The sequence below is a fragment of the Candidatus Sericytochromatia bacterium genome (assembly GCA_035285325.1).
Classification (GTDB): domain Bacteria; phylum Cyanobacteriota; class Sericytochromatia; order S15B-MN24; family JAQBPE01; genus JAYKJB01.
Genome location: JAYKJB010000001.1, coordinates 57,672 through 112,740, shown reverse-complemented (window position 1 = coordinate 112,740; position 55,069 = coordinate 57,672). Strand labels below are relative to the sequence as shown.

49 protein-coding genes (1 of these 49 running past the window's edge) are annotated in these 55,069 nt (G+C 64.4%); 20 read left to right on the top strand and 29 right to left on the bottom strand.

Annotated elements, in window-relative coordinates:
• Window positions 1-28: 28 nt before the first annotated feature.
• On the top strand, window positions 29-814 hold the full coding sequence (locus VKP62_00490) for a recombinase family protein (protein ID MEB3195658.1): 786 nt from the start codon (window positions 29-31) through the stop codon (window positions 812-814).
• Window positions 815-984: 170 nt separating this feature from the next.
• On the opposite strand, the gene VKP62_00485 is transcribed toward VKP62_00490, so the two are convergent.
• Window positions 985-2,502, bottom strand: coding sequence for a M14 family metallopeptidase (locus VKP62_00485; protein MEB3195657.1), 1,518 nt, complete (start codon window positions 2,500-2,502; stop codon window positions 985-987).
• Window positions 2,503-2,747: 245 nt separating this feature from the next.
• Here VKP62_00485 and VKP62_00480 point away from each other — a divergent pair, with 245 nt between their 5' ends.
• Both VKP62_00480 and VKP62_00475 read left to right on the top strand, forming a co-directional pair.
• A complete protein-coding gene (locus VKP62_00480) occupies window positions 2,748-4,583 on the top strand; it encodes a hypothetical protein (protein ID MEB3195656.1) in 1,836 nt (611 codons plus the stop codon).
• A gap of 53 nt (window positions 4,584-4,636) precedes the next feature.
• Window positions 4,637-5,392, top strand: a complete 756-nt coding sequence (locus tag VKP62_00475) for a hypothetical protein (GenBank protein MEB3195655.1) — start codon at window positions 4,637-4,639, stop codon at window positions 5,390-5,392.
• A gap of 70 nt (window positions 5,393-5,462) precedes the next feature.
• Here VKP62_00475 and VKP62_00470 read toward each other — a convergent pair whose 3' ends face one another.
• Complete coding sequence (locus VKP62_00470; GenBank protein MEB3195654.1) at window positions 5,463-6,071, bottom strand: M23 family metallopeptidase; 609 nt, start codon at window positions 6,069-6,071, stop codon at window positions 5,463-5,465.
• 59 nt (window positions 6,072-6,130) lie between these two features.
• Window positions 6,131-7,453, bottom strand: a complete 1,323-nt coding sequence (gene hemL / locus VKP62_00465; protein ID MEB3195653.1) for a glutamate-1-semialdehyde 2,1-aminomutase — start codon at window positions 7,451-7,453, stop codon at window positions 6,131-6,133.
• A 168-nt stretch (window positions 7,454-7,621) separates the two neighbouring features.
• On the opposite strand from hemL, the gene VKP62_00460 reads away from it, so the two are divergent.
• A complete protein-coding gene (locus tag VKP62_00460) occupies window positions 7,622-8,914 on the top strand; it encodes an S-layer homology domain-containing protein (protein MEB3195652.1) in 1,293 nt (430 codons plus the stop codon).
• 217 nt (window positions 8,915-9,131) lie between these two features.
• Here the strand turns inward: VKP62_00460 and rseP are convergent, their stop codons facing one another.
• Complete coding sequence (rseP, locus tag VKP62_00455; protein ID MEB3195651.1) at window positions 9,132-10,256, bottom strand: RIP metalloprotease RseP; 1,125 nt, start codon at window positions 10,254-10,256, stop codon at window positions 9,132-9,134.
• 113 nt (window positions 10,257-10,369) lie between these two features.
• Here rseP and miaA point away from each other — a divergent pair, with 113 nt between their 5' ends.
• The 4 genes from miaA to VKP62_00435 all read left to right on the top strand — a co-directional run bounded on the left by miaA (window position 10,370) and on the right by VKP62_00435 (window position 12,921).
• Window positions 10,370-11,350 (top strand): tRNA (adenosine(37)-N6)-dimethylallyltransferase MiaA, encoded by a 981-nt coding sequence (miaA, locus tag VKP62_00450; protein MEB3195650.1) that lies wholly within the window; start codon window positions 10,370-10,372, stop codon window positions 11,348-11,350.
• Window positions 11,351-11,416: 66 nt separating this feature from the next.
• Window positions 11,417-12,316, top strand: a complete 900-nt coding sequence (dapF, locus tag VKP62_00445; GenBank protein MEB3195649.1) for a diaminopimelate epimerase — start codon at window positions 11,417-11,419, stop codon at window positions 12,314-12,316.
• Window positions 12,317-12,330: 14 nt separating this feature from the next.
• Window positions 12,331-12,588, top strand: a complete 258-nt coding sequence (locus VKP62_00440) for a hypothetical protein (protein ID MEB3195648.1) — start codon at window positions 12,331-12,333, stop codon at window positions 12,586-12,588.
• A gap of 3 nt (window positions 12,589-12,591) precedes the next feature.
• Window positions 12,592-12,921 (top strand): (2Fe-2S) ferredoxin domain-containing protein, encoded by a 330-nt coding sequence (locus tag VKP62_00435; GenBank protein ID MEB3195647.1) that lies wholly within the window; start codon window positions 12,592-12,594, stop codon window positions 12,919-12,921.
• 7 nt (window positions 12,922-12,928) lie between these two features.
• Here VKP62_00435 and VKP62_00430 read toward each other — a convergent pair whose 3' ends face one another.
• A complete protein-coding gene (locus VKP62_00430; protein MEB3195646.1) occupies window positions 12,929-13,468 on the bottom strand; it encodes a cyclic nucleotide-binding domain-containing protein in 540 nt (179 codons plus the stop codon).
• A 69-nt stretch (window positions 13,469-13,537) separates the two neighbouring features.
• Complete coding sequence (locus VKP62_00425) at window positions 13,538-14,770, bottom strand: Glu/Leu/Phe/Val dehydrogenase dimerization domain-containing protein (protein ID MEB3195645.1); 1,233 nt, start codon at window positions 14,768-14,770, stop codon at window positions 13,538-13,540.
• A gap of 327 nt (window positions 14,771-15,097) precedes the next feature.
• On the opposite strand from VKP62_00425, the gene VKP62_00420 reads away from it, so the two are divergent.
• The 3 genes from VKP62_00420 to VKP62_00410 all read left to right on the top strand — a co-directional run bounded on the left by VKP62_00420 (window position 15,098) and on the right by VKP62_00410 (window position 19,921).
• The gene (locus VKP62_00420) at window positions 15,098-15,346 is read left to right on the top strand and encodes a hypothetical protein (protein ID MEB3195644.1); all 249 of its coding nucleotides are present in this window, start codon (window positions 15,098-15,100) and stop codon (window positions 15,344-15,346) included.
• Window positions 15,347-15,412: 66 nt separating this feature from the next.
• The gene (locus tag VKP62_00415; GenBank protein ID MEB3195643.1) at window positions 15,413-18,616 is read left to right on the top strand and encodes a BTAD domain-containing putative transcriptional regulator; all 3,204 of its coding nucleotides are present in this window, start codon (window positions 15,413-15,415) and stop codon (window positions 18,614-18,616) included.
• Between the two features lie 153 nt (window positions 18,617-18,769).
• The gene (locus VKP62_00410; GenBank protein ID MEB3195642.1) at window positions 18,770-19,921 is read left to right on the top strand and encodes a hypothetical protein; all 1,152 of its coding nucleotides are present in this window, start codon (window positions 18,770-18,772) and stop codon (window positions 19,919-19,921) included.
• On the opposite strand, the gene VKP62_00405 is transcribed toward VKP62_00410, so the two are convergent.
• The gene (locus VKP62_00405) at window positions 19,902-21,947 is read right to left on the bottom strand and encodes an ATP-dependent DNA helicase RecQ (protein ID MEB3195641.1); all 2,046 of its coding nucleotides are present in this window, start codon (window positions 21,945-21,947) and stop codon (window positions 19,902-19,904) included. The genes VKP62_00410 and VKP62_00405 overlap by 20 nt on opposite strands.
• Window positions 21,948-22,041: 94 nt before the next feature.
• Window positions 22,042-22,743: a hypothetical protein gene (locus VKP62_00400; GenBank protein MEB3195640.1), complete on the bottom strand. Its 702-nt coding sequence runs from the start codon at window positions 22,741-22,743 to the stop codon at window positions 22,042-22,044.
• 310 nt (window positions 22,744-23,053) lie between these two features.
• On the opposite strand from VKP62_00400, the gene VKP62_00395 reads away from it, so the two are divergent.
• Both VKP62_00395 and VKP62_00390 read left to right on the top strand, forming a co-directional pair.
• Window positions 23,054-23,623, top strand: coding sequence for a DUF4332 domain-containing protein (locus tag VKP62_00395; GenBank protein MEB3195639.1), 570 nt, complete (start codon window positions 23,054-23,056; stop codon window positions 23,621-23,623).
• A gap of 372 nt (window positions 23,624-23,995) precedes the next feature.
• Window positions 23,996-24,445: a CBS domain-containing protein gene (locus VKP62_00390; GenBank protein MEB3195638.1), complete on the top strand. Its 450-nt coding sequence runs from the start codon at window positions 23,996-23,998 to the stop codon at window positions 24,443-24,445.
• Between the two features lie 93 nt (window positions 24,446-24,538).
• Here VKP62_00390 and ahcY read toward each other — a convergent pair whose 3' ends face one another.
• The 5 genes from ahcY to VKP62_00365 all read right to left on the bottom strand — a co-directional run bounded on the left by ahcY (window position 24,539) and on the right by VKP62_00365 (window position 29,356).
• A complete protein-coding gene (gene ahcY, locus VKP62_00385; protein ID MEB3195637.1) occupies window positions 24,539-25,834 on the bottom strand; it encodes an adenosylhomocysteinase in 1,296 nt (431 codons plus the stop codon).
• 130 nt (window positions 25,835-25,964) lie between these two features.
• A complete protein-coding gene (locus VKP62_00380) occupies window positions 25,965-27,065 on the bottom strand; it encodes an LptF/LptG family permease (protein ID MEB3195636.1) in 1,101 nt (366 codons plus the stop codon).
• A 34-nt stretch (window positions 27,066-27,099) separates the two neighbouring features.
• On the bottom strand, window positions 27,100-27,819 hold the full coding sequence (lptB, locus tag VKP62_00375; GenBank protein ID MEB3195635.1) for an LPS export ABC transporter ATP-binding protein: 720 nt from the start codon (window positions 27,817-27,819) through the stop codon (window positions 27,100-27,102).
• Between the two features lie 16 nt (window positions 27,820-27,835).
• Complete coding sequence (locus tag VKP62_00370; GenBank protein ID MEB3195634.1) at window positions 27,836-28,273, bottom strand: LptA/OstA family protein; 438 nt, start codon at window positions 28,271-28,273, stop codon at window positions 27,836-27,838.
• 558 nt (window positions 28,274-28,831) lie between these two features.
• Window positions 28,832-29,356, bottom strand: coding sequence for a gamma carbonic anhydrase family protein (locus VKP62_00365; protein ID MEB3195633.1), 525 nt, complete (start codon window positions 29,354-29,356; stop codon window positions 28,832-28,834).
• 92 nt (window positions 29,357-29,448) lie between these two features.
• Here VKP62_00365 and gatC point away from each other — a divergent pair, with 92 nt between their 5' ends.
• From gatC to VKP62_00350, 3 genes are all read left to right on the top strand, one after another.
• Complete coding sequence (gatC, locus tag VKP62_00360; protein MEB3195632.1) at window positions 29,449-29,739, top strand: Asp-tRNA(Asn)/Glu-tRNA(Gln) amidotransferase subunit GatC; 291 nt, start codon at window positions 29,449-29,451, stop codon at window positions 29,737-29,739.
• 132 nt (window positions 29,740-29,871) lie between these two features.
• Window positions 29,872-32,232: a sensor domain-containing diguanylate cyclase gene (locus VKP62_00355; protein MEB3195631.1), complete on the top strand. Its 2,361-nt coding sequence runs from the start codon at window positions 29,872-29,874 to the stop codon at window positions 32,230-32,232.
• Complete coding sequence (locus VKP62_00350) at window positions 32,229-33,317, top strand: hypothetical protein (protein MEB3195630.1); 1,089 nt, start codon at window positions 32,229-32,231, stop codon at window positions 33,315-33,317. The genes VKP62_00355 and VKP62_00350 overlap by 4 nt, the downstream gene beginning before the upstream one ends.
• Here VKP62_00350 and VKP62_00345 read toward each other — a convergent pair.
• Both VKP62_00345 and VKP62_00340 read right to left on the bottom strand, forming a co-directional pair.
• A complete protein-coding gene (locus VKP62_00345) occupies window positions 33,275-33,967 on the bottom strand; it encodes a phosphoribosyltransferase family protein (protein ID MEB3195629.1) in 693 nt (230 codons plus the stop codon). The genes VKP62_00350 and VKP62_00345 overlap by 43 nt on opposite strands.
• Before the next feature lie 6 nt (window positions 33,968-33,973).
• The gene (locus VKP62_00340) at window positions 33,974-34,396 is read right to left on the bottom strand and encodes a VanZ family protein (GenBank protein MEB3195628.1); all 423 of its coding nucleotides are present in this window, start codon (window positions 34,394-34,396) and stop codon (window positions 33,974-33,976) included.
• A 375-nt stretch (window positions 34,397-34,771) separates the two neighbouring features.
• Between VKP62_00340 and rpsA the strand changes: the two genes are divergently transcribed.
• Together rpsA and VKP62_00330 are read left to right on the top strand one after the other, a co-directional pair.
• Window positions 34,772-35,887: a 30S ribosomal protein S1 gene (gene rpsA, locus VKP62_00335; protein ID MEB3195627.1), complete on the top strand. Its 1,116-nt coding sequence runs from the start codon at window positions 34,772-34,774 to the stop codon at window positions 35,885-35,887.
• Window positions 35,865-37,271 (top strand): DUF512 domain-containing protein, encoded by a 1,407-nt coding sequence (locus tag VKP62_00330; protein MEB3195626.1) that lies wholly within the window; start codon window positions 35,865-35,867, stop codon window positions 37,269-37,271. The genes rpsA and VKP62_00330 overlap by 23 nt, the downstream gene beginning before the upstream one ends.
• A 441-nt stretch (window positions 37,272-37,712) precedes the next feature.
• On the opposite strand, the gene VKP62_00325 is transcribed toward VKP62_00330, so the two are convergent.
• From VKP62_00325 to VKP62_00310, 4 genes are all read right to left on the bottom strand, one after another.
• Window positions 37,713-37,985, bottom strand: a complete 273-nt coding sequence (locus tag VKP62_00325) for a GlsB/YeaQ/YmgE family stress response membrane protein (protein ID MEB3195625.1) — start codon at window positions 37,983-37,985, stop codon at window positions 37,713-37,715.
• A gap of 267 nt (window positions 37,986-38,252) precedes the next feature.
• A complete protein-coding gene (locus VKP62_00320; GenBank protein ID MEB3195624.1) occupies window positions 38,253-40,361 on the bottom strand; it encodes a polysaccharide biosynthesis tyrosine autokinase in 2,109 nt (702 codons plus the stop codon).
• Window positions 40,362-40,426: 65 nt separating this feature from the next.
• Window positions 40,427-41,101 (bottom strand): sugar transferase, encoded by a 675-nt coding sequence (locus VKP62_00315; GenBank protein MEB3195623.1) that lies wholly within the window; start codon window positions 41,099-41,101, stop codon window positions 40,427-40,429.
• Complete coding sequence (locus VKP62_00310) at window positions 41,098-42,228, bottom strand: glycosyltransferase (protein ID MEB3195622.1); 1,131 nt, start codon at window positions 42,226-42,228, stop codon at window positions 41,098-41,100. Before VKP62_00310 ends, VKP62_00315 begins: the two co-directional genes overlap by 4 nt.
• Before the next feature lie 96 nt (window positions 42,229-42,324).
• Between VKP62_00310 and VKP62_00305 the strand changes: the two genes are divergently transcribed.
• Entirely contained in the window at window positions 42,325-43,287 is a 963-nt protein-coding gene (locus VKP62_00305) for a tetratricopeptide repeat protein (GenBank protein ID MEB3195621.1), read from the top strand.
• A gap of 230 nt (window positions 43,288-43,517) precedes the next feature.
• Here VKP62_00305 and VKP62_00300 read toward each other — a convergent pair whose 3' ends face one another.
• From VKP62_00300 to VKP62_00265, 8 genes are all read right to left on the bottom strand, one after another.
• Window positions 43,518-46,082, bottom strand: a complete 2,565-nt coding sequence (locus VKP62_00300) for a SpoIIE family protein phosphatase (protein ID MEB3195620.1) — start codon at window positions 46,080-46,082, stop codon at window positions 43,518-43,520.
• Entirely contained in the window at window positions 46,079-46,942 is an 864-nt protein-coding gene (locus VKP62_00295) for a polyprenyl synthetase family protein (protein MEB3195619.1), read from the bottom strand. The genes VKP62_00300 and VKP62_00295 overlap by 4 nt, the downstream gene beginning before the upstream one ends.
• A 103-nt stretch (window positions 46,943-47,045) precedes the next feature.
• A complete protein-coding gene (locus tag VKP62_00290) occupies window positions 47,046-49,052 on the bottom strand; it encodes a hypothetical protein (GenBank protein ID MEB3195618.1) in 2,007 nt (668 codons plus the stop codon).
• Window positions 49,053-49,161: 109 nt separating this feature from the next.
• Entirely contained in the window at window positions 49,162-50,376 is a 1,215-nt protein-coding gene (gene coaBC / locus VKP62_00285; protein MEB3195617.1) for a bifunctional phosphopantothenoylcysteine decarboxylase/phosphopantothenate--cysteine ligase CoaBC, read from the bottom strand.
• 9 nt (window positions 50,377-50,385) lie between these two features.
• Window positions 50,386-50,592, bottom strand: a complete 207-nt coding sequence (rpoZ, locus tag VKP62_00280; protein ID MEB3195616.1) for a DNA-directed RNA polymerase subunit omega — start codon at window positions 50,590-50,592, stop codon at window positions 50,386-50,388.
• Window positions 50,593-50,627: 35 nt separating this feature from the next.
• Window positions 50,628-51,257, bottom strand: coding sequence for a guanylate kinase (gene gmk, locus VKP62_00275; GenBank protein MEB3195615.1), 630 nt, complete (start codon window positions 51,255-51,257; stop codon window positions 50,628-50,630).
• 3 nt (window positions 51,258-51,260) lie between these two features.
• Window positions 51,261-51,539, bottom strand: a complete 279-nt coding sequence (locus VKP62_00270) for a DUF370 domain-containing protein (protein MEB3195614.1) — start codon at window positions 51,537-51,539, stop codon at window positions 51,261-51,263.
• Window positions 51,540-51,672: 133 nt separating this feature from the next.
• Window positions 51,673-52,122, bottom strand: coding sequence for a hypothetical protein (locus VKP62_00265; GenBank protein ID MEB3195613.1), 450 nt, complete (start codon window positions 52,120-52,122; stop codon window positions 51,673-51,675).
• A gap of 272 nt (window positions 52,123-52,394) precedes the next feature.
• On the opposite strand from VKP62_00265, the gene VKP62_00260 reads away from it, so the two are divergent.
• Window positions 52,395-53,642, top strand: a complete 1,248-nt coding sequence (locus VKP62_00260; GenBank protein ID MEB3195612.1) for a class I SAM-dependent rRNA methyltransferase — start codon at window positions 52,395-52,397, stop codon at window positions 53,640-53,642.
• A gap of 111 nt (window positions 53,643-53,753) precedes the next feature.
• On the opposite strand, the gene VKP62_00255 is transcribed toward VKP62_00260, so the two are convergent.
• The gene (locus VKP62_00255; GenBank protein MEB3195611.1) at window positions 53,754-54,143 is read right to left on the bottom strand and encodes an Ig-like domain-containing protein; all 390 of its coding nucleotides are present in this window, start codon (window positions 54,141-54,143) and stop codon (window positions 53,754-53,756) included.
• Between the two features lie 3 nt (window positions 54,144-54,146).
• Window positions 54,147-55,069 carry the 3' portion of a hypothetical protein gene (locus tag VKP62_00250; protein MEB3195610.1) on the bottom strand. Its footprint extends 646 nt past the window's final position, so 923 of the gene's 1,569 nt are visible here — the last part of the coding sequence; its start codon lies off the right edge, out of view; it ends in the stop codon at window positions 54,147-54,149.

The following is a 55,069-nucleotide window of genomic DNA, read 5'->3' as shown; positions in this document are numbered from 1 at the left end:
AGCGGGTCGTCACGAGGAGAGATTGTCGATGTCCACTGCCGTCGGATACATCTGGTTGCCCCCGGAACAGGGGCAAGATCCCGTGTCCATCGCAAGCGATCGTGACGTGCTCTCGCTCTACTGCCAGGCCAACCGCCTGACCCTGGAAGACGTCGTGGTGGAATGCGGCGGCACCGGCGTGGCGCTGGAGCGGCCCGGCCTCAGTGCACTGCTGAAACGAGAGAATTGCGTCATCGTGGTGCCGTCCCTCGCATCGCTGGGTCGCCGCTTCCACGACGTGGCCACGGTCATGTCCGAGATCAATTTTCTGGGGCGCCAGTTGATCGCCGTCGCGGAAGACATCGACACCAACCGCCCAGAGGGGCAACAGCTCCTGAAGGTGTTCGTCTCCATTCCTCAGGTCGCTCGAATGATGCGTCCGGCCCCGCAAACAGCCACCAAGGTGTTCGTGCGCAACCGGGAAGTGCTTCACAACGGCGGAACCTGCCCCTACGGCTATGCCTTGGATGAGGCCACCAATCAATTCAAGGTCCTGCCCCTGGAGGCCAACGTGGTGCGTCGGATTTTCCGGGAGCGCGTGAGCGGCCGAAGCCTGCGCCAGATCGCCAATGACCTGACCCGCGATGGCATTGCCACCAAACGCGGCGGCCGCTGGCAGGCCAACACCGTCAAGACCATCCTGGAAAACCTGTTCTACACCGGTGCTTATCAGTGTCAGAACCGCATCTACCCCAATGACCACGACCCCATCATCAATGAAGACCTGTTCAAACAGGTGAACAGTCAGACAGACGTCGTGCAAGTGGTTGGCTGAGCGTCGGCCAGCAAGCTCAAACCTTCGCCCCACCAAGCCCCCTGCAAGGCAGGGGGCTTGCGCTTAGCATGGAGAATACAAGCCCCCCCTCACCAGGCAGCCCGCGTCCAGACGGAAAAAGCCGGCATCACCCGTTTGCGGGGATGCCGGCTTGAGAGGGCGCTGACGACTCAGCGATTGAACAGCGAGACCAGCGGTCCCCAGTTGCCCTTGGCGTCGCGCGCATGCACCAGCAGCAACCCGTTGGCACTGCGGAAGCTGGCCGTGCTCAGCGCCACCTGCCCATTGGCGACCGGGGCCTTGACGCCCGTGCCGTCTGCGCCGGCGCGTCCGCTGAACACCTCGACCTCGACGGCCTCTGCAGCGGCCGAGGCCGTGAGGCGACCGGCCGACACCGTGGCGCCGCTAACTTCAGGACCGAAGACGTGCGAGGGATTGTCCGCCAGTTGCAGCAGCAGGCGCGCTCCAGGCTCGTTTTCCTTCCAGAACTTCGGCAACTTGGAGTAAGGCGGGTCGAAGCCGTCGCCCCAGCTGCCGATCTCGGTGGTGTAGGCCAGAATGCCGTGTTCGCCGAAGGCCCAATCCGTCGTGTCCCCGGAGGTGGGGTAAAGCTTCACGCTCTGCTGAGGCTTGTAGCCGGACAGCGTGCCGAGCTTCTGGCCAATGGGGGCCAGGCGATTGTCCGGCGGTGGGGCATCGGTGTGGCCCCAGGGCCACAGGATCAGATTGCTGAAGCTGTGGTAGGTCATCAGAAACGCCCACTTACGGCTCTCGACCAGCTTCTTGATGGCCTGGGTCTCGGGCTCGGAGAATGGACCGGATCCCCGGAAAGTGGGAGCGGAGACGTTGGCGCTGGCGCCGGGCAAGCCCCACTTGAAGCCGTAGTTGCGGTTCAGGTCGACGCCAGGACCGTTCGGCGCCCCCGAAAAGCTGGTCCCGCCGCCGTGGCTGAGGTCGGTGTTCTTGCGCCAGTCGCGGCCCTCGGAGGCGAGGCGGTGGCCATCGGGGTTCACCATCGGAACCAGCCAGATGTCCCGGTTGTCGACGAAATTGGTCAGGTCTGCGTCCTTGCCGTAACCGTCCACCAGCATCTGGGCGATCTTGAGCACGACCTCAGGCGTCACGAGCTCCCGCGCGTGGTGGTTGCCGCAGAACAGAACGCCAGGCTTTCCGGCAGGGTCGCCCTTGCCGATGCGAAGGGCCAGCACGTCGCGGTCGGACTTGCCTTGGGTCTTTTCCCAGCCGTCGCCGATGTCCAGCATCTGCACCTTGTCGCCGTGCTTGGCCGCCAGGTCGGCCATGGCCGCCTTCAGTTCGTCATAGGTGTGGTAACCACTGTCGAAGTCGTTGAAAACACCGGGGGCCTGCACCACGCGGAGTTGGGCTCCCAGGCGCTGCACGGCCGAGAAATGCTCCTGCCCGATCTGCCCATAGGCGCGGCGGGCGTCCTGGTCCACATACCAGATCTCCAGGCCGGCATCCACCAGGCGGGACAGTTCGTTCCGCGAACGGAAGGGAACCCCGACGGTGGCTGGCTTGCCGCCCTTGAACGAGGACAGCGACACAGGACCGAGATCACGAGGACCCGCGGAGGTCGGCGCAGCCGGACGGCCACACGCGGCCAGCGAGGCGGTCAGCAAAGCCATACCCGTCACGATGGGCCAGGCGCGGTGGGAGGAAAATCTCACGTCGACAATCTCCTGATGGCGAGAGGGGCAGTCTTTCACCCGAGCGGCGATGACTGTCTTTCCATTGTAGGCCTTTAGGCTCAAATTATTCTTCGCATAAACAAAATTTAACCAAAATCACGGCCTTGCTCCCCTGGTCTGGATCACGGCAGCCCCACACAGCCCTGGGAGACAATCAAGGAACGGCCTGGGTGGCGTAAAATGGAGCGGTTCCAGCCCGACGCCGAAAGGGGGAGGCGGCAGACTTGCGAGCATCTCGTCGTCTCAACAGCAGCCTGCCAGCCTTGCTGGCCCTGTTCAGCGTGGCCTGCGTGATCGAGGCCCCGCCGCCGCCCGCGGAACTGGTGCCCGACCTGGTCATCTCGCAGAGGGGGCGCATCGCCACCCCCAGCCTGGATGTCTACAGCACGATCGCGCGCAATCAGGGCAGCTTCAAGGGCACGGTGCAGGCCCTGGCACCCGGCATTGTGGCGCGCTGGTCGCCCACGGTCGACGCCAACCTCGGCAAGGCCCTGGTGAACGCCTCACGCGTCAACTTCCGTCAGCTGTTACAGACCAGCCCGTCGCCGCTCGTGCCAATCGCCAATGCCCGGGTGGTCACGCACGGACTGGATGCGCGCCCGCTGTCGGAACCGGCCGATACCGGAGCGCAGGGACAATTCCAGATCGCCGCCGTGCGTCCCTCAGAACCACTGGTCATCCTCAAGACCCAATTTCGGCAAGACAATCAGCAGATCGAATTGCTGAGCGTGGCTCCCGCCCCACGTGAGCCCGGTGTCATCGAGGTCCCGATCAACCCGGCCACCACGCTGGTGGCGAAGAAGGTGCTGACGGTGGTCGCCACCAACGCCCTCAATCCGTTGCTCATTCGGCCGTCCCTGACCTCGAGGTTGGCCACGGTCCTGGGTGGAATGCTCAACGAGCCTGGCCTCGTCGCCGCCATGACCCTGAGAGACGACCGCGTGGCGGAACTGTTCGATGTGGCCTTTGCCGCCCTGCCGGCCAACCAGCGCGAGGAACTCACTCGCCAGGCGGCCAACCTGGGCAGTGCGGCCTTGCTTCAACCGTCCATTCAGACCCAGGTCGCCGGGGCCCCCACGGCCCCTCCCACCGAACCGCCGTTGCCGTTCGCCCTGAGTTCGGCGGGCGCCACAGCCACCGGCGGGACTTCGGCCAGTGGCAGCGTGACGGTCAAACCACCGGCCGGCACACCGACCACGGTACCCGACCCCAGCCCTCCGCGCGTGACCATCCGTACCCTGGGAAGGGCCTTCAACGGCGCCCGCGTCGAAGTCCGACCTGGCCAGGCCGAGGTCCTGTTTCCCTCGTTTTACACGATGGAAACCACCACCCTGGAAGCCCTGGATGAGGCCGTCGTGTTCAGCAATCTGGACCGGGCCGTTCATACCGTCTGCTACGAGCTGGACGATCGTTACGAGCTGACAGAACACGAAATTCAATGGGAGGGAGGTTCCACGCCCATTTTCGGTCGCGGCAAGAGCCTTTTCTCCGACATGGCCGTCAGGGGTGGGGTGGCCTACCTGACCAGCACGGAGACCAACAACATCATGCAGGTGGTACTCAACACCGGGGTCTTGAGCGTCTTCGCGGGCCGCAGCAACTACGCGGGTGGCATGCGCGACGGGAGCCCCAGCGAGGCCGAATTTCTCCGGCCCACGGGGATCCTCGCGACCTCGGATGGCCTGTATGTCGCAGACAGCGGCAACAACCGCATCCGCAAGGTCACCTATGCCGGCGTCGTCAGCACCCTGGCCGGGGGACGCAGTGGCGCCGGCGACGGTGCGGGTGCTCTGGCCAGTTTTCAAACGCCCTCGGACCTGACCCGCGATGCGGAGGGACTGCTATACGTCGCCGATCGCGATGGTCACCGCATTCGCCGGATCACCCCTCAGGGGGTCGTCACCACCATCACAGGCTCCACCCCTGGCAACACCGATGGCCAGGGCGCTGCGGCCACGCTTCAATTTCCCGTCTCGATCGGCCACGGGGTGGTGGCGGGCTCAGACGTGCTGGTCGTCGTGCAGAACGACGGGCTGGTACGCCTGCTGCGGAGCTGGTAGCCCATGCACGGCCTGCCCCCCCACGCGCCCCCCTGCTTGCGAGGCCCCTCGAGATGATCCCGGACGATTGGTCGCTCTCGCGCGCCAGACCCGCGCCGCCCTCCCCCAAACACCCACCTGAGATGGGGAGCGGCTCCCACGGGCGCCCGCAACAGCCCGCCGATAGCCGCGGCCAGGACGCTTACCGTCGCCCGGTGCGGAAGGCCGGGGACGTGCCGCTCTGGATGATTGCGATGTCCGCGGATCGGGCCACGGGGCGCCAGTACCAGTCCGACGCGCAGCGCCTGCGAAACCAGCTACGAGAAGAGGCCTGGATCACGCGTTGGGTGGCCGCCGTAGAGACCCCGTTGCCGCTGCCGGAGGCCACCCACCCGATGCCCCATCGCCAGATGGCCTGGCAAGCCTGCGTCGACCGGCTGTGTCGAGCGGCCGGCTTTTCCCTGGTGCCCCCGGGGGTGGTCTGGCAACCGGGCATGACCATCCATCGCGGTCAGTACCTGTTCCAGGCAGACGGCAGCCTGGTGCAACTGCGTCCTGACGCCGCCGGGGATGCAACAGACTGGCTGTGCACGGTCGCGCACGAGACCTTTCATCACGCCCAGCACAGTCTGCTGGTCACCCGCTACAAGGGACATCCCCAGCTGGAGGACGAATACGACCAGCTGGCCGACTACTACCGGGACGCGCGCAACATCTATCGCGCACCTGGCCCGGCCTGCCCACCGGACGTTCACCGACGTCAGGCGATGGAGGTGGGAGCCTGGCGCTTCGGGCAGGCCATCGCCGCCAAACACACGCAGAGCGAATAGTCCCCGACCCTCGGCTCTGGTGGCCTGGTCATGACGACGCACAGAGCCGCTTCCGCTCCCGGGCCTGGCGCTACTCCCAGGTCCGCGCGGGACGGTCACATTCCACCGCCGCCTCGAGCCAGAGCTGGCCCGGTTCGGGCGGTGCACCGGTGGAGGGGCCGCCGACAGAGGCCCCAGGAAACGACCCTGCTCCAGGCACGTCGTCACTCCAAGGACGCGGCAGCGGCGCAGTGCCATCGGGCAAAAAACCACCCGGATCGATCGGCACGTCGTGCCTGCGTAACTCGTAGTGCAGGTGCGGTCCGGTGGACAGCCCCGTGCTCCCCACCAGCGCCAGGACCTCCCCGGCGGCCACCGTGTCCCCGGGAGACACTAGCAGCTCGCGGGCGTGGCCATACAAGGTGGAAAGGCCCTCACGATGGGCCACAACAACGGTTTTTCCGTAGCCCCCACGCCAGCCGGCGTAGACGACTTCCCCCGCCATGGTCGCCCGGATGGGCGACCCCTCGGCCACCGCGAAGTCGTAGCCCTCATGCAAGCGCCCGGGCATGGTGCCCAGCACCGGATGGGCTTCCCGCATCCCAAATTCGCTCGACACCCAGCCCCCTTCGACCGGCCGCAATTGGGGAATCAGGGGGTTGGCCCCCCGATCGCAGCCGGCCAGCAAGGCAAGGAGCAAGGACAGTGTCGTCAGAGGTCGTGGGAGGATGCCGAAAACCATCGCCGCGCGCCTGCCTTTCAAGCCCCTTGCCGGAATTCAGCAACGGCGCGGAAGGCCGCTCGCGCCGCCGCGGCGATCGCCGCCACCTCCCGCTCCCCGTGAGCCAGGGAGATGAAGCAGGCCTCGAATTGCGCCGGTGGGAAATAGACCCCGTGGGACAGCATGGCGTGAAAAAAGACCCCGTAGGCCTTGCGATCACAACGATCGGCCGTGGGCCAGCCCGTCACGGGCTCGTCCGTGAAAAAGACCGTGAGCATCGAGCCGACCCGATTCAGCACGATCCGAACGTCGGCCGCTTGCGCGGCGGCCCTCAGGGCCTGTTCGATCGCGGCGGAGGTCGCTTCCAGCCGTTCGTACACGCCCGACTCCGCCAGCAAGGTCAGGGTCGCCAAACCGGCGGCCGTGGCCAGGGGGTTGCCGCTCATCGTCCCGGCCTGATACATCGGCCCGGCCGGAGCGACGGTGGCCATGATGTCGGCGCGCCCGCCGTATGCCCCCACGGGCACCCCACCCCCCACGATTTTCCCGAGACACGTCAGATCGGGCGTGACGCCGTAAAGCGCCTGAGCCCCGCCGTAAGCCACCCGAAAACCGGTCATCACCTCGTCGAAAATCAGCAACGCGCCGTGCTGCCGGGTCACCTCCCGCAGGTAGCCCAGAAAATCCGCCTCGGGAGCGACGGTCCCGGAGTTGCCCACCACCGGTTCGACAATCACGCCGGCAATCTCGGCTCCGTGGGCGGAGAAGAGACGCTCGACACTGGCGCGGTCATTGAAGTCAGCCGTCAGGGTGTTGGCGGTGACCGCGGCCGGCACCCCTGGGCTGTCGGGCAGACCAAGCGTGGCGACGCCGGAACCGGCCTTCACCAGCAGGAAATCAGCGTGGCCGTGGTAACAGCCGCTGAACTTGACGATCTTGTCACGGCCGGTGAAGGCCCGAGCCAGGCGCAACGCACTCATGGTGGCTTCCGTTCCGGAATTCACCAGACGCACCATCTCCATGGCCGGCATGGCCCGCCGGATCGCCCTGGCCATATCGACCTCGGCCGCTGTGGGCGCCCCAAAGGCAAAGCCATCCGCCGCGGCCCGCGTGAGCGCCTCTCGCACCACAGGATGGGCATGCCCCAAGATCATCGGTCCCCAGGCGCCAATCATGTCGACGTAGGTGCGGCCGTCCACGTCTTCAAGCCAAGCGCCCTCAGCGCGCGCCACAAAGACCGGATCCCCGCCCACGCTTTTGAAGGCCCGCACCGGACTGTTCACCCCGCCCGGAATCAACTGCTGCGCCTCGGTCCAGAGCGCCTGAGAACGCGGTGCGGAGAATGGCAGGGTCGTGGTCATGGTGGCGTGCAACCTCGCAACTGAAGGGGGCCCTTCAGGGGCCCGGCTGCTCATTATACCGGGAATCATGAGCAGGGGCGCCTGGAGACGCGCGACGATCACTGCGGCGTCGCCCGAAACCAGCTAAAATGTTTAGCCATCCCCGAGCCAACATGGAGGTTGCCGCTGATGCGCTTCAAATATCCCGCCGCCGCCCTGGCCGTTGCCGCCGCCCTGATGGTTGCGTCTCCGGCCCAAGCCCAACGCGCCTCGACCACGTTCAAGGACCTTCCTGAAAACCACTGGGCCGAACGCGCGGTCACCCTGGTGGCCGTCGAGAAGGCCTTCATGAAGGGATATCCGGACCAGACCTTCCGAGGCGAACTCCCGTTCACCCGCATCCAGCTCGCCCTGGCGGTTGACGAACTGATTCGTCTGCTCGAAAAACAAACCAAGGTGAGCTGGCGGACGGAGGGGTTGGGGGGCTATGCCTTCCAGGATCTTCCCGAAGGCGCCGAGGTACGCGAGGCGGTCTTGCGCCTGGCCAATCACTACCGCTTGTTCGAGGGGGTTCCCGGGGTCACCTCCAACACCCTTGAAAGTTACAAGCAAGTCACCCGCTACGAAATGGCCAAGGTGGTGCACCGGTTGATGCGTCTGGGCGAAGCGCGCGGGGTAGTGGACCCCAGCGTGCAAAAGCCTCAGATCTTCACCTTCTCTGACGTGCCGCGCACGGCCTGGGCTTACAATGAAGTCAAGGACGTAGCGGACCGCTACCAGGTGATGGTCGGTTTCCCCGACGCCACCTTCCGGGGCAGCGAGGAACTGACGCGCTACCAGTTCGCGGCCTCGGCCGCTCAGACCTTCCCCCTGGTGGTCGCCCTGGTCGAAAAGACCCAAGAGCGACAGCAGGAACGGGAAGCGGAAAAGGTCGCCAGCAGTTTGCGCTTCCAGGAAGACCTCCCGCTGGCCCTGGGGGCCGGAGCGGGGTTTGCGGGCGCCCCTGCGGCGGGTGGCCTGGCACGCGGCGCGCTCTACATGGGCCCAGTCTTCGTGATGGCCGACGCGCAGACCGCCGTCAGCGCGAACGGCGCGAGGCAGTACGGCCTCGAAGGCGACCTGGGCTACGCGTTGCCGCTTGCCACAGGCTGGCACTTGCAGCCCTACGTCGGGGCACGCACCCTCACGGACGGTCAGGCCGTGCTGAGTGGCATCAGTTACGGCGCCCTCACTTACTGGCGGCCCGTGCATTCGTATGGTGCCCATCTGCGGCTGCAAGGGATGTCTCCGCTGCAGGGCAATGCCCAGGGAGCGTTTCTGGGCAGCGGTGCGCTGGGTCTGTGGTGGCACCCCAGCACCAGCTGGGGGCTTTTCCTGGAAGGCGGAATGGCACAATGGCCGGGCGCCGTGCCAGCGGCCAACACGCCGTTTACCAGTGAATGGTTGCCCAGCCTGACCCTGGGCACCGGATTGCGCTTCTGAAGCCACCACGCTGGCGGGAGCGCCCGCGCAGACGACCAGCCAGCCCCACTCCGCAGGCCGCACGACGCGCCTGCGGTTTTTTTGACGCTACCTGCGGCGCTTCAGCGCCCGCCCACTCGTTGGGGCCCCGCGGGTGGGCAGGCGGGCGCATCACGCCCGTGAACGCGTCATACGTCCCGCTGCCCACCTCGGGCCGGCAGCAAAGCAGCGGCGCAGGTCAGCGAACCGGGGGCGGAGAAGATGGCGCTGAGGGGCCCGGCGTGGGGGCCGGCCCGTACATGGCCGGCAGACTGAAGATATCCTTGAGAATCAGCATCATGCCAAGCCCCATGATCAGCACGAAACCCGCGACCAGGATCCGTTCTTCGACGGCCCGTGGCAGCGGTCTGCGGCGCACCTTCTCGATCGCCAGCAGCACCAGGTGCCCTCCATCGAGGGCCGGCAAGGGCAACAAGTTGAAGATGGCCAGCTCGATCGAAAGAATCACGGCGAATTCCAGCAACAACCAGGGGTCCCCCTGGTAAACCTGGTCGCCCATGGCCACCACGGCCACCGGTCCGCCTATCTGGTCCATCTTTTCAGAAGGTGCGGAGACGAGGCCCCAGAGTGCCTGTGACAGCATCACCGTGAACTTGATCTGCTGGTCCGTGGCCGAGCGAACGACCTCACCCAATCCCTCAGCGGGACGCCGCTCCCCTTGCAAACTGGGTCGGAAACCCAGACGGCCGTCGGCATCCGGCACCGCGCTGAGCAGCACGGCTTTACCATCCCGCTGAACCTCGACCGGGATAGTTTTCCCCTTGTGCGTCTGCAGGTAGGCTCGGAAGCCCTCGAACTGCTCAACCGGTTTCCCGCCCAAGGTGAGGAAGCGGTCTCCCGGCAGCAGACCGGCCTTGGCCGCAGGGGTGTTCGGCGTGACCGCCTTGACGCTGATGACCTGATGTCCGGTGGGAATCCCAAGACCGAGGTTGGAACCGAACAGAATTAACCAGGCGGAGACGAAATTGAAGATGACGCCCGCGCTGACCACCCAGGTGCGCTGCCAGATGGGCCGGTTGCGCAGCAAGGCCTCCGGCGGCGGAGGCTCCTCCGCTATCCCTTCGACCGGCTCAGGTTCCTGGTCATCGGCGAAGGCGCAGTAGCCTCCCAGGGGAATCCAGTTGAGGCGGCATTCGGTCTCCCCCCAGCGGAAGCCCACCACCCGGCTGCCGAAGCCGATGGCGAACTGTCTGACCGGGATGTGCAGGGACTTGGCGGCAAGAAAATGACCAGCCTCGTGAATGGCAATCAAAATGCCCAACACGATCACCGTCACCAAAATGCCCGAAAAACTGGCTGCCATAGGGTTATCGATACTCCTGGAGCGATCCCGGCCTTCAGCATAACACGGCCAGCAACAGGTAGGCGGAGGCTTCCCTGATTGCGCGTCGCTTTCCTGGGACTTACCATGCCGCCATGACAAGGTTCAAACCACCCCATGAGTGCTACCCGCCGGCCCCGGACGGTTTGGTCCAGGGGAATCCCGACGGCCCCCCCCTGGTGGTGGTGGTTGGCCCGACCGGGGCGGGCAAGAGCGACCTCGCCCTGCGTCTGGCCGAGGCCCATCGAGGCGCCATCATCTCGGCAGATTCCCGCCAGATTTACGAGGGCTTCGACATCGGGACCGCCACTCCCAGTGCAGCCGAGCGGGCCAGGGTTCCCCACGACATGGTGAGCACGGTCTGCCCCTCGCAGCCTTACACCGTGTCGGACTTTCAGCGCGATGCAGCGGCCGCCGTGGCGGCCCGTCGGGCGGAGGGCTACCTGCCTTTCCTGGTGGGTGGGACGGGCCTTTACGTGCGTGCGCTGCTGGACGGCCTGACGATTCCACCGCAAGCCCCAGACCCCGCTCTGCGAGAACGCCTGGCCGCCCTCCCGGACCCGCACCAGGCGCTGGCAGCGGTCGACCCGGCAGCCGCCCAGCGACTTCACCCCAACGACACCTTCCGGATCGTGCGAGCCCTGGAGGTGTTCCATCTGACCGGCATTCCCATCAGCGCCCAGCAAGCCACCCGGCCTTGCCCCTATCGCGTGTTGATGATCGGGGTCAGCGCGCCGCGTCAGGACCTCTATGAGCGCATCGATGCGCGGGTGACGCGGATGCTGGAGGCCGGCTTTCTGGCGGAAGTGGAAACCCTGGCGGCCCGTTGGGGCTGGGAATTGCCTCTGCTGAACACGCTTGGATATGCGGAAATGAGTGCTTACTTGCAGCACGAACTCGACCTGAATCAGGCGATCGCCACCATGGCCCAACGCACGCGCAACTACGCCAAACGACAGCTGACCTGGTTTCGAGCAGAACGACGCATTCGCTGGCTGGTTCGCAAACCGGAGGACAGCGACGACACCCTCTTCACGACGGCAGAGGGATGGTTACGCGACTGGGCGAGGGCGTGACAGCCCCTCATGACACGGCGGTCAGCGCGGTCTACAATACGAGGCCTCGGAGGAAGGGCAGCCCACGTGACCCTGAGATTCTGGAAATACCAAGGCACCGCCAACGATTTCATCCTGCTCGAAGCGACCTCGGAACTGCAAGCACTGGACTGGGTCGAATGGGCGCCTCGCCTCTGCGATCGCCATCGCGGCGTCGGAGCGGATGGGATTTTGTTGCTGTCATCTGCCGAATCCCCCGAACGGCGCATGCGAGTCATCAACGCGGACGGTTCCGAGCCCGAGATGTGCGGGAATGGCCTGCGTTGCGCCGTGCGCTGGTGGTTCGACCAGGGGTCGCTGCCAAGTGACACGCTGGTCACGGTGCAGACCGGTGCCGGCCCTCGGGAGGCCGTGTGCCAGGGCGATGGCCAGGTGCGCCTGGCGATGGGTCAACCAGGTTGGCGGCGGGCCGACATTCCGATGCTGGGTCCGGCGGCGGAGGAATGCAGGGGGGAGCCCGTGACGCTGGAGGGCCAGACCCTGCCAATGACAGCAGTTTCGATGGGCAATCCGCACGCGGTCCTGCTCGTGCCCGATGCGCAGCTCGTTCCACTCTCTCGCTGGGGCCCCTTGCTGGAGCGTGACCCCCGCTTCCCGCAGCGCACCAACGTCGAGTTCATCAGCGTGATCAACCCGGCAGAGATCCGGATGCAGGTGTGGGAGCGGGGGGTCGGCGCCACGATGGCCTGCGGAACCGGTGCCTGTGCAGCGGCGGTGGTCGTTGCCCGGGAGGGCCTGGTGAATCGACAGGTGGCCGTGCACCTGCCGGGTGGTACACTGCACGTGACGTGGGCGGAGGATGATGCGGTCTGGCTGACAGGCCCCGCCGATCACGTGTTCTCTGGCCAGGTCGACCTGGCAGGATGGGGCGCGCGGCTCACTGAGGCCCGCGTGCTTGGACGCCCCGAGGTTTCCCCTCTCCCTTGAACTGGAGTGTTTCGATGCCCATCTTCAATTTCCAGGTAGACCGCTTGTACCACGTCACCGAAGCGCTCACGCTGCACGGCGACCCCGGCCTGATGGGAGAGCCGTTCACGGTGGAGAGTGGGGCGCGGCTGGTTTACCGTGGCCTGGTCGAGCTGGGCGGCACGGCTCGCCACGTCTTTGACCTGGGCGAAGGACGCAAGGGCTACTCCCGCGACCGCTCCGCCTTGGAAGTCAGCCTGCGTCAGGACCTGGACGCGCTGATGCAGGCCTGACCCGTGCCCAAACCTCAACACCATATTTTCGTCTGTCAAAACGAGCGAGCTGCCGACAACCCGCGCGGCTGCTGCAAGCTTCGCGGCGGGGCCGAGGTGCTGGCCAAGCTCAAGGAAACCATCACCGGGCAAGGCCTGAGAGCCCAGGTAGAATTCGACGGCAGCACTTGTGTCGATACCTGCGCGTGGGGCCCCGTGATGGTGGTGTATCCTGCTGGCACCTGGTACGGCAAGGTCACGCCCGAAGACGTGACCGAGATCGTGGCCGCGGTGGCCGCGGGTCAGGTTGTGACGCGCCTCTTGATTCCGGACGAAGCCATCCGGCGCAGTTGAGGCTGCGTCAGAAAGCCCATTCGTTGAAGAGCTTCTTGCGGAAGTCGGACAACTCGCTGCCGCGAACTTCGACCGTGACCTCGTCCTTCTCATTGAGGAGGTCCACGAGTTTTTCATCCACGGAGCGCAGGCGGGCACTCATCAGTTGCGCAAGATTGAAGACCACCTTGTGTGCCGCCAAAGTGCCCTTGTCGATCTCGGCCATGAAGTCTTCCCGGCGAATCCGATACAACATCACGTCCGAGATGGCTGTTCCGGTGCAGGAGCGGGCCTGGCCGCTCATCAGGCTCATCTCCCCGATCACGCCGGGCGCCTGGATCACCGTGATCACGCGGGCCTCGCCATCGCAATCATTCTTTTTAATTTCCACCGCTCCCGACCAAATGATGTCGAGATAGTTGGCAGCATTCCGTTCCTGGAAGAGCACATCGCCCTTGGCGAAGTTCCGGGGGTTGGCCAACCTGCCGATGGTGTCGACTTCGTCGCGCGCCAGTCCCTTGAAAATGGCGAGGTCATAGAACGCCGTGGGCACCATGGTCATTTCCATCGGATTTCCCTCTTTCTTCATCGAAATATCGGACGTCATTGTCCGAAACAGGGGGTTTCCGGTCCCGGTTCAGGCGATTCCCTGCAAGACCGTGGCCTTTCCAACCCGGCCGATGCCCACCACAAAAGCCGCCGTGCGCATGCTCAGATTCTTTTCGGTGGCCACCTTATACACGGTGTGGAACGCCCGGAACATAATACGTTGCAGTTCCGCGTTTACCTTTTCGAGGTCCCAGCTGAACTGCTGAATGTTCTGCGTCCACTCGAAATAGGATACCGTAACTCCGCCGGCGTTGGCGAGAATGTCCGGTACTACCATGATACCCCGTCGCTCAAAAATCTCATCAGCTTGCGGCGTGGTGGGGGCATTCGCGGCCTCGATGATCAGGCGCGTTTGAACTTCCGCGGCATTTTCTGCGGTCAACACGTGGCCCAACGCCGCCGGCACCAACACGTCACAGGGCAGGGTCAACAAGGCCTCGTTCGAGAGGGCCTGGGCACCAGCAAAGCCTTTGACCGTGCGATGCGTCGCCACGTGGGCCAGGAGCGCAGGGATGTCGAGCCCCTCAGGATTGTAAATGCCGCCATGGACGTCACTGGTGGCGAGGATCTTGCCACCCGCTTCCGCGATCAGGCGGCAGGCGTGGGAGCCCACGTTGCCGAACCCCTGGATCACGAAGGTGGCCCCGGCCAGGGAACGCCCCATCGTCTTGAGCGCTTCCTCCGCGATGTACATCACGCCACGTCCCGTGGCTTCTTCCCGGCCCTCGGAGCCGTGCAGGTCGAGTGGTTTGCCCGTGACGACGGCGGGAGAGTGGCCGTAGAACTTGGAATATTCGTTCATCACGTAAGCCATCACCTGGGCGTTGGTATTCATATCCGGCGCTGGGATGTCTTTCATCGGACCGATGCTCTCATGGATCTGCTCGATGAACTTGCGCGTCAGGCGCTCGATTTCGCGCTCGGAAAGGGTTTGGGTGTCCACCGTGATGCCGCCCTTGCCCCCGCCGAAAGGGATGTCGACGATGGCGGTCTTCCACGTCATCAAGGAGGCCAGCGAGCGCGTCTCATCCAGGTCGACCTGGGGATGGTAGCGAAGTCCCCCTTTGAGCGGCCCACGTGACTTGTTGTGCTGGATGCGGTACCCCGTGAACACCCTGATCTCGCCGCTATCGAGCTCCAGGGGGATGTTGACGGTGATCTCGCGATAAGGGTTCAGCAGCAGGTCCTGAACGCGCTGCCCCAGGTCCATGACCTTCGCGGCTTGCCGGAAATAGTAGTTGGTTTCCTCGAAGCTGCTCATGGGGATCTCTCCTTCTTTGGACGGCGCATCGCGCATTGTAACAGCCGCACGAATGGCGTGCAAAAGCGCGCGCCACGCTGCCAGCGGGCCTTCAAGAGGGCGACTAAAGATTTCTTGCCACTTTTGTCGACGTTTTTCGTCAGGGGACTCGCCAGCCTGTCCAGACTGTGTTACATTTCTTAATGTAGTTTTATTAAGGCATGCCTGGGGGACCCGGCCGAGCGCGGCAAAGGCTCAGACTGCGCGACACCTCCCCATTGAATCAATATATTTCTTAATGAATCTGCGAAACATTTTGTCCCCATCATCGACTAGGAGGTATCCGTCGTGCCCGCAACGCTCATGCCCTCGAAAAAGGCCCCGAAACGCGCGAAACGTAAAAAGGACCGGGAGTTCTTCCAGGCGATCGGTCGCAAAGGAGGTCAGAAAACTCGCGATAAGTACGGATCGGAGTTCTTTGCGACCATCGGAAAGCGGGGTGGCACTGCGCTGAAGGAGGAAAAGGGCATCGAATTCTTCCGGGAAATCGCCCGCATCAGCCGCCAACGTGTGGCCCTGGCCGCCAGCGAGGTCTGAGCTCCCGGTCAGCAGGGGAATACCTGGTCAGGTTTGAGTCACGCGGGGAGAGGGAACGTTGGACACGTGTCCACGGGCCCTCTCCCACGCAAGATCACGTTGCCGCGCTTGCCCAGCCCTCACGTCGCGCGGCCAGCCTTGCACGCCCGCCTGCGGGATGGGCTCTCCCCGGAGCGATGTTTGACCGTCGTCATCGGCGGACCGGGATACGGTAAAAGCACACTAGCCGCGGCCTACGCCCGGGAGAGTGGGCTCCCTTGCGGCTGGTACGGCCTGGATGAGACGGACGGCGACCTCGGCACCTTCCTGAGCACCTTGGTGGCCGCCTTGCGTGTCGACCTCCCAGATCTGGGCGGACGGGCCACCGAGCTGGTCCGTTCGAGCAGCAACCTGGATGCAGCGACGGCCACCGTGGTCGGGCTGCTCGCCGAGGAGCTCGCCGTGCGGGCGGAGGACGGCGGGGTCCTGGTGCTGGACGATGTCCATCACGTGGGCCACTCTGCCGCCATCCAGGAAGCGTTACGGTTACTCGTTCGCGATATTCCCGACCAGTGGCAGTTGCTGTTGACGAGTCGGGAATCCCCGCCCCTGCCGCTCGGCCCATTGCGGGTCAAGCGGCAACTGGTCGAACTGGGGCAGCGCGAGCTGCGCTTTCAGGCGGCCGAAGGGCAAGAGCTTCTGGCAGCCTTTTCCGGGCTGACGCTCTCGCCCACCGAGTCCCTGGCTCTGGCCCATCAAACCGATGGTTGGGTGGCCAGCCTGATCCTGGCGGCTCAGGCGGTCGCGCACGCGGGGAGTGAGGGGGCATCCCTCCTGTTCCGGGAACTCGATCACCCCACCGCCTGGCACGACTACTTGGCCGAGGAAATTCTGCACAAACAGGCCCCTGAAAACCAGGCGTTCATGCTTCAAACCGCCCTGTTGCCGCACGTGGAGGCGGCCGTCTGTCGGGAAGGCCTGGGCTTCGCAGACGCGGCGGATCACATCCGACGTCTGCGCGCCCAACAACTCCTGGTGCCGTTGTCTCCGGGCGAAGCGGGGGGAGCGGAGCTCGACACCCTTGGGCAGGTCTTTCATTACCAGCCCTCCTTTCGCCGCTTCCTGCGGAGCCGCTTGAGCGAAGTTCTCACGCCTGAGGCGCTGGCCCGGCTGGCTCGGCGGGCCGGCGCCCATCTCGCCCAGGCACAACCCGATCTGGCCCTGGAACTGCTGTTGCAGGCCGGCGCCCTCGAAGAGGCGGAACAGATTCTGGTCGACGTGTCGGGGGCCTTGTTGGAAAAGAATCAGCTGGATCGCCTGAAGGGCCTGCTGACGCGTTTTCCCCCGGATTTTCGGGCCCGTTCCGCCGCCTTGTCATTCCTGCATGGCGAGGTGTTGCGTCAGTGGGGCGAATACGACCAGGCCATGGCCTGTTTCGAGCTGGCCGAGCAGCTCGGGGGTGAATCGCCCTGGGCCGCGCGGGCGCTGGTTCATCAGGCCGCCATTCATCTGGGACGCCAGGATCCCCGGGCCGAACAGGTGCTGAGCCTAGGGGCCAGCGCCCTGAACCTCGCCGACCTTCCCAGCCGTGCCTTCTGCGCCAACCTCCAAGGGGCCTTGGCCTTTTCCAACCACGACCTCGGACGCGCGATTACCGAATACCAACACGCCCTTTCGCTCTATCGGCAACTGGAGGACCCCGTCGGGCAAGCCAAGGCCCTCGTCAATCTGGGCCTCTGCTACACCCGTTCGGGCCAGTTCGCCGAGGGCCTCGCCTCTTGCCGGGAGGCGGTCGTTCAGTCCGAACGGGCGGGCCGGATGCCCCCCCCGATGACCCACAACAACATCGCCGCGATCCTCACCTACGAAGGCCACTTCGAAGAAGCCTGGCGGGCGGCCGAGCGGGCCTTGGATCTGGCCCGATTGCTACGCTCGCGGCGAGATATCCTGTATGCCGAGGTAGCCCTGGGCGCGGCGGCCCTGGGCCTGGGGGATGTGCGTCGAGCCGACGGACACTTCGAGGCGGCTCGCGATGGCGCCCTGGCGCTCCAGGACCGTCTGACCGCCGCCAAGGCCTACGCCGCCCGCGCCGAGGTGGCCCTCTACCTCGACCAGCACGCGCGGGCGCAGGGCCTGCTCGACCAGGGCATCGAGCTGATGAGCCTGGGATTGAGCGAGGCCCCGATGCTCGACCTCGCGATCCAGCAACTCGAGTTGTGGCTCGCAGCGGGCCAACCCGAGGCGATCGGGCCGCTGCTACCGACGGTCCGTGCCCATTGCGAACGGCTCGGTTACCGCTACCGGCAGGCGCAAGTGGCCTATTACCACGCCCGCTGGCTGCAGGGACTCGAGCGCACAGAGGAGGCCTCTGCGGCCTGGCAGGAGGCCGATCGCCTGGCGGATGCCTTGGGGTTTTTGCACCTGAAGGAACACGAATCGCGCCACCGCGGAAGTATCTCGTCGCAGCCGAGAGGTCAATCGCTGGCGCCCAAGCCTGCCGGCGAGATCGCCCCATTGATTCGCATCGAGACCTTTGGCGAGATGAGCGTCTCGCTGCAGGGCGAGGTGGTTCCGGCCAAAGCCTGGCGAGGCTTCAAGACCAAGTTGATCCTGGCTTTCCTGCTGGCGCACCCCGACGGCGTCAGCAAGGAAAGCCTGACGGAATTGCTCTATGGTGACCAGGACACCTCCCGCACGGCGGTGCTCGTGTTGCTCTCGCGCTTGCGCTATGCCCTTGAACCGGACCTCGGCCGACACGCGGTCTCACGTTTCATTCAATTTGCCGATGGACGCTATGCCTTCAACCGGGCCTTGCCCGCCCAAGTCGATACCCAGGACTTCCTTTACCACCTGCAACGCGGTCAGGACATCACCCGTTCTCAGGCCGAACGCACGGACGAGCTGAAAGCGGCGATCGCCCTGTATCGAGGCGCCTACCTCGCGGACCTGGAGACGGACAGCCCCTGGCTCACGATCGAGCGAGAACGCTATCGACGCCTCAACCAGGACGCCTTTTCCTCTCTTCTGCAGTTGTATCGGCAGGCGGGTGAGGAGAGCAGCGCACTGCAGACCGTGGAGGCCAACCTGGCCTTTGATCCCTGCTGTGAATCGGCCCACCAGACCAAGTTGCTACTTCTGGCGCGCGCGGGCCAGCGAGAGCAGGCGCTGCGCCACTATCAGGTCATGTGTCAGGTATTTCAGCGTGAACTGGGCCTGCAGCCGTCGCGGGAAACCCAGGCCCTGCATCAGGCGATCGCCCGGGGAGAGGCGATCGCCGCGTTTCCTGGCTGAGCGATCGCCCTGCGCGCCAGCCGTGCCAGCGGTTCCGCCTCCCAGGCGACCTGGGCCCGAACCAGCCCTCCCGCAGGCTGATTCCGGTCGTGAAAGTGATGTCATCGCGCGTGTCATCATCTTGGCGTAGCATGAAGAGCGAGGTGAACGCTGATGCCATTGCTCCTTCTGCCCCGATCGGTTTCTCGCCGCAGCTTGCCCCTGGTGGTCCTGGCGTGGCTCACGGGATGTCACGGGCTGACGCCGGGGATCGGGGGGCCTGCCACGGTGGCATCCGAGGCGTCGCCCAAACCAACGTCGGTCGGGTCCGTTACCGGCGAGTCCCGCCCTGCGCAACCCTCGTCGCAGCCGACGCTGGCCCCCACGCAGTCTCCCCGGCCCCCATCACCCCCCCCCACCGCCGTGGCGGAAGCAGATGAGGTGCTGGAACTGGATTCTGCGCTACCCGACGCCGCCTTGGATTCGGATCTGTCGGACGATGAGAATGCAGCCGTCGCCAAATTACTGGATTCTGACCTCCTGGCGGGCTACCTCAGCACCACCCTGATTCACGACGGAGGCGTCGTGCTGTTCCGCACCCTGGCCCTCCCCCAAGTCGCGGCCCGAACGGCGCTCAAGGAGGCCCGAAAGCCAGACCGTGCCAAGCCCGAACGTCGGGCGTTGGAGAAGAAGGGCGGACGCGACCTGCGCCTCCGCCAGGTCTGTGAAAACGCGACCCGCTGCGCGCCGGGACAACGTGCCGTCGACGCCACGGTGCAGGTCCGCCAGATCGCCACGGTTGAGGTACCCGACGAGGGGGGGCGCAACAAAAAAATCCGCTACAGCGAACTCTATCGCCGGGAGGCGCGCTTTCGCCCGGTCGACCGCTCGCTGGTGCTGGAAGCCGTGTCTCCCTTCAGCCTGCAGACCACCAAAGCCCCTGGGCGCCTGGCCCTGCGATCGCTCACCCTGGCCGATCAAAACGGCCTCTCGGTCTTCAACTGGCTGGCGAATTCCCCTCTGATGCCGCTTGCCAAGCTCCCAAGCCTGAGCATCGGAACCCGCTTGCGCGTGACCGTGCAGTTACCGGCGGGTCTGCCGGCCTCGGTCGAGGCCTATGCCGGCTTCCCGGGCGTTCACTGGCAAAAGCGGGTGCCCCTGACCCTGATTGACAGCGCTGACGGGCTCACCTTCAGCGGGGACACCGAGGTCCTGGGTAGTCCTGGCAACAGCCATCTGGTGATCGAAACCCTGACGCCGGACGCCTTGGCAGGTAAGGGAGGATATCGCTCGAACCTGATGGGATTCAGCGCGGTGTTGCGCTGAGCGCACGCCCCGATTCAGCTTGCTGGCGTCGGTAAGCCAGGATCGTGCCGAGAAAGGCGTTCCCGTAACGCGCGAGCTTCTCGGGACCAATACCCCTCACGGTGAGCATGGCCTCAAGCGACACCGGCGAAGCCTGGGCGAGCTCCCGCAGGGTCTCGTTCGTGAAGATTTTGTAATGCTCGACGGCGTGCTCTGTGGCCAGCTGGGAACGCAGGCCGGATAGCAGGTGATACAGATCCCCCACCTCCGCGTGGCCCTCCGCCAGCTCGCGTCGACGTGACACCGGGCCACGCGAGCGCGAGGACGGCGAGCCATCGGCTGCCTGCATGTTGGCGTCCAGTTTGCCCGAACAGGCATCGCAACGGCCACACGCGCCCCGAATGGTCTCGCCAAAATATTCCAGGATGACATTGCGCCGACAACGCGTGGCGTAGGCGAATGCCACCACGCGTTCCAGACGCTCCATCTCCCGTTGTTGCTTGGAGACGATGTAGGAGGCGTCCAGCCGAGACAGGGGACGTTCCACGCGTTCCACGAGCCGAATGCCCCGCGTGCGTGCCGAGGGTTGATACGCGATCACGCCCTTCTGACGCAATGCCAGGAGGGCGTGATGAAGCGCTTCGCGGGTTTCATCCAGCTCCCGGGAGAAGGTCGCCAGGTCAAGCGACAGGCCGCTGGCGTGGCCCGGTTTCGCCAGCAGGGCTGCCAGGACGCGTTGCTGTACCAGGCTGCGAGAGGCCGGCAAGCCAGGTCGCAGCACCTGTATTTCCGAAACGGCCGTCCCTCGAGCCTGGCGTTCGATCAAGCCCGCCCGCTCCAGCCACGTCAGGGCCGTGCCGATCGCCATGTCGTGGGCCCGGATGGGCAGCAGCCGATTGATGGCTTCATGGCTCAGGAAGATCAAGGGCTCGTCGCGATCGCGCAGCACACGATAGACCCCCTCGACGATCGCCAGGCTCGGGCAGGCCCCTTCGATAAAGAACTCCTGCAAGTAACGGTCCGCCGGACTGAAGAGCAAGACGCAATAGGCGGGCCGCCCATCGCGTCCGGCGCGCCCCGCCTCCTGGTAATAAGCTTCGAGGGTGCCGGGCAGGTCGTAGTGAACCACCAGTCGCACATCGGGCTTGTCGATGCCCATGCCGAAGGCATTGGTCGCCACCACGAGACGGGCCGCGTCCGCCATGAAGGCGTCCTGGGCCTGAGCCCGAGCGTCATCATCCAGGCCGGCGTGATAAGCCACGGCCGCGAGGCCTTGGGCACACAGGTGCTCGGACACCATTTCGACGTGTTTGCGCGTGGCTGCATACACGATACCCGGGCCTTGAACGTGGTGAAGGACCTCCAGCAGCTTTTCCAGCTTGGCCTCGTCCGAGGGCGTGTGGCGAACCACATAGCGCAGGTTGGGACGGTCGAAACCGGACACGACGACGTGAGGGTCCCGCAGGCCCAGCTGCTTCACGATGTCCTCACGGACTTCAGGAGTGGCGGTGGCGGTCGTGGCAAGCACCAGGGGCTGGCCACAGTGCGCCAGGGCCGCGCGCAACTTCAGGTAATCTGGCCTGAAGTCATGTCCCCACTGCGACAGGCAGTGAGCTTCATCGACCGCGAACAGAGAAACCTCGACCTCGCGCAAGGCGTCCACAAAGGCCGTCTGGCGAAAGCGCTCGGGCGCGACGTAGACAATCCGATATGCGCCGCGGCGAAGTCCCTCCAGGCGTTCAGTCTGCAAATCGCGGTCCAGCGTGCTGTTGATGTAGGTCGCGGCGATGCCGCGTGCTCGCAGCGCGTCGACCTGATCCTTCATCAAGGCGATCAGCGGCGAAACCACCAAGGTCAGGCCTGGAAGCATCAGGGCTGGCAGTTGATAACAGAGGGACTTGCCCCGCCCGGTGGGCATCACCGCCAGCGCGGAATGCCCGGCCAACAAGGCGGCAATCACCTCTCGCTGGCCCTCGCGAAAGGCGTCCAGTCCGAAATGGGAGCCCAGCACCTGCTCGGCTTCAGGGGGGAGTTCGAACGACGTCATGGCCGCCTTGAGAATGTGCCGTCAACAGGCGGCTGATTGTAACGCGCCCCTCCCAAATTCACCAGCGTTGCTGATTTCCCGCTCAACACTGGGGTCACGGAGACGAGCGTCGCCCGGTGGAGGGCGTGCGGTCGATCACCACCCCTGCCTGGGACGTTTCGGCTGCTTCCTGCTCGATGGAGGCCTCCGCATCGTCCAGTCGCGACCCGGCCGCGGTGAACACCAAGGTCTGCTTCTCCTTCGGCGCCAGGGTGACGGCGCGCGTCTGGATCACGCCGGTCGGGTCGCCAGAATCAAGAAAGCGAACCCGAACGCGCCCCGTCAGGGTCCGCTCTCCCGCGTTGACCACTTCGACTTTCGCCACGACCTTCTCTCCACGCAGGCGTCCCAGCCAGGTCGGCTCCTTCACATCCAGCACCCAGGCCGAAAGTCCCGCTGGCGGTTGGGGAGGGTCGACCACCGGGTTCGAAGCCGCCCCTGGACGAGGGCTGGCCGCCGCGCGGAGGGTGGCATCATCTCCGTAAGCCGCACCGAAATCGCCGTAAGAGCCCGCGGTCGCGGGCGTGCGATTGGCAGCGGGGTCGACGTCACGTCCGGCGGGCGCCAGGGCAGAGGCGTCCATCTCATCCTCGTCAGCAGAGCGAGCGGTCACGGCGGATTGGTAATCTCCCGAGAGGCCGCCGTAGGCCGACGAAGCAGGGCCTTCGCCCGCCCCGTAGCCAGCCTCATCGCCGTAGGCGCCGCCGGCATAGGCATCGCCGTAGGCGCCGCCGGCATAGGCATCCCCGTAGGGCATAGCGGTTCCGCAGCCTGCGACAGCCATAGCCACTCCCAATGCCAAGAACCAGCGCATCCTGTTGCCCCACACGCGGGAGACCCTCCCCAAACTGAACCCGTCGGGATCTATATAGCTTCATCCTTGCTTCATCTTACGTGAAGATGCCCCACGGGCCCTGCCCTGGCAACTTGACACACCCTTAAGCCCAGGTTATCCTTAATTTAATATTTTTGGGTTCTGTGGAGGATAACCGACGCCCCGTCCGGGGTCGAAACCATCACGCCCTGTCGATTCAATCGCCTCACGGCGTCCATTCAAGGATAGACAGATGCGCCATTCACTGCTTTCATTCCTCGCCCTCTCCACGCTTGCCCTCGGGGCCTGCGCACCATCGGTCGGCCAACCGCTCGCCGTCGCCACTTCTGCGTCCCTGCGCAGCGCGTCGCTGACAGACGAAGGCAGCCTCGTCTTCGACAAGACCGTCGTCTACCGAACCGTCGAGGTCTTGGGCGTGGGGGCCACCTATCAAAGCAAACTCGATGCCCAAGGCATCAAGACCGTCAACCAGCTGCTGTTGGCAGGGACCACGCCCAGCGCCCGTCGCCGGCTGGCCGAAGCCACCGGAATCAGCCCGAAGCTGGTCCTGCGCTGGATCAACCACGCAGACCTGATGCGCGTGACGGGATGCGGCCCCGAGTACGCCCGCCTGCTCGAACTGGCTGGTGTCGATACCGTGCTGGAACTGGCACGTCGCAACTCGGTCTCCCTGGCTGCACGCCTCGCTTCCGCCAATGACCTCGGGGCAGGCAAGCGTTGCGTCCATCGCTTGCCCAACGTGACCACCACGACCCGCTGGGTCGACAACGCCCAGCGGTTCGTCCGGCTGGTGACCTACTGACAGCAAGGTTGCCAACCCACCGCGCCCACGCCGGAGAGACCACTCTCCGGCGTTTTTTCATGCGCCCCTCTCCAAGCGGACGCCACGGGGTGCCTCGTCAGCCGGAAGGGTTCAGACCAGCGCGACGAGACTGGAAGGGCTCCGCTGTCCGTCGCATTCGAGACGGTGTCCGGCTTAGAATCGCGACTGGCTCCGAAGGTCGGCCCTGCCCCTGCGACGGCAAGGCGCCCTCGGTCCGTACATCCAGGAGGAGCAAGTAGCATGAGCGTCTCCAAAGCCAAAAAGTCGGAATCCAGGTCCGCGCGAACCTCCGGTCAGGCAGGTCAGGCCAGAGTCAGAAGCAGGGGTGCAGGCGCGCGAGTCAAGGACCTCATGACTCGCCATGTGGTGGCCGTGACCCCGGCGACCCTGCTACCGGAAGCCGCGCGCATCCTGAAGCAGGAAGACATCGGGGTCTTGCCGATCGTGGAACCCGACGGCAGTCTGCGCGGGATCCTGACGGACCGGGACATCACCGTGCGGGCGGTGGCCGAGGGCTCGGACGTGCGCCACGTGACAGCGGGGGAAGTCTGTACCCACGAACCAGTGCTCACCGTATTTCCAGAGACTTCGTTAAGCGAGGCCGAAGCCGTGATGCGTCGGCACCGGGTGCGTCGCTTGCCAATCGTCTCGGACGAGCGACAACTGGTCGGCATGCTCTCCCTGGCGGACATCATTCAACACGCTGACGCCGACAGCTGGCAGGGCGTGTTGCTGGAAGTCAGCCGGCCAGGCGGGGAACACACCCAACGTTTCGAGGGGGAAAGTGCAGCTTTACCCTGAACGCAAAGACGGGGCCCATCCTGAGATGGGCCCCGCACAGGCAGGAGAGGACGGCTCAGTCGGTCTGCACCGACGAGGACGCGTCAACCCCGGTCAGTAGCGGTAGTGGCTCGGCTTGTACGGCCCATCGACCGGCAAGCCCAGATAGTCCGCCTGATCGTGGGTCAGACGGGTCAGCTTCACGCCCAGCTTCTCCAGGTGAAGGCGGGCCACCTCCTCGTCCAGTTTCTTGGGCAACACGTGGACGCCCAGCGGGTAGCTGTCCTTCCAAAGGGAAATCTGGGCCAGCACCTGGTTCGTGAACGAGGTGCTCATCACGAACGAGGGGTGTCCCGTCGCGCAGCCGAGGTTGACCAGGCGACCAGATGCCAACACAATCACGCCGCGACCGTTGTCGAGGGTGTAGCGGTCCACTTGCGGCTTGACCGTATCCTTCTTGGCGTTGGCTTCCAGCCAGGCGATGTCGATCTCACAGTCGAAGTGACCGATGTTGCAGATGATCGCGTCGTCCTTCATCACTTGCAGGTGCTCGGGCCGGATGATGCCGTGGCAGCCCGTTGCCGTGACGAAAATGTCGGCCACGGGGGCCGCGTCTTCCATCGTGACCACTTCGAAGCCTTCCATCGCCGCCTGGAGGGCACAAATCGGGTCGATTTCCGTCACCAGCACCCGAGCCCCGAAGCCACGCATCGACTGAGCAGAGCCCTTGCCGACGTCGCCGTAGCCGGCCACCACGACCACCTTACCCGCCACCATGACGTCAGTGGCGCGCTTGATGCCGTCGGCCAAAGATTCCCGGCAACCGTAAAGGTTGTCGAACTTCGACTTGGTCACGGAGTCATTGACGTTGATGGCCGGAACCTTGAGTTCGTTGCGCTCCATCATCTGGTAGAGACGGTGCACGCCCGTGGTGGTCTCCTCCGAAATGCCCTTCACTTCGGCCAGCAGGTCTGGATGCTTCTCATGCACCACCAGGGTCAGGTCGCCGCCGTCATCGAGAATCATGTTGAGGCCACGCCCATCCGGCCAGCGCAGCGTCTGGTCGATGCACCACCAGTACTCTTCCTCGGTCTCGCCCTTCCAGGCGAACACGGGCACGCCGGCAGCCGCCATGGCCGCCGCGGCATGGTCCTGAGTGGAGAAAATATTGCAGCTGGACCAGCGCACCTCGGCGCCCAGGTCGATCAGCGTTTCAATCAGCACGGCGGTTTGAATCGTCATGTGCAACGAGCCCGCGATGCGGGCCCCGGCGAGAGGCTTTTGTCCCTTGTAGCGCTCCCGCAGCGCCATCAAACCGGGCATTTCCTTCTCCGCAATGCGGATTTCCTTGCGGCCCCAATCGGCGAGGGAAATGTCTGCAACTTTGTAGTCGTGCTGTTTCACTGTCATCGTGGTCACGATCGGCTCCTAAACAAACAGGCGTGAATCCTGGCCCGCCACCACGTGGTGACGGCAACGCTTCATTATCTCTGATCCAGCACGGCCACGCCAGGTCAGCCCGCACATCCTCGCGCCGAGGTCAGGGGACCCGGGCCACCCATCTCCCCACGCGCCAGGCCCCCAGGGCGCCGGCCGCCAGATTGGGCAGCCAGGCCGCGAACCAGGGCGCGAGCCAGCCCAGTTGTCCCCCAGCCATGCCCAGGAACATCAGCACGTAGTAAGCGAAAATCAGCAGGATGCTGATGCCCAACCCCATCGTGGCTCCTGCCGGGCTGGGGCGAATGCCCACGCCGGCCCCCAGCAGCGCGAAAACCAGGGCGGCACAGGGAATGGCCAGGCGTTGGTGGCGAAGCACGTCCAACTCTCCCAGTTCGCGTTCACCGACGCCCGCTCGCCGCAGACGGGCGGTATGCTCGGCCAGTTCCCGAGCGTTCATCTCGAGCGGCTGTCGGTTCTCCAACGCCATCGCAAGCAGATCCGTGCCGAGTTCCACCTGCTGTTCGGTGAAGCGCAACGTGTAGCGGAACTCGCCCAGGGCATCCACCTGATGCACCACCCCCTGCTGGAAGCGCCAGCCAGCCGCAAGGGGCTCGGCGACTTGTGCTTGAACGATTCGGACCAGACGACCCGCCTCGAATTCCTGCAAGACCACGTCGGCCATGGCCCGTCCATCGAAGCGGCGAGCGTAGAAATAGCGTTTGAGCTGTCCCCCCTCTCGCTCGGGGAAGAAGAGGTGCTCTTGCGCCCGGGGCAGTGGGCTGCGGTGGGTGGCCGCCAGCAATAAGCCCTTGGCTTGCCAGGCAGCAACGGGCACCACGCCCTCGTTCAGGGCGATCGTCGCCACCGCGACGACGAGGGCGAATGAGAGCGCCGGTCTCAGCAGTCGCCAGGGCGAGAGGCCCAGCCCACGCCAGGCAGTCAATTCTCCGTCACCAGCCAGACGACCGTAAGCCAGCAAGCTGGCCAGCAAGGTCGACATCGGAAACGTGTAAAAAGCCGTTTCGGGAAGACGCAGCAGGACGATCTCGAGCACCTGCCAGCCCGCAACCCCGTGGCGAACCACCTCCGTGACCAGGGGGAAGAGCACCGTCGAGGAAAGCAGAATCCCCGTGAATGCGGCCACTCCCAGCAAAAAGGGAGCCGCCAGTTCAAGCAAAAGACTGCGTTCCAGAAGCGTCACGTGGGCGCGTGACCCCCCGCCAGTTCCCGGCCGCTCACATCCGAAACTCTTCGCCCAGATAGTGACGGCGGGCAATCTCGCTCGAGGCGATCTCCTCGGGGGTGCCGGATACCACCACCTCCCCGTTGCTGAGAATGTGAGCGTAATCAACGACCCCCAGGGTTTCCCGCACGTTGTGGTCCGTGATCAGGATGCCCAGGTTCTTCTCTTTGAGACGTCGGATCATCTTTTGCAATTCAGCCACGGTCAGCGGGTCGATGGCGCTGAAAGGCTCATCCAGCAGCAGGAAACTCGGGTTGGCGGCCATGGCGCGCGCGATCTCGACCCGTCTCCGTTCACCGCCACTGAGCTGGGACCCCTTGTTGCGGGCCACCTTGGTCAGGTTGAATTCCTCCAGCAAAGCCGGGAGGCGCGCCTTCTGCTCAGCCTTGGGCACTCCCTTGAATTGCCAGACCGCGATGATGTTCTCCTCGACGGTCAACTTCCGAAAGACGCTGGGCTCCTGGGCCAGGTAACCGATGCCCTTGCGGGCGCGTAAATGCATCGGCAGGTGGCTGATGGGCTCCCCGTCCAGCAACACATCCCCGCCGTTGGGCTTGACGAGGCCCACCACCATGTAAAAGGTGGTTGTCTTGCCCGCGCCATTGGGCCCGAGCAAGCCGACGATCTGGCCGCGGTTCACCGTGATCGAGACGCCGTTGACGACCTGTCGCGAGCGGTAAGACTTTTTTAGATTGTCCGTGACGATGGCCATCTCTTGGTCCTGCCTGTCAGAGGCTCAGCCCGACTCCAGGTACGCCTGCCGGAAGACGGAGTTGGGTGCGCGTCGAGCCCTCGGCGAACATTCGCCGCTCCCGAACATGATACGTGATGCGCTGCGCCCTGAACGAATCGGGGCCCCGCCGGGCTTCCACCTGGCCCGAAAACACCACTTTCAGAATCTGGTCCTGCGCCGGGGCTGCCGTCAGAATGGCTGATTCACACCGCACCGTCAGGTCCGCCAAGGCGATCCGGACCCGCCCACGGACCTGATAGGTCCGCTTCTGGGCGTCATAGCTGATGCTGTCGGCCTCCAGGCGCAAGGTCTGTCCCATCGCTTCCTCGCCGCCGCGGGTGGGTAGAGCCGAGGGCGCTGCCCCCCAGGCCTCCGGGGCGATCGCCCAGAGGCACGCGGCCGTCGCGAACAAGCAGCGTCCGAGCAGCGTCACGGGCATCTCCGAGAAGGCCTCGCAACCTGATCGAGCGCAAAGTGTCCCCTGACATGGCCGCTCAGCGACACCCGCATCAGCGCGCCATCAGCCCGCAGAGCCTGACCTACCAGGCTGTGAGGCCCCTGCCAGAATCGAAGGCGCCCAGCCGCCCGCCACCCATCGCCCGCCGGGCTCCAACTGGCGTGTTCCGCCTCCAGCCCTTTGCTGGCATCCTGGGTTTGCACGCGCACACCGCCCATCAGGCGGATGGTCTCTCCCCGGCGTTCCGCCTCTCGGGCTGTGCCCCAAGCGATGACGCCTCCGGCACCGTAGAACTCGGCACGAACCCCCTCCAGTCGCAGACGAGCCCCTGCCTCGCCCCCAGTGGCGCGCTCCGCCCGAACCCGCCACAGGGGTCGGCCGGCATGGTTCTCCACGGCTTCCAATCCACGCCAGGACAGCCCAGGGGAAGCTTTCCCTGCGGCTCCGGCGGTCGTGGCCCCCGGGGCCGGCACCGGCTGGCGGCAGCCTGAGGCCAACAGCCAGCTGACCAGCAACGCCCCCATCAGAAGGGCTTCAAAGAAGGTCGCCGAGGCGCTCGGCATAGGCCTCGCCGTAAGTCACGTAATGGGCCGCACTTTCGCGGATGCGCGCCACCTCTTGCTCGGAGATGGTCCGGGCCACCTTGGCGGGTACCCCCATCAACAGCACGTGGGGGGGAAATTGCTTGCCCTCCGGCACGAGGGCGCCAGCCGCCACGATGGAACCCGGCCCGATGTGCGCCCCGTTCAGCAGAATCGCGCCAATCCCGATCAGGCTGCCGTCGTCGATACGGGCCCCGTGAACCACCGCGCGATGACCGATGGTGACGTCTTCACCAATGTGCACTGGAAAACCTTCATCCACGTGCACAACAGCCCCATCCTGGACGTTGGAGCGCGCGCCGATCACGACCTCGGCTTGCTCCGCGCGAACCACGGCGCCGAACCAGACGCTCGCCTGCGCCCCGATCCGAACCCGTCCCAACACGGTGGCATTCGGGGCCACGAAGGCGGTCTCGTCGATGACGACCGAATCTCGAAGCTGAAAGCTGTCTGCCATGATCGGGATGTTAACACATTTGACTTTCCTGAAAGCCCCCCGGATCATTGCAGCGTCGCGACTGTCGTACACGCCGGGAGGGTCCTTGCGCCATGATTTCCAGGGATGATGTGGTCCACATTGCCAAACTGGCACGACTGACACTGAGCGAAGCCGAACTGGACAGTCAAACCGAGCAACTCGGGCGAATCGTGGATTTCTTCAATGCGCTCGATCGCGTCGACACCGCTGGCGTGGCGCTCACCTCGCACCCCCTCCCGGTGGAGAATGCGGCTCGGCCCGATGTGAGAGGGGCGTCCCTGGAGTTGGACGCTTTGCTGGCCGGCGCCCCCCAGCGTGAGGGCGATTATTTCCGCGTCCCGAGGATTCTGGACAACGCCTGAGCCTGCCGTGCTTGCAGAGGCGCGCTGTTCGGGCGTGCCGCATCAGCCCCCCTTCAAAGCGTTTGGTTCCCATGTCTGGCGACAAATAGGGTATGGTAACGAGGGAACATTGCGAGGTAGGTGGCGCATTCCATGGCTCAGGCCGATTCTCCGACAGGCCCTGAACAGCGGTTTGCCGGACTGATTTTTGTTTCCGTGGCCACAATTGGCCTGCTGGGCGCTGGCTGGTCTCTGCTGGCGGAGGCGGGGCTGGTGGCCTGGCTGGAAGCCTGGAGCGCCGGAAAAGACTGGGTAGCAGCCACCCGTGGCTCACTGCTGGCCAACCCGACCTTCTACTTGCTGCTCGTGCTGGGCCTGATGGCGGAGGTCACCCACATCCCCTTGCCCCGGGGAGGTCGGATGACGGCCGGGTTCCTGATCAACTTCGCCGCGTTGTTGATGTTGGGTTTGAATGCCGCGATCGCCGTCCTCTCGGTTGTCAGCCTGCTGACGGCCTTGATTCCACCGCGGCGCCGGCTCGGCTTGGCGGCCTTTCAGATTGGACAACTCACACTCGCTTACCTGGCGGCCCATACCGCACTCACCTATGGCCACGTCTACATCTACGGCTATCCTGGGGCCGATGACAACGTATATGTGGCCCGAGCCGTGGTGGCCTACCTCACGACCCATTTCCTGATCGTCGATGGATACCTGGCGCTGCAGCGGGGCGTGTCACCCCTGAAAATACTGTGGGACGAGGATCGCACCGAAATCTTCGTGACCATCGCCATGGCCCCGATGGCCTTGCTGATGGCCTACATGCACCGCGAGCAGGGCTGGTGGGGCGCGAGCCTGGTGCTATTGCCCATGTTCACGACCGCCTACGGGGTGCGGCTCTATATTCAGGTCAAGCGTTCGGAGGAGGCCCTGGCGGAATTCAACCGGCAGCTCACCATCCTCCAGCAAGTGGCAACCCGCATCTCAAGCCAGATCGACCTGGAACAGACGCTGGCGCTGATCGCGCATGAAATGCGCCGCGTGATCCGGTACGACGACTGTCAGATTTTTCTGCTCGACCCCGGCCAATCGACCTTGGTCAAGCACGTGCAGGCCTCGCCTCAAGCCTCAGCGTCGCCACTGACGCTGCCTCTCGGCCACGGCCTGATCGGTCAAGTGGCACGCGACCGCCGGGCAGCCCGCATTGACGATCTTCAACGCGATGCGATGGATGTGGGGGTGCTGGCCGGGTTCCGTTCCCTGCTGGCCGTTCCAGTGGCCACCGACCAGGAAGTCCTGGGCGTGATTGCCTTGTTGAATACGGCCCCTCACGCCTTCGACGCGGTGGCCGAGAAGCTCCTGAGCATCCTGGCCTCCCAGGCAGCGGTGGCCATCAAGAATGCTCAACTTTACCGGGCCACCCAGCAACTGGCCATCACGGACGGCTTGACCAAGATATACAACCGACGCTATTTCGAAGAGCAACTGAACGCGGAACTGGCGCGCGCGAAGCGCTACAAGCACACGACCTCGCTGGTCGTGCTCGACGTGGACCACTTCAAAAAATTCAACGATGCCCACGGGCACCTGCTGGGCGACCAGGTGCTCCAGGGCGTGGCCCGCATCCTCCTCAAGAGTGTGAGAGAGACCGATGTGGTGGCGCGATATGGTGGCGAGGAGTTTGTCGTCGTCCTGCCGGAAACACCGGCCGATGCGGCGTTGGAGGTCGCAGAACGGATCCGTCGCAACATCAAGTCCCACCCCTTCTGGGGGCGTGGGCAAACCCCGCTCCAGGTGACGGCCAGTCTGGGCCTGGCGGCGGATGTGTTGAGCCTGCTGCCCGCTCAAGCCCTGTTCGAGCAGGCGGACAAGGCGCTGTATCAGGCCAAGAGCGAGGGCCGGGACCGGGTGTGTCGCGTGGTCTGTGCGCCTGACGAGGCGCCGGCCATCACCACTTCCCGCAAGGACGCAGCCAAGGAACCGACCCTCCGTCGGCAGATGCGCTCAGCCATGCAGATGTCTGTCGAGGATTGGTCTCGCTACCTCCAAGGCCACTTCCCGCAAGTCATCCAGGACTGGTGGAAAGAGGACCACGTGGAGACGGCTCTCAAGGGTGGCGAAAAGGCCTGGAGCGGATTGGCTCACACCTTCGCCACCAAATTGGTGGCCAAGCTCACGAGCAATGAAGACGAACGCAACGGATGGCTGGAGCGATTTCAGGAATTCACCGTCTACCCGGAGGTTCGGGCGGAGTTGGATCGTTTGATCTGTCAGGGGACCTCTCTCCTTCAACTGGAACACGCCGTGCTGGCGCTGCACACCCGGTCGCAATCGCTGGTCCGGGGGGCGCCTTTCTCCCTGGAGGAGCGTATGACGGTGAGTTTGGTCCAGGAACGACTGTTCCAGGTGTTGCAACTGATGGTGGCGCAGGCGTGGCAAGACCAGCTGGCGTCCGCCCACGAGCAGGCCGCAGGGCTCGCCAGTGCGGCGGGTTCAGAAGGTCCGTCACCATGAGCGCCCGCGGCTCGGCGTGTCTCGTTTTGGCCAGCTTTCTGATGACCCTCGGCCACAGCCACCAGGCCAGCGCCGACGGCCAATCTCCCGGCCAGGCCACAGCCGCCGCGCTGGCTGCGGCCGTCGAGCGCCCGCTGACCAGTGAGCGCACGCCGGAAGGCTATCGCATCGTGATGATGCCCGATGCGAACTTGGGACCGACGCATTGGGACCTTTGGGTGGCCCTGGAGCCACCGGAAGAAAACAGCGAGGAGCCTGACTTGCCGATGGCCCTGGCAGACCTGCTTGCCCAATCCTTTCGCGAGGGCGACGCCTCGCCGCCCGACCCCATCGAGGTCCGTCCGGGCCACATCCGATTGCGTCGAAACAGTGAGGGGCCGACGACGGTCGATGCCCTGCGCGCAACACTCAATCGGGTGCGACGCACGGAAGGGGACGCCTGGACGGCAAGACTCGAAGGCGAACCCAAGCCACCTGTGGCCACCTCCACGCTCGCCGATTACCTGTCGCAGCGATTGCCCCCGGAGGCGTTCACCCTGGTCGTGAGTTCCAAGCGCCCCACGCAGCTGAACTCGGCTTCACGGCAACCTCAGTCTGTTCAGGCCTCTCCCAAGTCGGGCGGGACCGCCCGTCGCTGGCTGCGTGGACCAGCCCCTGGTGCGTGGAAAGAGCAAGCCGCCCTGGAATTGGCCGCTGAAGTCCTGCGAACCCGGACCCCCGCACACCTGGGCGTGCCACGGTTCGAACGGCGTCGGGGGGGCACGGCGCTGGTGTGGGATGGCTTGCCAGCGGCCAGTCCCGTGGCCAGTGCAAGCGCGGCCGAAACCGCCTGCCAACACCTGACGGAGGCCATGCGGTCCGACCTGATCACGTTGGAGGAGCTGTCGGCCGCCCAGACACGTGTCCTGACCCGCTGGCGATCGCCGGACACCACCATTTCAGCCGACGTCTGGGCCCTGGGATATGGCGCCGCCATTGCCGGGGATCTCAACTGGCACGCTCACTACGGAGAAGCCCTTCGGCAGGTGGGCCGGGAGGATATTCAGGCCCTCTGCCAGGGCTGTGAACCGCTGGCGTCCCCCTGAGGGCAGTCCCCTGATGGGGGCCTGGGAACCGCCGTCGTCACGGCCAGCCAGACTTCCCGGGCCCCGTGGTCCCGCAGGGCTCGGGCGCAGGCTTCCGCCGTGGCGCCCGTCGTGAGCACGTCATCCAGCAGAAGCAGGCGCTTCCCACGGCAGTCATCCACCACCTGAAACGCGCCATCGATCGCCGCTCGTCGTGCCCGTGGCCCAAGGGGATGCAGCAGCGGCGTGGCGAGGACACGGCGCAAGCTTCGTCGACACGGCATCCGATAACGGTGGGCGAGCGCGTGCCCCAGTTCCCAAGCGTGGTCCAGCGGACGCTGCAGGAGGCGCTCCCGATGGGCCGGCACAGGGACGACCCAGTCCAACGGGTGGGGCCAGGGGGGCGAGGCCGGAAAGGCCTCCACCAGAGGCCCGATAGCCGCTCGTTCGCCCCGGTACTTGAGGGCGCGGACCAGCACCCGCGGTGCCGCACCGTAGGTGGCCCCGACCAGCACGCCGGTAATACCGGCCGGCACCTCCCAACGAGGAGGCGCGGGAGGGCTGAATCGGCACCGCTGACACAGCACGTCGTCCTGATGGCGCTGACAGACCAGGCAAGGCCGCCGGTAGAGCAGGCGCAACACGCCCGCCAGCCAATCCATCGCTGGCATTCCGAATCAGCTCCCCCTGCGCGCCCAGAGCGCCGGCAAGGTCGCCGTGAAGGCCCCGGCGGAGTCGATCAAGACATCCGTCAGGGCTCCGACCCGGGAAGGAACCAAGGTCTGATGCCATTCATCCGTGACGGCATAAGCCACGGTATAGAGCAGCGCTTGAAGCACACGCCGGGGCTGCTCCTCCAGTGCGTGCAGGAACAGGGCCGACAGGACCAGATACTCGCTGAAATGCGCCAGCTTGCGCAGACCCAGATGCAGGACACCCCCACCCGGTGGAGCGGGTTCCAGCCCGAGGGCCGAGGCCAGAAAGTTCAGCAGCCACTCGCTCTGCGCCCCCGAAGCGCTCTGGGAGGACATCCAAAAAATCAGGCCCATCCACGCGACGACGATCGCCCAGCGCAGGGGATGGCGCGGCCAGGTCCACATCAAAACGGGGTTCCTCTGCCTTTCCGAACCACACTCTCATCCCGCAGGAGTTGAAATCGACGGTCAGATGAGAACGAGGCCCACGGTGCTGCACCAGTCCGCCAAGGACGGCTACCGCAGCGTAACACACAAGCCCGCCGGCAGGTCTCAAAAGCGCCGGTGTCTGCGAGCCGTCACGCGTGATGAGACCTCCGATCGGGTTCTCTTGCGGTGTTTCGGCATCAGCTGGTACGATAAATGCCACTCGGTCTGGTTCCATCCGGCCGCCGTCTTCCCAGTGGTGGTCCACCACGCGCCGCCACGCCCCGGTCATCGGCCCACAAGACCTGCACGATGGCCCCCAAGCAAAACTCAGGACAAGGGACCTCTCGAAACATGCCTCAAGTGGATGACACCCTCGAATTTGGACACATCGATTACGAATCGACTTTCCGGAATCTCCAGCAAGGAGACATCGTGAACGGGTTCGTCATCAAAGTCGGCCCCGACGAAGTGCTCGTCGACGTGGGCGGCAAGTCGGAAGGTGTCATTCCCATCCGCGAACTTTCGAGCACCCCGGTGGGTGACCCCCGTGAGTTCGTCCAAGTGGGCGACGAACTGGAACTCTACATCCTGCGTGAGGAAAACGAAGATGGCCAGCTGACGCTGTCCAAGAAGCGGGTAGACCAGGCCCGTGGTTGGATTCAAGCCGTCAAGGATTACGAGGAAGAACGGACCATCAATGCACCCGTCAAGGACGTGGTCAAGGGTGGCGTGATTGTCGACTGCTACAAGCTCCGTGGATTCGTTCCCGCGTCTCAATTGCGGACCAAGGGCCCCCACGAGGAACTGATTGGTCAGGAACTGCCGCTGAAGATCATCGAAGTCGACCAGCGCCGGAACAAGCTGATCCTGTCGCACCGCCAGGCGATCGCGGCGGAGAAGGGCAAGCAACGCTCGGAAACGTTGGCGTCCTTGGAAGTGGGTCAAATCGTCGAGGGCAAGGTGGTTCGCATCGCAGACTTCGGCGCGTTCATCGACCTTGGCGGAATCGACGGTCTGCTCCCCATCTCCGAAATTTCCTGGCAGCGGATCCAGCACCCGTCCGACCTGCTCAAGATCGGCGATGACTTGACGCTCAAGGTGCTCAAGGTGGATCGCGACAGCCACAAGATCTCGCTCTCCCTCAAGCAACTCCAGCCCGATCCGTGGACCACGTTGGCGGAGCGCTTCCGTGAGGGCGAAGTGATCGACGGTCGCGTGACCAAGCTGGCTTCGTTCGGCGCCTTTGTCGAAATTGAACCCGGCGTGGAAGCCCTCCTGCCCACCGCTGAAATGTCCGACCGCCAGGTCAAGCCCGAAGAGGTGGTCACCGTCGGTCAAGAACTGCGTGCCGTGATCAAGCGCTTCCGCCCCGAAGACCGCCGCATTTCGCTGAGTCTCCGTGAGGTTGCGCAGGACGTGACCATGGGCGATTCTGAGGAGTCTGATGGGACGTCGGACGAGGAATAAGCCGCAAGGCGGTCTGATTGCCTCTGTCGAGCCGGGCAGCCTTGCTGCCCGGCTCGATCTCCGTCCTGGGGATCGTCTGCTGGCGATCAACGGCAAGACGCTGCGGGACATCATCGATTACCGCTATGAGATGGCGGAGGAATTCGTTCGCCTGAAAGTGCTGCGCGAAGGCAAGGTGTGCTTCTTCGCCCAGGCCAAGGAGATTCACGAGGACTTTGGCCTCCACTTTGAGCTGGCGGTGTTCGACAACATCATCGAATGCCACAACAAGTGTTCATTTTGCTTCATCCACCAGATGGCACGAGGCTTGCGGCACTCGCTGTACATCATGGACGATGATTACCGCCTGAGCTTCCTGCAGGGCAATTTCATCACCCTGACCAACCTCAAGACCCACGACTGGAAACGGATCTACAGCGATCGCCTGTCGCCGTTGAACGTCTCAGTCCATACCACCAACCCGGCCCTTCGCGCGGAGATGATCAAGCATCCGCGGGGCGGAGAGATCAAGCGGCAACTCCGTCGGTTGGCGGCGAACGGCATCGACTTTCACGCCCAGATTGTCTTCTGTCCGGGTTTCAACGATGGTCCGGAACTTGAGCGCACCCTGCGAGACCTGGAAGAATTCAAGCCCCATCTGCTCTCGGTGGCGATCGTACCCGTCGGTCTGACGCAGTTCCGCCAGTACCTGCCGAAACTGTCGCCGGTTTCGCCGGAACTGGCCCGTGCCACGATCGCGCAGGTGCGCCGCTGGCAAACGCATTACCGCGCTCGCTGGGGGGACCCCACCGTTCGCCTGGGCGATGAATTCTACCTGATCGCAGACCTGCCCATTCCTGGCCATGCGCATTATGGCGACTACTGGCAACTGGGAGATGGGGTCGGAGGAGCCGCGCTGATGGCCCACGAATTCAAACGTCTGGCGAAGCACCTGCCGGTACGCCTGACCTCGCCCCGACGCGTCACAGTGGTCACAGGCCAGGCAGGGGAGCGCGTGCTGGCCCCGCTGGTGGACCGCCTGAACCAGGTCGAAGGCCTGACGGTGACGCTGGCCGTCCTGAAAAGCAGTTTCTGGGGTGAGCAAATCACCGTGACGGGCCTGCTGACTTACCATGACATCACCACCAGCCTGGCAGGGCAAAGTCTGGGAGATGCCGTGGTTCTCTCCCGCATCATGCTCAAAGACGGCACGGACCTGACCCTCGACGGCAAGCAGGTAGGTGACATCGCCAGCGCTTTGGGGGTGACCGTCCTCGCCGTGGAAAATTCTGCGAGAGGCCTCGTCTCAGGGGTTCTTGGGCGCGCGGAGGTTTCCCTGGAAGGCGGGGAATACGCCTATCACGGCCCTTACGAGCCCAACCTGCCGCTTGCCGCGCTGAACTGATCGGCGGGGCGCGATGGGCTGGGCCCTTGGGGGCCGTGAACGAACGCCTGTCAGGCTGCCGGGGGCCCTCCGGCCACGGGGGCCGGTGGTGTACCTGGGCTTTCCGGTTGACCGGGCCCCTCTCCTGTCGAGGCCTGTTTGGGTTCCGCCGAGAACTCGGTGGGCCCCTGTCCACCTGCCTTGCCTTCCATGGCGTCCCTGGTGCTGCGAATGAGTTCCGTCGCACGTATGCGCCCCTGCGCCAGCGCTTCCCCGCAGCGTGCCTGAACACGCTCACCGATGGCCTGCCGACACTCTCGGCCGGTCCGAGGCGTCATCAACGCCGTCCCCATCGCCCCCACAGCCGCCCCGAACAACATCCAAGCCAAACGCATCACGCCACGCTCCCCCTCTCTTCACGCGCTTCACCCCGAGCCCATCGAGCGCCCCAGACGCCCCGGGTCAACGGCCCCAGCGAGCCAAGGGCCCGGCCAGGGCACTTAACAACCACACCAGCAAGGCCGCCCCGATGATCGAAGGAATCATGGCGAATCCGGCGATGACAGGCCCGATTGGCAATCCAGCCGCGGAGAACAGGTAGCCACCGATGGCGGACCCCACGATTCCTGCCACCACGGCCCCCAACCAACCGCCCGGCATGCGCCCCGGCGCCAAAGCATCGCCGAGGAATCCCACGATGGCAGCCACCAACAACATCCAGATGAACCCGAACATGGCCCCCCCTCTCAAGCACCGCTCCAGAACACGTGACAACCCGACGCGCCACACCCTGGGCCGCGCAGATCGCCGCACGGGCGTCGGCGCCCCACGCAGATGGCGAGAGGCCGCCCAGAGCAACCTGAGCGCCGCAAGCGGATCGGCCTGGTGCTTCGGGGCAAGACTAGCACGGGTGACTCGTAGCGCCAGCACACGTGCGGGAGGAAAGTCGTGGCGGACGGCGGCCCGTCGCCATCCACGCCGGCGCGGAACTTGACCGGTGCTCTAGTCGTCCGCCATGTTCTTGAGCCGGTCCATGTAGTAGCGCTCAAAGTAGCGATTGTGGTAACGGCTCATCTTGTAGGACATGTTTTTGACCACCATGCCCCGCAGCGGCACGCGTGCCTTCACCAGCAAATCCTTGGCCGTCACCGTGTGTTGACGGGTCGTCGAGCGAACGTCGACCACCAGCAGCACGCTGTCGACCAGGCGCCCGAGTACCGCGGCATCGGTGAAAAAGTTGATGGGCGGCGCATCGAAGAAGATGGCATCGTAATCCCTCCGCAGGCGCGTCACCAGGCGTTTGAAGGATTCAGAATGCAGCGTGGATACCGGGTCTGGGGGGACCGGTCCCGTACAGAGAATATCCAGGTTGTCCACGTCAGTGGGTTGAATGGCCTCCTCAGGCGCCAGGCTCTCGTACACCACGTCATAAAGCCCCATGAGGTTGGGGCGGTCGAAATTGATATGCTGTGAGGGGGCCCGCAGGTCCGTATCGATGATCAGGGTGCGCCGACCGAGTTGGGCGGAGGTGATGGCCAGGTTGGCCAGCACCGTGGACTTGCCCTCCTTGGGGCCAGGGCTGGTAATCAGCACGGCCTGATGCTCGACGTCTGGGTCCACCATGCGCGTGTAAGTCTGAAGGGCACGGTAGGATTCGGTCACGGGAGAGCGTGGGTCTTCCAGGACGACCAGGCGCTTGGTGGCCGCTTCTCGCCCCTCCACCCACGGCAACATGCCAAGAATGGGCAGGTCGAGCACCGACTCGGCATCCTCTGGACGCCGAATGCGGTCATCCAGGTACTCCACCAGCATGGCGATCGCCGCCCCAAACATCACCCCCATCAGGGCTGAAACCGCCACCATCTTCGCCATAGGGGCAAAAGATGCACTGGCCTCGCGGGCTTCCTCGACCAGACGCATGCTTCCGACAGAGATGGCTTCGGTGATGCGCGCCTCCTGCATCCGGCGCACGAAAACGTTGTACGTTTCCTCGGTGGCCGCCTTCTGCCGGAGCAAGCGACTCATCTGCTGCTCCTTGGCCGGCAAGGACGCAAATTTCGCCTCGTAAAGTACCTTCGATGAGGCAAGGGCTTTTTCTCGGACATTCAGCATGACCAGTTCGGATTCGGCCCCGATCAACTCTGATAAGTAACGCGATTCCGTAGGCGTACGCCCGAGAGCGAGTTCATCCTCCGTGAGGCCATTGCCGAGTAAGCGTCTGACCCGGCTGGCCAGAGCGGACTTGACCCGTTCGAGCCGCTTCTGTGCCTCGCGCACTTCCAAGGAATCGTCTTTGAACTGCGCACGCGTGAGCGCGATCGCGGCCTCGGCGCGGGCCCCCTCCGCTTGCAGGGCGTTGAAGGCCGGATCGACGCGCAGCTTTTCGAGACGCTTCGCCAAATCCAGGTCAGTGACTTCCAGATGACGTCGCGCATCGGCCGCTTTGGCCTCGATGATGGAGCGCTGAAACCCGATGTCCATCGTTTCGGAATCGATCGAGGCCAGCTTACCAGCCGTGCCAGCCCCGACATCCGATACGTTGAAAATTCGCTCAGACTGGCGGAAACGGGCCACTGCCTCTTCGGCCTCATTCAGCATGCGTTCGGTCCTGGCGAGCTGTTGCTCGATGAATTGACGCGTCTGCCGCGCCGTCTCTTGGCGTTGCGACTTGTTGGTTTCGATGAATACGCGGCCGACTTCATTGACGACACGCACGGTCTGGACGGGGTCTTGAGACGAGTAACGAACCACAATGATGTCGGTGTTTCCACCAATACTGGCACTCAAACCCGCGTTCAGTGCATCATAGAATGCCGGTCGGTTGGCCTGTGGAATCGCGAGCCGTTCCATCACGGTTTCCAGATTGGGGCGCGTCTTGATCAATTGCAGTTGCGTGTTCACCGGGTTGTTCCACGATGGCATCATCAACCCAACCGAGCCGAGCACCGAGTTGGCAATCGTGTTGGCCTCGTAAAGCAGCCGCACCTCAGCAGAGTACACCACCGGTTGCGCCGAGGCCTTGAGCCAGGTCACGCCACACACGATGAGAGTCGTCAGGGCGATCATCCACCAGCGACGAATCAAAACGCCGGCATAAAACTTCAGATCCATGTCTCTGGCTCACCTGCAAGGCGCGGGTTTGAACCGCGACGCCAACCGAGACCTGGTGTTATGGATCAGTATGCCCCGTCGCGCGTCATCACTACCCAGAAGGTCTTCGCGATGATGAGCAGATCCATCCAAGGCGACCAGTGCTCGATGTAGTACAGGTCCAGACGCACCATTTCCTCGGACGACAGCCTGGAGCGACCGCTCACTTGCCACAGCCCAGTCAGGCCGGGCAGCACGGTCAGACGTCCCCAATGCCAATCCCGGTAGTAGCGCGTGTCCTCGACGGGAAGGGGCCGCGGACCAACCAGGGCCATTTCGCCACGCAGGATGTTCAGCAACTGCGGCAGTTCGTCCAGGCTGTTGCGACGCAGCCAGCGCCCCACCCGCGTCAGACGAGGGTCGTGCGCATTCTTGTACAGCAGCTCCCGCCGATTTTCGGGGTGCCGGGCAACGGCCATCTCGTGGTCGAGGTCCTCCCTCATGGTCCGGAACTTCAGGATGGTGAAAGGCACCCCGCCCTTGCCCAAGCGCGTCTGCCGAAACAGGACGGGCCCCGGCGAGTCCCACTTGATCAGCAGGGCGATCGCGCCATAGAGCCAGGCGAGCAGAAACAGACCGCCCGCGCTGACCAGGATGTCCGTCAAGCGTTTGAAGCGGCTGTGGTTGAGGCTGTCTTCCGGTGACAAGGCCCCCGGGTAGGAGGGCACCAACAACGCATCGTTGCCAAATGAAACCGTCACGCGCCCTCCGGGGGTTCGAACCCCATGGTCTTGATCCGCCGCGCCAGGTGCGCCGTGAATTCGCGTTTGAAGCGAGCGCTGGAAAATTGTTCCGCGTGCCGCGTGATGGCGTCTGCATCGAAGGCGTGCCCGCGGCAACGCTCCAGGGCAGCCACCAGCGCCTCCACCGTGTGTTCGGTAAAAAGCACCCCGGTCTCGCCATCTCGTACCGTCTCCGCCGCTCCACCCCGGGCAAAGGCCACCACTGGTCGCCCCGCCCCCATCGCCTCCACCGGCGCAATGCCGAAGTCTTCAACCCCTGGAAAGATGAAACCTTGCGCCTGTGCGAGGTAGTCACGGACCACCGTATCCGACTGACGCCCGAGGAAACGGATATTGGACTTCGCGCGGCGTTCCAAGTTCGCACGCTCCCCACCATCTCCAATCACCACCAAGGGCCACCCGAGCCGATTGAAGGCATCCACGACCATGTCGATGCGCTTGTAGGCCACCAACCGGCTCACGACCAGATAATAGTCGGCAGGTTGTTGGCTGGACTTGAGAATATCCACGGGCGGATAGATCACATGGGCCGGCCGATGGTAGTACTTTTCGATGCGACGCCTGACATAGTGCGAAATGGCCACGAATTCATCCACACGAGCGGCAGAGAGCGCATCCCAGGTCCGCAAATAGTGCATCAGCAGAGGGAGCAGGGCCCGATGCAAGGGCGAAAGGCGCTCAATCTGCAAGTACTCCTGATACATATCCCAAACATAACGCAGCGGACTGTAACACATGCACATGTGGAAAGCTTGACTGTCAACCAAAACGCCCTTGGCGACAGCGTGACTGCAACTGACCACGATGTCGAAACCACGCAGGTCTATCGATTCGGCGGCGAGAGGAAAGAGCGGGAAATATCGCTGATAGGCCGTCGGACCACCTGGAAGACGCTGCAGAAAGGTGGTTCGAATGTCCCAATCCCGCATGCCGTCCGGCATCCGCGCGGGCGCGTATACCGTGGTAAAAATCGGCGCAGCCGGCAAAAGCTCGTGAAGCGTCGCGAGCACCCGCTCGGCCCCGCCCCCGCCCCCGGCCGTGGCGAGGCCATCGTGTACCAGGGCAATCCTTGCTGCTCTCGCCATACGCGGCTCCTCTCCCAACCGGGTTGTCATTCCCCACGTCGCCGGGTGAGTCGCGGGTATATTTTGAGGGGTGCAAAACGGCGACGAGGGAGCTTCGTGTTCAACAAATACCTCAAAACAATCCTGAACGGGGGGATCCCGGAGCAGGAAATTCGCCCCCGCGAAGATGGGCTGGCAGCCTATGAGGCTGGCGAGTTCCAGCGCGCGCACCCTTTGCTGCTCAAGGCCCTCGAGACTGACCCCTTTGCAGTGGACGTTCTCCTCGCATTGGGACGCATTGACATGAGCAGTGAGCAGTTCGAGAAAGCCGAGGCGTGGCTCAAACGAGCTCACGACGTCGACGTGAGACACGCACTCGTCAATTATCTACTGGGTGAACTGGCCGTGCGACAGGAGCGGTTGCCGGAAGCGGCGGGATACTTCACCAGGGCTGTTCAGAGCGACCCGGACTACACGGATGCCTACATTCGCCTCGGCATGGTGCATCAACAGGCCCAACGCGGCGACGAGGCGATCAAGGCGTTCGAGCGCGCCATCTTCCTGGACCGTTCTGCGGTGGTGGCCCGCTTTCACCTCGCAGAGGTTTGCGTGGCCCAAGGGGACGTGCGTCGAGCCCTGACCCAACTCCACCTGGTGAAGGAGATTCACGGGGATTACCCTCCGATCTTTGTCCTGCAGGGAGAGATTCAGTTCGGGCTGGGAGACTTCCGCCAGGCGGTCCTGGAATTCGAACGCGCCATCGCCCTGGGCATCGACCACGCCGACATTCAAGCGCACCTCTCGCAAGCCCACGCTCACCTGGGCAACCGGGAGGCGGCCTTGCAAGCGGCGCTGCGAAGTCTTGAACACGACCCGGCCCGCCACGCCCTCCGCCTTCAAGTCGCCGAATGGCTCGAGCAGACCCACCGGCTCGCGCAGGCGCGGGCGCACTATGCCAGCTTGGCAGAGACGGAGCCTCACGCGGCACACGCCCAAGAAGCCCTGCTGCGACTGGATGAACGCCTGGCTCAGATCGCAGCCAGCATGGCCGGGAACGATGACGCGGAGGGCCTCCACTGAGAAGCCGGGTTCCAGCCGGGGGAGGCAGGGTTGACACCCTCTCTGACGGCTGGTCCCATGTGATAGAAATCACACGGAGTTCGTCCCTTTGACCTGCGACGAGGTCCTGTTCGGGAAGTCATTTCTTATGGAATCCTTGCTCGCCAGCGTGTTACTGCTCGTTTCAATCGCTTCGATGCACCGCTGGAATCTGGTCTGAACCGCCCAACTCGCGTCCCAGGAACCCCGGCTCAGGACCGTTCAGCCAGGCCGTTGGCCTCTGCCCCGTGCCACTTGACGACGAGGAGGGTCATGTCGTCGCTCAAGGCGTCCCCTGCGGTAAATGCCCTCACATCGCGGTAAATGGCTTCCAGCAACGACGAAGCCGATTCGCCGCCGTGAGTCGCCACGACGGTCTTGACCCTCTCGACTTCGTAAAATTCGAGCTCTCCGGAATGGTGGGAGGAAGGCGCCGTGGCCTCGGTGATGCCATCGGTGTAAAACACCAGCGCGTCGCCGGGTTCCAGATGGAGGGCATGGCTGGTGCAGGTCAAGGACGATCTGACTCCGAGCGGAAAACTACCTGAGATCGCTGGTTCCAGCACCCTGCCGGTGCGCGCCTGCCAGTGCAGCGGGGGAAAATGGCCGGCGCAGGCGAATTGAACAAGTCCGGAGGAAGGCTCCAGCAACGCGTAGGCGCAACTGGTAAACGACTTCACGGAGGCGTGAGCGGTGACCGACACCAACAAGCGATTCAAGGCGGACAGCGTGGGCATGACGCCGGGGTCCTGCTGGGTCTGGTTGAGCAAGCAGGATTTCAACATCGCCGTGGCCAACGCCGCGGCAAAGCCTTTTCCCGCCACGTCCGCGATCGCCAGGGCGACGCGGCCATCCGGCAACGCCAGGCAATCGTAGTAATCTCCAGAGGCTTCGTAGCAAGCCTCCGAGCGGGCGGCAAACCCATAGCCTGGCACGTCAGGCAATTCTGCCGGCAGCATCGCCTGTTGCACCTCCCGTGCCCGACGGAGGTCCTGCGCGACGCGTTCCTTGAAGAGACGGTCCTCGACCAGCGATGCCGTCTTGATGGCGGCCGCCAACGGTAAACGGATGGCCGCTAGAAGGTCTCGATCCTCGGAGGCATATTCCTTGTCGGAGCGCCGAGGGCCCAACACCACGAGGCCCACCACCTCGTCTCCCACCAGCAGGGGAATCCGCTCGTGGGGGCCGAGCGCCGCCAACATCGAGGTGGGACTGGTCTTGCCAGACCCAGGGACATAGGAAAAGTCTCGATGCAGGCCTGCGCGCTGGAGCAGTTCGTCCCCCACGTGCACCAGCAGTTCGGCAAACGGCGCCTGCCCTCGAACCGCTGCCGGGCCCTGAGCCACCAGCATGTCTCCGGCTGCCTCGCGCGTCAGGATGTAACTGTAGCGGGGAGCCAAGGCCGCATCAAGGATGTTCAAAAAGTCGGATTTCAGGACATCGAGGTCGAGGGTTTCCCGAGACAGCGCGTGGACTCGGGCAACCACCGCGCGAAAGTCGTAAGGCACGCGAAAGAAGAGCCGGTCCACCATGCGAGCGAGCGCATCCCGGACCGGCACAAACAACACCACGATGACGGCTGTGACCAGCGCATTTTCCCAATCCGACCCCTGCAAACCCAAGCGGAGAGCCAGCCAACGCACCCCAGCAGCCAGAGCAAAGTAGCCCCCGAACAACGCTGACGTCACCAAGGCATACGTGGTCGTCCGCTTGACGATGATCTCGATGTCGAACAAGCCGTGCTTGGCGATGGCGTAACTGACGCTCAGGGGAAACAAGGCAAAGAGCGACGACGCCCCCAGAAGAATGGCGGGCGCAGGAGGTTGCCCCGTCAGTAAGAGGGGCAAGTTGACCAGCAAGGCATAGGGCAGGTAGGCCAGCGCGACCCCCAAAAGCAAGACCTGTAACTGTGCCCTCTCGCGCCCCACGCTGGCGTGGCGCAGACGCCACAGGAAAAGGGCCAGACCGATGGCAAGGACCCCATTGGCCCAGATGGTTCCGATTTGCTCGGCAAGTTCCACGGCGGCCAGGCCAATCCCCCCCTGCCAGAAAGCCCCTGCAACCCACAGAAACAACGCAGCCGCCAGCCCATAGGGCAAGACTTGGAGTCGCGCGCGCGACTCCCTGACTTGAAGGGGCTGGGGAAAGTTGAGCGCCAGACTCAGCGCGCCACTGGCATAGAGGAAGACGCTGGCGTAATACCAGAGGGGATGCCACGTGTAAGTTCGCTCGAAATCGATATCCAGAAGGGCATAGCAGGCCCAGCCAAGACAGAAAACCAGATTGGCACGAGCGGCTGGGTTGTCTGGCCGAAGCCAGGCAGCGGCCAGCCCCATGACGGCCATGGCCAGAGCCAGAAAGGCACGCACACCGTAAATGCCCAGACAGTCCAACCCCCCGAGGGGGACAACAGCCACCTCGAACTGAAGTGTCTGGTCCCCACGAAGCACCGTGTAGCGGGCGCTTTTCTGGTTCCCGAGTGAACTCACCTGCCGCAGAAAATCGGGGCCATCGGGGATGGGAACGCCCTGCACGGCCACCACCTGATCGCCTGGCCGCAAGCCGGCCCGGACTCCCCGCGTGTAAGGCTCATTGGTGATCCACACGGTCGCCACCCGGTTGACCCGAAAGCCCGCATCAGGTTCACCAATCCCGGCCACCAGGCGAAGCAAGACCGAGCCCCAGAGAGCGAAAAACACGCACGCGCAGACGAGCAAGCCCAGACGCCCCAGGAGGCGACGGTGGATAGCCCCGGAAGCCTCACCGTCGCGCGTCATACGGGGGCAGGTTCGACCACGCCCAAAGCCGTGGCCCAGACGGGCGCCAGTAGCGCTGACAAGGCGTCATCTCCAAACTTGGCCAGGTCCATCGTCAGCTCTCGATGCAAGACCTCCAGGCGCCATTTCGCATAGGTGAGCCCGCCGGATTGACATACAGCCAGGCGCAGGCGTTCCTGATGCTCCACATCGAGCGGTAAACCCGCCGACCACACGGTCGCCAGAACCGGATCAAATTGACGAGCGGCCAGCAACGGCAGGGTCAGCTTCGCCCAAGCCAGGTCGGCATGCGGCGCGGGCTTGAGATAGGCCTCGAGGTCGCTGGCCAATTGAAAGAAACGTCCCGCCGCCACACCAAGCGCCCGCCAGTGGGCCGTTTCGCTGAGACCAGCCGCCAGCGGGGCCAGCTCCGTCAGGACTCCCAGCGCGCCCCCCGCCTTCAGGTCTCCAACGGCCAACACGTCTGCTTCCCCCCAATCCGCTTCTGGATGCGCTCTGAGGTCCAGGTGCTGGCCCCGACTGAGCGCCAGGCCAGCTCGCCCGAAAGCCAGCACACAGGCCACGCGCGCGCTGGGGGAAACGTTCAGGGCCGCCAATTGAGCGCTGTGCAACGACAGTAGAAACAAGCCCACGGTCACGGCATCCGGCCAATCGCCACCTTCCCAGGCCGGAATCGAGGCCAACTCGCCATCCTGTGCGTCATCGATCACATCAGCCGCACAGTGATAGAGGAAGGCCAGAGTCGCCAGCTCCCCCCCCAAATCCTCTGAGAGCCCCAACCAGTCGGCCATCCGCCGAGGCAACTCGGGCACAACCCACAGCGGCGCTGCGGCATACAAGCGCAATTTGCGCTGAAGCACAGCCTCCACCTGCCGTCTCAGTTCCGGCTCAGGCGCCGCCTCCTGCAGCGCCTCACGAATCCTTCGGGAAACAGTCTCCCAAGCGGGCACAGGCGACGGGACCTCAGCCACCCGGCGGCACTCGGATGCCATCCACCTCGACCACTCCCAGGCCGCAGAAAACTTCGGCCATCCGCTTGGGGTTTTCTCGCAAGGTGCCGATCGAGGCCGCCAGGGTCGCCTCGTCGATGCGCTGGAGGTTGGCCTCGAACATCCGGTGCAGGTCCCCCCCTCCCAGCAAGGGAACCTGGTCATAGCGAATGAGGGCATCAAGGCGTTCCGCAAACAGCGCCAGACTGGCCCGCAACTCAGGTTGCTTCACGGCCTCCCGCAAGACGGCGGGTAAGCCACGCGCAACAGGGGCCAACGCACTCTCCGGGTCACGTTGCAGCGCCCGTCGAAAGCCCGCGTCGTCCAGCAGCATCTTGCCGAAGCGGCGGATGGCATCCACCTCGATCGCCCGGTAACCCTGAGCCGCCGCGGAGGCAAAACTCATGGTGCCCCCCTGCATGCGCTGGATCACGTCCAAGCGCCGGGCCTCCGTCTCGAACTGTCCTTGCTCTGCGGGAGACAATCTTGACCACAGCGCTCCAAGCGCTTGGGCCGGATCCCGCGTGAAGGTGGCCACGAACGTCGCATCGCGGGCAGAGACCTTTTCCTGAATCAGCATGAAGGCCTGCTGCAAGGGGAGCAAAGGCTTGCCCGCCTTGCGCGCGAGCGCCAAGGCGCCTTCCGCCTGAGAGCCCAGCACGGCGGTGTTCGCCCGGATCCCGTTGGCCTTGGCGATACGGTCAAAGGTTTCCTGCGAAATTCCCGAGGTGGACAGTTCCGTCGCGACCTTCTGCGCGTCACGGCCCACCTGCCTCAGCAGCGCTTGGGCCTGGTCCGGCGAATACTTGCGGGACGACGCATTCAGGAACAAGAATTTGTCCGGTGCCTTGCGCGCCAGCAGGGTGGGATCCGTGTAAAACGCACGGAAACTCTCGGCAAAATCTTCCAGGGGATTCACCATGGCATAGCCCAAGGCCTCGACCCCAAAGACTTCCTTGATGGCCTCACGCATATTTTGCTTGACCTTCAGGGTTTGTTCGAACTCGCGCCGCAGTTCCGGGTCCTGGATTTCCGAGGCCGCTCGCGCGATCGCCTCAGGCGTCAGGCGCTCGGTGAAATTGTCGTACACGAAGTTGTCCTTGCGGGCGGGTCTCACCCCCGCATTCAAGGCCCGCACCCGGCCCTCGGCATCCACCCCGAATGCCTCATTCCCAGCCGCGTCTTTCCAGCCGGAGAGCAGGGCCCACTCTCGCATGCCAGCCAGGTCCAGCCCCATGCCAAACTGCACCTGATGGCCCAGTTCGTGGACGAGGACCTCGCGCATCCGAGCCGCCTGGGCGTCCCCCATTTCGATCCGACGTTCGCGATACTCCGCCAACGCATGGGGGAACCAGGCACGCAACATCAGGCCCACAGGCGTGGTCAGGGCAAACCGCTCGAAGAGTCGGGCAAGCTGAAACCCAACCTGGCCAGCCAAGCCGCGCCCTCCCTCGATCGCCAGCTCGGCCGCACCATCGGTCTTGCGGTGGAGATGGGCCTCATCGAAGGTCGATTCGGAGACACGTCGCAATTCGAGCCCCTCCAGGCGCGCGCGATCCTGAGGCGTCAGGTCGGACAGAACCTGGAAGGCGATGGCTGCATCGGAGATACGAAACAAGTCGGGGGGCTCGAAACGGAGGCCCTCACCGGGTATCAGTGCCGCAGTTCGCACCTGGAGGCGGCGCGAGACTTCGAGGCGCGCCAGTTCTACCTTGGCTGGTACGTCCGTCAGCAGTTCCTTGCGCACCTCCGCGGGCAAGGCCTCGAGCGCGGCACGATCGCGGGCCGACAGCTTGTGATACACCGGCGGAAGGGGGAAGGCCTGCGACGCGGCTCCGGCCAGCTCTACCCGGTCTGCGGGAGCCGTTTCCTCCAGTATCTCGCGCAAACGGTCGAGTTGAATCGGACCTGTGGCGCGTTTCCCGCCCAGTTTACCCGTTCCCTGCGCGCCCCCTCCCGGCACGTTGGAAAGATGGGTCATCACAGCCTCCCCTGACCTGAGGGGGCCCGAACGCACAGGCCACGCCAGCCAGCCGAAGGCCACCCTTCCCCTTATACCCAGGTGAAGATCGCGCCGTTTGGGTGCCCCATCAACGGAAACGGGCCAGGGTGTGATGCTGCTGGAACAGGTCCCACAGGTGCTCGGCGAGCGAACGTTTGGGCATCACGGGCCATTCCGCCACCACCCCATCGTCTCCGACCACCAGCACCCGATTCTGGTCACTGTCGAAGCCGATGCCGGCAATGCTGACGTCATTTCCCACGATGTAATCGGCCCGTTTGGAGCGCAACTTGGTGCGCGCGGCCTGCTCGGGGTGGCCCGTCTCAGCGGCGAACCCAACCACCAGTTGATGGGCCTTGCGGGCCCCCAAACTCGCCAGGATGTCGGGATTCTTGACCAGATTCAGCGTCCAGCCCCCCTCCCCCTTTTTGTGCTTGCTGGTTTCCGGCGATTCGACCCGATAGTCGGCAACCGCGGCGGCCATGATCAGCACATCCACCTCATCGAATCGCGCCGCCAGCGCCGCTTGCATCTCCAAGGCGGTCTCCACGGGCACCACCTCAACGCCGGAGGGCGCCAATGCGGGAGCCGTCGTGACAAGGGCCACCGCCGCCCCACGCCGGGCGGCCGCCTCGGCCAGGGCGTGGCCCATGCGGCCGCTGGAACGGTTGCCGATATAGCGCACAGGGTCGAGTGGCTCCCGGGTACCACCAGCGCTGACAAGCACCCGACACCCACGCAAGGAGCCGCGCTGCCGCAGGAATGCCTCCAGCCAGTCGACGACGGCGGCGGGCTCCTGCAGGCGCCCCGCTCCCTCGTCCCCACAGGCCATCAAGCCCTCCGCCGGAGGAATCACCCGCACCCCGCGCGCTTGCAAGGTGGCCAGATTGGCTTGGGTCGCGGGATGGGACCACATCCGAGGGTTCATGGCCGGGGCCACCACCAGCGGCGCCGCGGTGGCGAGTGCCGTTGCCGTCACCACGTCGTCCGCCAGCCCGTGGGCCAGCTTGGCCAGCGTGTGAGCCGTGGCAGGAGCGACCAGAAAGACATCCAGGTCCCGACCCCAATCGATGTGGGAGACGCCGACCTCGCCTTCCTGGCCTGAGGAGGGCGAGGAGGACCAAAGGTCCAGATGAACCGGCCGCCCCGAAATGGCCTCGAAGGTCAAAGGTGCCACAAAGCGCGTGGCAGAGGCGGTCATGGCCACGTGGACTTGCCAGCCGCCTTTGCGCAATCGCGACGCCAGGTCCACGCTCTTGTAGGCGGCAATGCCGCCCGTGACGCCTAGCAGAATGGCCGGCAAGCTGGGCGCCTAGATCGCCGCAGCTTCCGCTTGCTCGCGTTGGTGGTCCGCCAGTTCACGCAGCGCCAGCTTGATGGGCTTGCTGGCCTCTGGCGAAGACATCAACATCGGGTCATCCTTGATGGACTTGGCGCGACGGGCCACGGTGAGCACCAGCTGGTACTTGTTGTCTGCCTGGTTGAGCAGTTCCTGGGCCTTATCTTGCATTCCGGACATGAATTGGACTCCTGTGTTTCGGATGGGGCGCGCTTTCAATTCACAGAGAGGACGCGACAGCGTTCTGCTGCGATGATCGCCTGGACTTTGGCCACGGCCACGTCCAGGTCGTCGTTGACCAGTTGATAGTCATAAAATGGCAGATAATCGAGTTCCCGCGAAGCGATGGCCAGCCGTTGACGCACGGCTTCTGGGGACTCGGAGTTGCGTTGCTGCAAGCGAGTGGCCAACGCCTCGAATGAGGGTGGCAGAACGAACAGGGTGACGCAACGCCCGGCGCGTTCGCGCACCTGAATGGCTCCCTGAACCTCGATTTCCAGGATGACGTCCTGCCCCTCGCGCAGACGAGACTCGACAAAGGCCCGTGGTGTGCCATAAAAATGGCGTCCAAACTGGGCATGCTCGAGCAGTTCACCTTCCTGCACCATGCGTTGAAATTCAGCCACCGACTTGAAGAAATAACTCGTCCCCTCTTGTTCGCCTGGCCGCGGGGAGCGGGTCGTCACCGAGACCGACAGAGCGATGCCGCTCTCTCTCGCAAGCAGTTCACGCACGATGGTGCCTTTGCCGACGCCGGACGGTCCTGAGACGATGAACAAGGTTCCTCGGCGACGCGAGGACACGGGCAAGACCGGCAGGGAGAGTGGCGATGAAGGGGACGCCAAGGTTCAGTCATCCTCTCCGGCCAGGCGGTTGTCTTCCGCGCGGGCACTGACGAAGCGATGGGCCACCGTCTCCGGCTGGATGGACGAGAGCACCACGTGGTCACTGTCCGTGATGATCACCGCGCGGGTCCGTCGACCGTAAGTGGCGTCAACCAGACGGCCGGCATCCCTGGCATCCTGCACAATCCGCTTGATCGGCGCGGATTCGGGACTGACAATGGCAACCACCCGATTGGCCGAGACGATGTTGCCAAAGCCGATGTTGATCAGTTTGAGTTCCAAAACGACGCCACCCACACGCGCCCCAAGGGCCGGTCCATCGCGCTGCAGTCCGCCATTTTAACATCCCGCGGCCAATCTTCACAACGGAAGCGAGAGTCGGCCGGGGGGCGGCCAGGAAGTCAGCGAGCGGCGCTCAGGGCCAAAGGGGCACGAAAAACTTGGCCAGCGCCGCCATGGCCGGGGGCAGACCCACCGGTTGCGCTTCCGGAGCGCGCAGCACCGGCGCCGTGTGCTCCGCCTCGGAAGGCGCAGCTGCGAGTACAGCTTTCACCGGCACCTCGCGGTCCATCACGAAGCCCAGTTGTTCTCGCGCCAGCTTCTCGATGCCCGCGTTGGTCTTGGCCGAAGCAATCTCCGCGCGGAGGGCGCGATGCTGCGCCAACGCCGCGACCCGTTCAGACTCGAGCAAACGCCCCTGTTGCAGCAACCGCACTTCCTGGAAGCCCAGCCGGAATACGAGGCCACCGAGGTACAACACCAAGGCAAGAAACAGTAGGGTCGAGGGCAGGGAAGGATTGGAAGTCTTGGCAGCCTTGGCAGCCCGTTCGAGTTCGGGTTGCCGGCGCGCCCTCCGATTGGCCATGGATTGACAACTCCTATCAGGGCGAAACTTTCACCCCGAAGCGGGTTTACGTTAACCTCGCAGCAGGCATGCGTCAAGACAGACCCGTGCCGACTTCACATAACGTAATCGTTTCCCCGACGGGTCCCGCAGCCCGTGAGGCGTTGTGAGAGGCCCGTGTATAATGTTCAGCATCCCCCGAACCTCCTCGCGCAATCTGTGCGCTCCGACACAAGCTTGCGGGCGAAGGGAAGCGCCTGCCGAACCATCGGAGGCACAGAAAGGACGCGTCCGTGGAACCTTTGATTGCCTCGGTGCCTCCCTCGCCGTCCGCTGAGACCGGCGAAGCGGTCGACAAGGTGGTGCTTCGCAAAGGGCGCGAGGCCCGCGTGGCGGCCGGGCACCCGTGGGTCTTTGCCGGCGAGGTCGTCCGGGTGCCGGACAGGCAGGCCGACGGGCAAGTGGTGGCCGTGGAAGACGCGCGGGGCCGCCTGTTGGGCCTGGGCCTGGCCAACACGCAATCCAACATCCTGGTCCGCTTGTTGACCCGTCAGCGGGAGCCCATCGACTCGGCGTTCTTCCTGAGACGGGTGGAGGAGGCCCTGCTGCTGCGGGAGCGCTATGGGCGTTTGTCGCAGGGGCCCGAGGCCGCCTACCGATTGATCCATGGCGAGGCGGACGGTTTGCCAGGCTTGATTGTCGACCGTTACGGAGACTGGCTGGTGGTCCAAGCGCTGGCGTTCGGGATGGCCCAACGCCTACCGATGTTTGCCGAGATCCTGGCCAAGGTGTGCCGGGTTCGTGGCATCTACGAACGCAGCGACGCCCCCGTCCGGACCTTGGAGGGGCTGGAACGGCGGGCAGGCTTGCTCTGGGGCGAAGCACCTCCCGCAGACCTGACCATCGATGAGCACGGGATGAAATTCCTGGTCGACGTGGAAAATGGCCAGAAGACCGGTTTTTTCCTGGACCAGCGACTCAATCGCGTGCGCCTTCGCGAGCTGGTCGGGGGGGCCAAGGATGTGTTGAACACCTTTTGCTATTCAGGTGGGTTCAGCATCGCCTCCGCCCTGGGAGGCGCGGAACGGGTACTGAGTGTCGATATTTCCGCCGAGGCGATCGCCCTGGCCGAACGCAATGCCGCGATCAACGGAGTAGCTTCGCGCTGCGAGTGGCTGGCGGCCAATGCGTTCGATACCTTGCGGGAGCTCGAGCGGGCCGAACGCCGTTTTGACGTGGTGATTCTGGATCCCCCCGCCTTTACCAAGAACAAGGATTCCATCCCGGGTGCCATCCGAGGCTACAAGGACATCAACCTCCGCGCCATGCGCCTGTTGAATCCGGGAGGTCTGCTCGTGACCAGCTCCTGCTCCCACCACATCACCCCGGCCATGTTCAGCGCCATCGTGGCAGAGGCGGCCTCGGATACCCGCAAACGACTGCGACAACTGGAACTGCGAGGTCCCTCGCCCGATCACCCGGTGCTGCCTGCAGCCCCCGAAACGGACTACCTCAAATTCCTGGTCGCCGAGGTCCGCTAGCCTCAGCAAGCCGGCGGGCAGGCGAGACTGGCGGGTGGGGGAGTGGCCGTGCGACGCACCTGCTCCACGCGGTCGCCCAGGTTCAGCAGGACATTCCGTCCGTCCCCAGCGTCAACGCGCGGGGGTCATGAGCAGTTTGGCCCGGCGATAAGCCGCCGGCGCCGGCGCCGGCGCTGCGTTTTCAACCAGGATGCTGTTTTTGAGCAGCTGAACTTCAGCCGCGCCTGGATTGCCGACGGCCTCCACGAAATGAATACCATCGGCTTTCTTGGTGGTATCGAACGGCACCGAAAATTCTGGGCCCTGGGAATCCACCGCCAGCACCTCGCCATCCACGCGAAACTCGACGGAAGAAATGTCGCCTTGCTCGGGCGGGATGTCGACGGCCAATGTGATCGTGCCGCGCTGGACATTGAAGGCAGGCATCGTGTTCTGCCCCGTCCCGGCACAACTGGAAATCAACACAGCGGATGCAGCCAGCAGGACTTGAAGCAGACGCATGACCTAAAACCTCATCTCGATACGGGCAAGCGGCCCGTGCCGAAGGAAGTTATACCCAGCGCCGCCGGTGGCCATGTGCAGGTCGTAACCAAGCGAGGTGCGAACCGCCCCGAAGTCTCCGTAAAGCGAGGGCGTGGCGCCGAATGACACCAGACCGCCCACGTCCGCTGGAACGTCCAGGGCCGCGAAGAGATAGCCGGCCGCCAGCCTCGCATCGAAGCCAAACGTCCCGAAGAGCGGCGCAGCCCAGCGAGTGAAAAGCGTGGGGCCGTGGAACAGCTGGGTTTGTGCCGTCAAGACCGAAACGATGTCAGGTGCGGGAATCTGTTCCCACGCCCCGGAGTCCTGCTGGCCGAGATTGACGGTGTTCAGAAGCCGCAACTGGTACCCGAGTCCCAGCAGCACGTCGTGTCCGAACGGGTCGAGGCGATAGCCGAGGCCGGTGTTGAACGTGTAGGTGTCCCGGTCGTGGCGGGTGCGATCCGACGTTTGCTGGTCGGTGATCTCCAGACGGTGATGATCCACCGAGAGCTGGTAGGCCCAAGATGAGAAGCGCGTCTCGAAGGAGAGGGCTTCGACACTGGCACCCGCTGCATCGAAGGCGTGAAGCTGGCTGGACTCCGAAACGGAGTAGGGAAAGCCGCCTGAAAATCCCAAGGTCGTGGCGCCGGGCTCGGCCGATGGCACGGGCGTCGGTGGCGGTGTCGGAATGGGCGTCGGCACCGGGGTAGGTTCGGGAGTCGGGAGCGCGGACGGCTCGGGCGAAGGAGTCGGCAGAGGCTCCAGAACGGGCGGAGGCGTGGGAATGGCGGTAGGCACCGGCGGGGGAGGCGTCCAGATCGGACGCGGGGTGGGTTCCGGCGTCGGCACAGGGCTCGGGGTCGGCGCTGGCGCGGGGCGCCCCTTCCCACTGATGGAGATCGAGA

Bases quoted from the DNA above. Each gene is read 5' to 3' on its own strand.
- VKP62_00490 (MEB3195658.1), top strand. From the start codon at position 29: ATGTCCACTGCCGTCGGATACATCTGGTTGCCCCCGGAACAGGGGCAA.
- VKP62_00475 (MEB3195655.1), top strand. From the start codon at position 4,637: ATGATCCCGGACGATTGGTCGCTCTCGCGCGCCAGACCCGCGCCGCCC.
- hemL (MEB3195653.1), bottom strand. From the start codon at position 7,453: ATGACCACGACCCTGCCATTCTCCGCACCGCGTTCTCAGGCGCTCTGG.
- VKP62_00460 (MEB3195652.1), top strand. From the start codon at position 7,622: ATGCGCTTCAAATATCCCGCCGCCGCCCTGGCCGTTGCCGCCGCCCTG.
- rseP (MEB3195651.1), bottom strand. From the start codon at position 10,256: ATGGCAGCCAGTTTTTCGGGCATTTTGGTGACGGTGATCGTGTTGGGC.
- miaA (MEB3195650.1), top strand. From the start codon at position 10,370: ATGACAAGGTTCAAACCACCCCATGAGTGCTACCCGCCGGCCCCGGAC.
- VKP62_00440 (MEB3195648.1), top strand. From the start codon at position 12,331: ATGCCCATCTTCAATTTCCAGGTAGACCGCTTGTACCACGTCACCGAA.
- VKP62_00430 (MEB3195646.1), bottom strand. From the start codon at position 13,468: ATGGAAATGACCATGGTGCCCACGGCGTTCTATGACCTCGCCATTTTC.
- VKP62_00425 (MEB3195645.1), bottom strand. From the start codon at position 14,770: ATGAGCAGCTTCGAGGAAACCAACTACTATTTCCGGCAAGCCGCGAAG.
- VKP62_00410 (MEB3195642.1), top strand. From the start codon at position 18,770: ATGCCATTGCTCCTTCTGCCCCGATCGGTTTCTCGCCGCAGCTTGCCC.
- VKP62_00405 (MEB3195641.1), bottom strand. From the start codon at position 21,947: ATGACGTCGTTCGAACTCCCCCCTGAAGCCGAGCAGGTGCTGGGCTCC.
- VKP62_00400 (MEB3195640.1), bottom strand. From the start codon at position 22,743: ATGCCCTACGGGGATGCCTATGCCGGCGGCGCCTACGGCGATGCCTAT.
- VKP62_00395 (MEB3195639.1), top strand. From the start codon at position 23,054: ATGCGCCATTCACTGCTTTCATTCCTCGCCCTCTCCACGCTTGCCCTC.
- VKP62_00390 (MEB3195638.1), top strand. From the start codon at position 23,996: ATGACTCGCCATGTGGTGGCCGTGACCCCGGCGACCCTGCTACCGGAA.
- ahcY (MEB3195637.1), bottom strand. From the start codon at position 25,834: ATGACAGTGAAACAGCACGACTACAAAGTTGCAGACATTTCCCTCGCC.
- lptB (MEB3195635.1), bottom strand. From the start codon at position 27,819: ATGGCCATCGTCACGGACAATCTAAAAAAGTCTTACCGCTCGCGACAG.
- VKP62_00365 (MEB3195633.1), bottom strand. From the start codon at position 29,356: ATGGCAGACAGCTTTCAGCTTCGAGATTCGGTCGTCATCGACGAGACC.
- gatC (MEB3195632.1), top strand. From the start codon at position 29,449: ATGATTTCCAGGGATGATGTGGTCCACATTGCCAAACTGGCACGACTG.
- VKP62_00355 (MEB3195631.1), top strand. From the start codon at position 29,872: ATGGCTCAGGCCGATTCTCCGACAGGCCCTGAACAGCGGTTTGCCGGA.
- VKP62_00350 (MEB3195630.1), top strand. From the start codon at position 32,229: ATGAGCGCCCGCGGCTCGGCGTGTCTCGTTTTGGCCAGCTTTCTGATG.
- VKP62_00345 (MEB3195629.1), bottom strand. From the start codon at position 33,967: ATGCCAGCGATGGATTGGCTGGCGGGCGTGTTGCGCCTGCTCTACCGG.
- VKP62_00340 (MEB3195628.1), bottom strand. From the start codon at position 34,396: ATGTGGACCTGGCCGCGCCATCCCCTGCGCTGGGCGATCGTCGTCGCG.
- rpsA (MEB3195627.1), top strand. From the start codon at position 34,772: ATGCCTCAAGTGGATGACACCCTCGAATTTGGACACATCGATTACGAA.
- VKP62_00330 (MEB3195626.1), top strand. From the start codon at position 35,865: ATGGGACGTCGGACGAGGAATAAGCCGCAAGGCGGTCTGATTGCCTCT.
- VKP62_00325 (MEB3195625.1), bottom strand. From the start codon at position 37,985: ATGTTCGGGTTCATCTGGATGTTGTTGGTGGCTGCCATCGTGGGATTC.
- VKP62_00320 (MEB3195624.1), bottom strand. From the start codon at position 40,361: ATGGATCTGAAGTTTTATGCCGGCGTTTTGATTCGTCGCTGGTGGATG.
- VKP62_00310 (MEB3195622.1), bottom strand. From the start codon at position 42,228: ATGGCGAGAGCAGCAAGGATTGCCCTGGTACACGATGGCCTCGCCACG.
- VKP62_00300 (MEB3195620.1), bottom strand. From the start codon at position 46,082: ATGACGCGCGACGGTGAGGCTTCCGGGGCTATCCACCGTCGCCTCCTG.
- VKP62_00290 (MEB3195618.1), bottom strand. From the start codon at position 49,052: ATGACCCATCTTTCCAACGTGCCGGGAGGGGGCGCGCAGGGAACGGGT.
- rpoZ (MEB3195616.1), bottom strand. From the start codon at position 50,592: ATGTCCGGAATGCAAGATAAGGCCCAGGAACTGCTCAACCAGGCAGAC.
- VKP62_00265 (MEB3195613.1), bottom strand. From the start codon at position 52,122: ATGGCCAATCGGAGGGCGCGCCGGCAACCCGAACTCGAACGGGCTGCC.
- VKP62_00255 (MEB3195611.1), bottom strand. From the start codon at position 54,143: ATGCGTCTGCTTCAAGTCCTGCTGGCTGCATCCGCTGTGTTGATTTCC.